Origin of the sequence: Nonomuraea sp. NPDC049709, assembly GCF_040674815.1 — a bacterium.
In the GTDB taxonomy this organism is placed as follows: domain Bacteria; phylum Actinomycetota; class Actinomycetes; order Streptosporangiales; family Streptosporangiaceae; genus Nonomuraea.
In genome coordinates, this window is sequence record NZ_JBFANM010000060.1 from 1 (window position 1) to 56788 (window position 56788).

General features: G+C 73.3%; 50 protein-coding genes and 2 riboswitches (1 of these 52 cut by a window edge). Of the genes, 21 read left to right on the plus strand and 29 right to left on the minus strand.

Going from position 1 to position 56788, the window contains the following annotated elements; translation table 11 throughout:
- On the plus strand, positions 1–441 hold a 441-nt coding region (locus AB0J69_RS43440; protein ID WP_364130629.1), incomplete at its 5' end, for a precorrin-6A/cobalt-precorrin-6A reductase.
- Here AB0J69_RS43440 and AB0J69_RS43445 read toward each other — a convergent pair.
- The 3 genes from AB0J69_RS43445 to cobG are packed head-to-tail and all read right to left on the minus strand — an operon-like array spanning position 432 to position 3912.
- Positions 432–1910, minus strand: a complete 1479-nt coding sequence (locus tag AB0J69_RS43445) for a precorrin-2 C(20)-methyltransferase (RefSeq protein WP_364130632.1) — start codon at positions 1908–1910, stop codon at positions 432–434. The genes AB0J69_RS43440 and AB0J69_RS43445 overlap by 10 nt on opposite strands.
- Positions 1911–1915: 5 nt before the next feature.
- Positions 1916–2536, minus strand: coding sequence for a precorrin-8X methylmutase (locus AB0J69_RS43450; protein ID WP_364130635.1), 621 nt, complete (start codon positions 2534–2536; stop codon positions 1916–1918).
- On the minus strand, positions 2533–3912 hold the full coding sequence (gene cobG, locus AB0J69_RS43455; RefSeq protein WP_364130638.1) for a precorrin-3B synthase: 1380 nt from the start codon (positions 3910–3912) through the stop codon (positions 2533–2535). The genes AB0J69_RS43450 and cobG overlap by 4 nt, the downstream gene beginning before the upstream one ends.
- A 2-nt stretch (positions 3913–3914) precedes the next feature.
- A riboswitch (cobalamin riboswitch) is annotated at positions 3915–4040 on the plus strand.
- Positions 4041–4093: 53 nt separating this feature from the next.
- Here cobG and cobN point away from each other — a divergent pair.
- Positions 4094–7774, plus strand: a complete 3681-nt coding sequence (cobN, locus tag AB0J69_RS43460) for a cobaltochelatase subunit CobN (RefSeq protein WP_364130641.1) — start codon at positions 4094–4096, stop codon at positions 7772–7774.
- Here the strand turns inward: cobN and AB0J69_RS43465 are convergent.
- The 6 genes from AB0J69_RS43465 to AB0J69_RS43490 are packed head-to-tail and all read right to left on the minus strand — an operon-like array spanning position 7729 to position 13558.
- A complete protein-coding gene (locus tag AB0J69_RS43465) occupies positions 7729–9042 on the minus strand; it encodes a cobyrinate a,c-diamide synthase (protein WP_364130828.1) in 1314 nt (437 codons plus the stop codon). The two genes, cobN and AB0J69_RS43465, sit on opposite strands and share 46 nt — an antisense overlap.
- An 8-nt stretch (positions 9043–9050) precedes the next feature.
- Entirely contained in the window at positions 9051–9653 is a 603-nt protein-coding gene (gene cobO, locus AB0J69_RS43470) for a cob(I)yrinic acid a,c-diamide adenosyltransferase (RefSeq protein ID WP_364130644.1), read from the minus strand.
- A 3-nt stretch (positions 9654–9656) separates the two neighbouring features.
- Positions 9657–11840 (minus strand): VWA domain-containing protein, encoded by a 2184-nt coding sequence (locus tag AB0J69_RS43475; RefSeq protein WP_364130647.1) that lies wholly within the window; start codon positions 11838–11840, stop codon positions 9657–9659.
- On the minus strand, positions 11792–12517 hold the full coding sequence (locus tag AB0J69_RS43480) for a histidine phosphatase family protein (protein WP_364130650.1): 726 nt from the start codon (positions 12515–12517) through the stop codon (positions 11792–11794). Before AB0J69_RS43480 ends, AB0J69_RS43475 begins: the two co-directional genes overlap by 49 nt.
- A gap of 39 nt (positions 12518–12556) precedes the next feature.
- Positions 12557–13345, minus strand: a complete 789-nt coding sequence (locus AB0J69_RS43485) for a CbtA family protein (protein ID WP_364130653.1) — start codon at positions 13343–13345, stop codon at positions 12557–12559.
- 21 nt (positions 13346–13366) lie between these two features.
- Complete coding sequence (locus tag AB0J69_RS43490; protein WP_364130656.1) at positions 13367–13558, minus strand: CbtB-domain containing protein; 192 nt, start codon at positions 13556–13558, stop codon at positions 13367–13369.
- 34 nt (positions 13559–13592) lie between these two features.
- Positions 13593–13722, minus strand: a riboswitch (cobalamin riboswitch).
- A gap of 243 nt (positions 13723–13965) precedes the next feature.
- Here AB0J69_RS43490 and AB0J69_RS43495 point away from each other — a divergent pair.
- Entirely contained in the window at positions 13966–14262 is a 297-nt protein-coding gene (locus AB0J69_RS43495) for an STAS domain-containing protein (RefSeq protein WP_364130659.1), read from the plus strand.
- Between the two features lie 18 nt (positions 14263–14280).
- Here AB0J69_RS43495 and AB0J69_RS43500 read toward each other — a convergent pair whose 3' ends face one another.
- Complete coding sequence (locus tag AB0J69_RS43500; protein WP_364130662.1) at positions 14281–14595, minus strand: hypothetical protein; 315 nt, start codon at positions 14593–14595, stop codon at positions 14281–14283.
- A gap of 250 nt (positions 14596–14845) precedes the next feature.
- On the opposite strand from AB0J69_RS43500, the gene AB0J69_RS43505 reads away from it, so the two are divergent.
- Positions 14846–15016, plus strand: a complete 171-nt coding sequence (locus tag AB0J69_RS43505; protein WP_364130665.1) for a hypothetical protein — start codon at positions 14846–14848, stop codon at positions 15014–15016.
- A 171-nt stretch (positions 15017–15187) separates the two neighbouring features.
- Here AB0J69_RS43505 and AB0J69_RS43510 read toward each other — a convergent pair whose 3' ends face one another.
- The gene (locus tag AB0J69_RS43510; protein WP_364130668.1) at positions 15188–15679 is read right to left on the minus strand and encodes a nitroreductase/quinone reductase family protein; all 492 of its coding nucleotides are present in this window, start codon (positions 15677–15679) and stop codon (positions 15188–15190) included.
- Positions 15680–15774: 95 nt separating this feature from the next.
- On the opposite strand from AB0J69_RS43510, the gene AB0J69_RS43515 reads away from it, so the two are divergent.
- Positions 15775–16431 carry a TetR family transcriptional regulator gene (locus AB0J69_RS43515; RefSeq protein ID WP_364130671.1) on the plus strand — a complete coding sequence of 219 codons (657 nt, stop codon included), beginning with the start codon at positions 15775–15777 and terminating at the stop codon, positions 16429–16431.
- Here the strand turns inward: AB0J69_RS43515 and AB0J69_RS43520 are convergent.
- Entirely contained in the window at positions 16371–16874 is a 504-nt protein-coding gene (locus AB0J69_RS43520) for a DUF6463 family protein (RefSeq protein WP_364130675.1), read from the minus strand. The genes AB0J69_RS43515 and AB0J69_RS43520 overlap by 61 nt on opposite strands.
- Positions 16875–16969: 95 nt before the next feature.
- On the opposite strand from AB0J69_RS43520, the gene AB0J69_RS43525 reads away from it, so the two are divergent.
- Entirely contained in the window at positions 16970–17524 is a 555-nt protein-coding gene (locus AB0J69_RS43525) for a TetR family transcriptional regulator (RefSeq protein ID WP_364130678.1), read from the plus strand.
- A 51-nt stretch (positions 17525–17575) separates the two neighbouring features.
- On the opposite strand, the gene AB0J69_RS43530 is transcribed toward AB0J69_RS43525, so the two are convergent.
- Positions 17576–17929: a hypothetical protein gene (locus AB0J69_RS43530; RefSeq protein WP_364130680.1), complete on the minus strand. Its 354-nt coding sequence runs from the start codon at positions 17927–17929 to the stop codon at positions 17576–17578.
- Between the two features lie 119 nt (positions 17930–18048).
- Positions 18049–18945 carry an RNA polymerase sigma factor SigJ gene (sigJ, locus tag AB0J69_RS43535; RefSeq protein ID WP_364130683.1) on the minus strand — a complete coding sequence of 299 codons (897 nt, stop codon included), beginning with the start codon at positions 18943–18945 and terminating at the stop codon, positions 18049–18051.
- 149 nt (positions 18946–19094) lie between these two features.
- Between sigJ and AB0J69_RS43540 the strand changes: the two genes are divergently transcribed.
- A complete protein-coding gene (locus tag AB0J69_RS43540) occupies positions 19095–19601 on the plus strand; it encodes a carboxymuconolactone decarboxylase family protein (RefSeq protein WP_364130686.1) in 507 nt (168 codons plus the stop codon).
- Between the two features lie 25 nt (positions 19602–19626).
- Here the strand turns inward: AB0J69_RS43540 and AB0J69_RS43545 are convergent, their stop codons facing one another.
- Together AB0J69_RS43545 and AB0J69_RS43550 are read right to left on the minus strand one after the other, a co-directional pair.
- A complete protein-coding gene (locus AB0J69_RS43545) occupies positions 19627–20031 on the minus strand; it encodes a cupin (protein ID WP_364130689.1) in 405 nt (134 codons plus the stop codon).
- 12 nt (positions 20032–20043) lie between these two features.
- On the minus strand, positions 20044–20940 hold the full coding sequence (locus AB0J69_RS43550; protein WP_364130692.1) for an alpha/beta hydrolase: 897 nt from the start codon (positions 20938–20940) through the stop codon (positions 20044–20046).
- 116 nt (positions 20941–21056) lie between these two features.
- Between AB0J69_RS43550 and AB0J69_RS43555 the strand changes: the two genes are divergently transcribed.
- Complete coding sequence (locus AB0J69_RS43555) at positions 21057–22091, plus strand: helix-turn-helix domain-containing protein (RefSeq protein WP_364130695.1); 1035 nt, start codon at positions 21057–21059, stop codon at positions 22089–22091.
- Between the two features lie 9 nt (positions 22092–22100).
- Here AB0J69_RS43555 and AB0J69_RS43560 read toward each other — a convergent pair whose 3' ends face one another.
- Complete coding sequence (locus AB0J69_RS43560; RefSeq protein ID WP_364130698.1) at positions 22101–22559, minus strand: hypothetical protein; 459 nt, start codon at positions 22557–22559, stop codon at positions 22101–22103.
- 228 nt (positions 22560–22787) lie between these two features.
- On the opposite strand from AB0J69_RS43560, the gene AB0J69_RS43565 reads away from it, so the two are divergent.
- Together AB0J69_RS43565 and AB0J69_RS43570 are read left to right on the plus strand one after the other, a co-directional pair.
- Positions 22788–23870, plus strand: coding sequence for a Gfo/Idh/MocA family oxidoreductase (locus AB0J69_RS43565; protein ID WP_364130701.1), 1083 nt, complete (start codon positions 22788–22790; stop codon positions 23868–23870).
- A gap of 79 nt (positions 23871–23949) precedes the next feature.
- Positions 23950–24729, plus strand: a complete 780-nt coding sequence (locus tag AB0J69_RS43570; protein ID WP_364130704.1) for a neutral zinc metallopeptidase — start codon at positions 23950–23952, stop codon at positions 24727–24729.
- A gap of 16 nt (positions 24730–24745) precedes the next feature.
- Here AB0J69_RS43570 and AB0J69_RS43575 read toward each other — a convergent pair whose 3' ends face one another.
- On the minus strand, positions 24746–25729 hold the full coding sequence (locus tag AB0J69_RS43575) for a BtrH N-terminal domain-containing protein (protein WP_364130706.1): 984 nt from the start codon (positions 25727–25729) through the stop codon (positions 24746–24748).
- A gap of 109 nt (positions 25730–25838) precedes the next feature.
- On the opposite strand from AB0J69_RS43575, the gene AB0J69_RS43580 reads away from it, so the two are divergent.
- The 4 genes from AB0J69_RS43580 to AB0J69_RS43595 all read left to right on the plus strand — a co-directional run bounded on the left by AB0J69_RS43580 (position 25839) and on the right by AB0J69_RS43595 (position 28137).
- Entirely contained in the window at positions 25839–26387 is a 549-nt protein-coding gene (locus tag AB0J69_RS43580) for a TetR/AcrR family transcriptional regulator (protein ID WP_364130709.1), read from the plus strand.
- Positions 26371–26802, plus strand: coding sequence for a DUF5360 family protein (locus tag AB0J69_RS43585; protein WP_364130712.1), 432 nt, complete (start codon positions 26371–26373; stop codon positions 26800–26802). The genes AB0J69_RS43580 and AB0J69_RS43585 overlap by 17 nt, the downstream gene beginning before the upstream one ends.
- Positions 26799–27530, plus strand: a complete 732-nt coding sequence (locus tag AB0J69_RS43590; RefSeq protein ID WP_364130715.1) for a LuxR C-terminal-related transcriptional regulator — start codon at positions 26799–26801, stop codon at positions 27528–27530. Before AB0J69_RS43585 ends, AB0J69_RS43590 begins: the two co-directional genes overlap by 4 nt.
- A 70-nt stretch (positions 27531–27600) precedes the next feature.
- Complete coding sequence (locus tag AB0J69_RS43595) at positions 27601–28137, plus strand: hypothetical protein (protein WP_364130718.1); 537 nt, start codon at positions 27601–27603, stop codon at positions 28135–28137.
- Here AB0J69_RS43595 and AB0J69_RS43600 read toward each other — a convergent pair.
- Positions 28134–28829, minus strand: coding sequence for a phosphonatase-like hydrolase (locus tag AB0J69_RS43600; protein ID WP_364130721.1), 696 nt, complete (start codon positions 28827–28829; stop codon positions 28134–28136). The genes AB0J69_RS43595 and AB0J69_RS43600 overlap by 4 nt on opposite strands.
- A complete protein-coding gene (locus AB0J69_RS43605) occupies positions 28826–29593 on the minus strand; it encodes a GntR family transcriptional regulator (protein ID WP_364130724.1) in 768 nt (255 codons plus the stop codon). The genes AB0J69_RS43600 and AB0J69_RS43605 overlap by 4 nt, the downstream gene beginning before the upstream one ends.
- Positions 29594–29749: 156 nt before the next feature.
- Between AB0J69_RS43605 and AB0J69_RS43610 the strand changes: the two genes are divergently transcribed.
- Positions 29750–30883: a TIGR03364 family FAD-dependent oxidoreductase gene (locus tag AB0J69_RS43610; protein ID WP_364130727.1), complete on the plus strand. Its 1134-nt coding sequence runs from the start codon at positions 29750–29752 to the stop codon at positions 30881–30883.
- A 44-nt stretch (positions 30884–30927) separates the two neighbouring features.
- Here the strand turns inward: AB0J69_RS43610 and AB0J69_RS43615 are convergent, their stop codons facing one another.
- The gene (locus tag AB0J69_RS43615; protein WP_364130730.1) at positions 30928–31227 is read right to left on the minus strand and encodes a hypothetical protein; all 300 of its coding nucleotides are present in this window, start codon (positions 31225–31227) and stop codon (positions 30928–30930) included.
- Between the two features lie 37 nt (positions 31228–31264).
- Positions 31265–32935 (minus strand): sodium:solute symporter family protein, encoded by a 1671-nt coding sequence (locus AB0J69_RS43620; RefSeq protein WP_364130732.1) that lies wholly within the window; start codon positions 32933–32935, stop codon positions 31265–31267.
- Positions 32936–33208: 273 nt separating this feature from the next.
- Between AB0J69_RS43620 and AB0J69_RS43625 the strand changes: the two genes are divergently transcribed.
- From AB0J69_RS43625 to AB0J69_RS43640, 4 genes are all read left to right on the plus strand, one after another.
- Positions 33209–35899 carry an AAA family ATPase gene (locus AB0J69_RS43625; protein WP_364130735.1) on the plus strand — a complete coding sequence of 897 codons (2691 nt, stop codon included), beginning with the start codon at positions 33209–33211 and terminating at the stop codon, positions 35897–35899.
- 390 nt (positions 35900–36289) lie between these two features.
- Positions 36290–39073: an AAA family ATPase gene (locus tag AB0J69_RS43630; protein ID WP_364130738.1), complete on the plus strand. Its 2784-nt coding sequence runs from the start codon at positions 36290–36292 to the stop codon at positions 39071–39073.
- The gene (locus tag AB0J69_RS43635) at positions 39070–39336 is read left to right on the plus strand and encodes a helix-turn-helix transcriptional regulator (protein WP_364130741.1); all 267 of its coding nucleotides are present in this window, start codon (positions 39070–39072) and stop codon (positions 39334–39336) included. The genes AB0J69_RS43630 and AB0J69_RS43635 overlap by 4 nt, the downstream gene beginning before the upstream one ends.
- Before the next feature lie 105 nt (positions 39337–39441).
- Entirely contained in the window at positions 39442–40395 is a 954-nt protein-coding gene (locus AB0J69_RS43640; RefSeq protein WP_364130744.1) for a GDSL-type esterase/lipase family protein, read from the plus strand.
- Between the two features lie 122 nt (positions 40396–40517).
- Here the strand turns inward: AB0J69_RS43640 and AB0J69_RS43645 are convergent, their stop codons facing one another.
- Together AB0J69_RS43645 and AB0J69_RS43650 are read right to left on the minus strand one after the other, a co-directional pair.
- The gene (locus tag AB0J69_RS43645; RefSeq protein WP_364130747.1) at positions 40518–41516 is read right to left on the minus strand and encodes an SDR family NAD(P)-dependent oxidoreductase; all 999 of its coding nucleotides are present in this window, start codon (positions 41514–41516) and stop codon (positions 40518–40520) included.
- Between the two features lie 251 nt (positions 41517–41767).
- A complete protein-coding gene (locus AB0J69_RS43650) occupies positions 41768–42751 on the minus strand; it encodes a helix-turn-helix domain-containing protein (RefSeq protein ID WP_364130750.1) in 984 nt (327 codons plus the stop codon).
- 291 nt (positions 42752–43042) lie between these two features.
- On the opposite strand from AB0J69_RS43650, the gene AB0J69_RS43655 reads away from it, so the two are divergent.
- Positions 43043–46747 carry a hypothetical protein gene (locus tag AB0J69_RS43655; protein ID WP_364130753.1) on the plus strand — a complete coding sequence of 1235 codons (3705 nt, stop codon included), beginning with the start codon at positions 43043–43045 and terminating at the stop codon, positions 46745–46747.
- 90 nt (positions 46748–46837) lie between these two features.
- On the opposite strand, the gene AB0J69_RS43660 is transcribed toward AB0J69_RS43655, so the two are convergent.
- The 5 genes from AB0J69_RS43660 to AB0J69_RS43680 all read right to left on the minus strand — a co-directional run bounded on the left by AB0J69_RS43660 (position 46838) and on the right by AB0J69_RS43680 (position 56036).
- On the minus strand, positions 46838–50191 hold the full coding sequence (locus tag AB0J69_RS43660) for a glycoside hydrolase N-terminal domain-containing protein (RefSeq protein ID WP_364130756.1): 3354 nt from the start codon (positions 50189–50191) through the stop codon (positions 46838–46840).
- Positions 50192–50393: 202 nt separating this feature from the next.
- Positions 50394–52958: a family 78 glycoside hydrolase catalytic domain gene (locus AB0J69_RS43665; RefSeq protein ID WP_364130759.1), complete on the minus strand. Its 2565-nt coding sequence runs from the start codon at positions 52956–52958 to the stop codon at positions 50394–50396.
- An 8-nt stretch (positions 52959–52966) separates the two neighbouring features.
- Positions 52967–53794, minus strand: a complete 828-nt coding sequence (locus AB0J69_RS43670) for a carbohydrate ABC transporter permease (RefSeq protein WP_364130762.1) — start codon at positions 53792–53794, stop codon at positions 52967–52969.
- Positions 53791–54726 (minus strand): sugar ABC transporter permease, encoded by a 936-nt coding sequence (locus AB0J69_RS43675; protein WP_364130765.1) that lies wholly within the window; start codon positions 54724–54726, stop codon positions 53791–53793. Before AB0J69_RS43675 ends, AB0J69_RS43670 begins: the two co-directional genes overlap by 4 nt.
- Positions 54723–56036, minus strand: coding sequence for an extracellular solute-binding protein (locus tag AB0J69_RS43680; RefSeq protein WP_364130768.1), 1314 nt, complete (start codon positions 56034–56036; stop codon positions 54723–54725). Before AB0J69_RS43680 ends, AB0J69_RS43675 begins: the two co-directional genes overlap by 4 nt.
- A gap of 231 nt (positions 56037–56267) precedes the next feature.
- Here AB0J69_RS43680 and AB0J69_RS43685 point away from each other — a divergent pair, with 231 nt between their 5' ends.
- A protein-coding gene (locus tag AB0J69_RS43685) for a LacI family DNA-binding transcriptional regulator (protein ID WP_364130771.1) crosses the window boundary here: on the plus strand, positions 56268–56788 show its 5' portion. The gene runs 520 nt beyond the window's last position; the window shows 521 of its 1041 coding nt (coding positions 1–521); the start codon lies at positions 56268–56270; its stop codon lies beyond the right edge, outside the window.

Genomic DNA, 56788 nt, shown 5'->3' on the forward strand with positions numbered 1-56788 from the left:
CGCACCGGCTCCCTGCAGGCTGCCGCCGCGCTGCTGGCCGGCGGCCGGTGGCGGGCGGAGCGCGCGGGCCCGCCGGACGCCCCGGGCGGGTGCCGGGTGTTCCTCACGACCGGGCGCCGGAGCCTGCCGCTGTTCACCGGGGTGCCCGGCGTGTGGCTGCTGGCCAGGTCGGTGGACCCGCCGGAGCCGCCCGTGCCGCCGAACGTGCACGTCCTGCTCGACCGCGGCCCCTACACCGTCGACGGCGAGCTGGCCCTCATCCGGGAGCACCGCCTGGACGTGCTGGTCACCAAGGACAGCGGCGGCCCGATGACCACGGCCAAGCTCGTCGCGGCCCGTGAGGCCGGGCTGCCGGTGATCATGGTGGACCGGCCGCCGCTGCCCGCCGGCGCCCGGCTGGCGGACACGGTGGCGGCGGCGGTGTCCTGGGCTCAGGGATAGCGGCGGGGCGTGTAGACGGCGCCGCTGCCGGTGACGCGGGTCGTGGAGGAGCCGACGATCAGCAGGCAGCGCATGTCGACCGCGGCCGGGTCCAGGTCGCCGAGTGTGGTGACGGTGACGCTCTCCTGCGGGCCGCCGACGTCGCGTCCGATCACCACGGGGGTGTCCGGGACGCGGTGTTCGAGCAGCAGGTCACGGGCGGCGGCGACCTGCCACGTACGGCTGCGCGAAGCCGGGTTGTAGATCGCCAGCACCAGGTCGGCCCGGGCGGCGGCGGCCAGCCGTCCGGCCACCACCTCCCACGGCTTGAGCAGGTCGGACAGCGACAGCACGCAGTAGTCGTGGCCGAGCGGCGCGCCCACCCTGCTCGCCACCGCCTGGGCGGCCGTCAGCCCTGGCACGACCCGGACCGGCACCTCGGGGAAACCGCCGGCCGCCTCCAGCACGGCGCTGGCCATGGCGAACACGCCCGGGTCGCCCGACGACACGACCGCCACGCGGGCGCCGTCGCGGGCCAGCTCCAGGGCATGCCGGGCGCGCTCGGCCTCGACCCGGTTGTCGGTGCGGTGCCGGCGCTGGCGCGGGTTCGGCGGCACGCGGTCCACGTACGGGCCGTAGCCGACGATGTCCGTGGCCGCCGCCAGCGCCTCCTGAGCCTCCGGCGTGAGCCACGGCCGCCCCGCCGGGCCCAGGCCGACCACGGCCACCTCGCCCCGCCCCGCTGCCACCGGCGGCTCGGGGACGAAGGTCCGCTCGGCCGGGCTGGCGAGCAGGGCCAGCGAGAAGTACGGGACCCCGTCGGGGTCGACGTCCTTGAGCGGCGCCACCCGCTCGGCGCCCATCGTGGCGCGCTCCACGTACCAGGCGTCGTCGAGCCGGCCGGCCTCGGCCAGCGCGTCGCGGACCTTCTCGAACGTCCGGCCCAGCTTGAGCACGGCGGCGGAGTCGGTGCCGCGCAGCCGCTCGGCCAGCACACCGGCGGGCAGCGTGCCGGGCAGCACGGTGAGCACCTCGTCCCGCTCCACCAGCGGCCGCCCGAGCAAGGCGGACGCGGCGCTTACCGAGGTGACGCCGGGCACCACCTCGGTCGGGTAACGGTGGGCGAGCCGCTTGTGCATGTGCATGTAGGAGCCGTAGAACAGCGGATCCCCCTCGGCCAGCACGACCACCGTCCGGCCCGCGTCCAGGTGGGCGGCCAGCCGCTCGGCGCAGTCGGCGTAGAAGTCGTCGAGCGCGCCCTGGTAGCCGCCCGGGTGGTCGGTGGTCTCCGTGGTCAGCGGGTACAGCAGGAGCTCCTCGACCTGTCCCTCCCGCATGTACGGCAGCGCGATCGAGCGGGCGATGCTGCGGCCGTGCCGGGCGGCGTGGTACGCGATCACGTCGGCCTCGCCGATGAGCCGGGCCGTCTTGACCGTGACCAGCTCGGGGTCACCGGGTCCGAGGCCGACTCCGTACAGGCGTCCCGTCATCACATTCACTCCGTCTCACTGGCGATGGCGTTGACCGCCGCCGCAGTCATCGCACTGCCGCCGCGACGGCCGTGCACCACCAGGTACTCCAGGTCGCTGTCCGCCAGCGCGCGCTTGGACTCGGCCGCGCCGATGAAGCCGACGGGGATGCCGAGCACCGCCGCCGGTCGGCCCGCGCCCTCGGCGACCAGCTCCAGCAGCCGGAACAGGGCGGTCGGCGCGTTGCCGATCGCCACCACCGCGCCGTCCAGCCGGTCACGCCACAACTCCAGGGCGGCGGCGCTGCGGGTGGTGCCCAGCCTTCCGGCCAGCTCCGGGACGCGGGGGTCGCCCAGCGTGCACACCACCTCGTTGGCGGCGGGCAGCCTGCTCACGGTCACCCCGGAGGCCACCATCCGCGCGTCGCACAACACCGGCGCGCCCCCGCGCAGGGCCCTCCGCGCCCGCGTCACCACCTCGCTCGACCAGTCCAGATCCGCCACCAGGTCGGTCATGCCGCAGGCGTGGATCATCCGCACCGCCACCTGCGCCACCTCGGGCGGCAGGCCGGTGAGATCGGTCTCGGCGCGGATGGTCGCGAACGAGCGCCGGTAGATCTCGGCGCCGTCGCGGATGTAGTCGGTCACTGGCGGTGTTCCTCGTATCCGTCGGTGGTGGCGATCAGCTGGACGACCCGGCCGCGCGGCAGGCCGCAGCGCCGCTCGCATCCGGACCAGTGCACGGGTGTCTCGGGCGCCTCGTCCAGGCCGGCCACCCAGCGACGCGCGTCGGCCTGGACGTCCGCCCGGGACTTCGCGCAGCCGGGGTGGCCGGTGCAGGCGGTGACGCCCGCCCAGGGGGAGCGGGGGTCGGTGACGAGGCCGGCGGTGTCGAGCGCGCTCGTGATGCGGTCGGCCTCGGCGGGGGAGAGGTCCAGCAGCACGGCGGTCCGCCAGGGGGTCAGGCGTATGACGCCGCCGCTGTCGGCCAGCGCCCGCGCCTGCCCGGGCGACAACCGGCCCAGCGGTACGACCGCCTCGACCGCCACCCGCCCGTCCCGCTGCACCACCCGCCCAGCCCGCGCCCTGCCCAGCCCGTCCCGATCCCCGCCCGCGCCGCCGCTTGCGCTTGCTGGTGCCGCGTCGATGGCGGCCGGGTGGATGGCGGTCGCGTCGCCTGTCGCGGGGCCGGTCAAGCGGGCGGTGATCCGGGCGGTGATCCGGGCGGGGCCGTCCGGGAGCTCGTGGAGGCGCCACGCACCGGCGCCGTCCGCGCGTGACCGCTCGTCGAGGAACGCCTCGGCGGCGGCGATCATCAGCGGGACAGCGGAGTCCGGGCCGTCGGTCAGCCCGGTGTCCGAGCCCGCCAGCAGCAGCCGCCCGTTCCGAGGGGCCATCGGTGGTGGCTCATCCCGAGGGGCAGCCGGCGCCCGTGGCCCCGTGCCGGGACTCGCCGCGCCTTCGCCGGGGGCGGGTGCGAAGGTGACGTCCGCGCCGAGACCGGTCACGTCGCCCGTGCCGTCGTCCAGGGCGAACAGGAAGCGCCCGGGCAGTTCCGCCAGGCGCGGGTGCGCGCACAGGGCCTCGTCCAGTGCCCGTACCAGCGGCTGCGTGTCCAGGCGGCCCCCGGGGCCCCGCCCGCCGAGCGGGGAGGCGACGATGTTGCGGACCCGCTCGTGGGCCGGGGACGGCAGCAGGCCCGCCGCCGCGATCCGGGAGGCGAAGGCGGTGGGCGAGCGCAGGCCGCGGACCTGCACGTTCGCTCTCGACGTCAGCTCGATCACGCCCGAGCCGAGGTCCGCCGCGCAGGACGCCAGCTCGCGCAGCTGCGCGGGCGACACCGCGCCGCCGGGGAGGCGGACGCGGGCCAGCGGGCCGTCGGCGGCCTCGTGCACCTGTAGCGCTCCCGGACAGGCGTCAGGGCGGACACGTCCGGAAAAGTCGGCTATGGACACGATCAGGATGGTAACGCCACTTATGGGGCGGGTCGGTTCTGCCGTAGGCTCCTGCGTAGGCGATGGCATGGGAGGAAGCCGGTGCGAAACCGGCGCGGTCCCGCCACTGTGACCGGGGAGCGAACCCCACCGCAGGCCACTGCCCGGCGACGGGTGGGAAGGCCGGGGTGAGCGCTGATCCGGGAGCCAGGAGACTCCAGCCGTCGCGACACCCGCTACCGGGGCGAGGACCCCGAGGGAGGATCGTGCCGTGCCCGGCGACCGCCGTACCGTCCTGCTGCTCTCCACCTCCGACACCGACCTGCTGAGCGCCCGGGCCAGCGGAGCGGCCTACCGGCCCGGCAATCCCGCCCGCCTGACGGCCGACGACCTGCCCGCCCTGCTGGAGGGCGCCGACCTGGTCGTGGTACGCCTGCTCGGTGGGCGCCGCGCCTGGGCGGAGGGTCTCGACGCGCTGCTGGCCGGGCCGCGCCCGGTGGTGGTGCTCGGCGGGGAGCAGGCACCGGACGCCGAGCTGATGGAGCTGTCCGCCGAATACGGTGGGGTCAGCGGCGGGGTCTGCGCCGAGGCGCACGCCTACCTGGCGCACGGCGGGCCGGCCAACCTGGCGGAGCTGCACAAGTTCCTGTCCGACACCGTCCTGCTGACCGGCCACGGCTTCGCCCCGCCCGCGCCCGCCCCCGCCTGGGGCCGGCTGGAGCGCGCCGCGCGCCGCCAGGACGGGCCCGTGATCGGCGTGCTCTACTACCGGGCGCACCACATGGCGGGCAACACGGCGTTCGTCGAGACGTTGTGCCGGGCCGTCGAGGACGCGGGTGGGCAGGCGCTGCCCGTCTACTGCTCGTCGCTGCGTACGGCCGAGCCCGAGCTGCTCGACACCCTGCGCGCGGCCGACGCGCTGGTGGTGACGGTGCTGGCGGCGGGCGGCTCGCGACCGGCGACCGCGAGCGCGGGCGGTGACGACGAGGCGTGGGACGTCGGCGCGCTGGCGGCCCTGGACGTGCCGATCCTGCAGGGCCTCTGCCTGACCACCTCGCGGCAGGCATGGGAGGAGAACGATGACGGGCTCTCGCCGCTGGACGCGGCCTCGCAGGTGGCGATCCCGGAGTTCGACGGGCGGATCATCACGGTGCCGTTCTCGTTCAAGGAGATCGACGAGGACGGGCTGACCGTCTACGTGGCCGACCCCGAGCGGGCCGCCCGGGTGGCGGGCATCGCCGTACGGCACGGGCTGCTGCGGCACACGCCCCCCGACCGGCGCCGGCTGGTGGTGATGTTGTCGGCGTACCCGACCAAGCACTCCCGCGTCGGCAACGCCGTCGGGCTGGACACGCCCGCCAGCACCGTCCGGTTGCTGGCCCGGCTCGCCGAGGCCGGCTACGACCTGGGCGACGGCTTCCCCGGCGTGGCCGAGCAGGACGGCGACGCGCTCATCCACGCCCTGATCGCCGCCGGGGGACAGGACCAGGACTGGCTGACCGAGGAGCACCTGGCCGGCAACCCGGTACGCATCTCCGCCGCCTCCTACGAGCGCTGGTACCGCACGCTCCCCGCCGACCTGCGCGCCGGGATCGAGCGGCACTGGGGCCCGCCGCCGGGGGAGCTGTTCGTGCACGAGGGCGACAGCGGGACCGACATCGTCCTGGCCGCGCTGCGGGCCGGGAACCTGGTGGTCATGGTGCAGCCGCCGCGCGGCTTCGGCGAGAACCCGATCGCCATCTACCACGACCCCGACCTGCCGCCCAGCCACCACTACCTGGCCGCGTACCGGTGGTTGTCGGACGAGTTCGGCGCGCACGCGATGGTGCACGTCGGCAAGCACGGCAACCTGGAATGGCTGCCCGGCAAGTCGGCCGGCATGTCCGCCGCGTGCGGCACCGACGCGGCCATCGGCGACCTGCCGCTGATCTACCCCTTCCTCGTCAACGACCCGGGGGAGGGGACGCAGGCCAAGCGGCGCGCGCACGCCGTGCTGGTGGACCACCTGGTGCCGCCGATGGCCCGCGCCGAGACCTACGGCGACATCGCCCGGCTGGAGCAGCTCCTCGACGAGCACGCCACGATCGCCGCCATGGACCCGGCCAAACTGCCCGCGATCAGGGCGCAGATCTGGACGCTGATCCAGGCCGCCCGGCTCGACCACGATCTGGGGCTGGCGGACCGGCCGCACGACAGCGAGTTCGACGACTTCATCCTGCACGTGGACGGCTGGCTGTGCGAGGTGAAGGACGCGCAGATCCGCGACGGCCTGCACGTGCTCGGCCAGGCGCCGGAGGGGCAGGTGCGGGTGGACCTGGTGCTGGCGATGTTGCGGGCCCGGCAGATGTGGTCCGGCCGGGAGACGCTGCCGGGCCTGCGCGAGGCGCTTGGCCTGGCCGAGGACGGCACGGCAGGGCTGGGAGCCGTGGACCGGGCGGAGGCCACGGCCCGCGCCCTGGTGGAGGGAATGGAGCGGCGCGGCTGGGCACCGGACGCGGCCGAAGAGGTCGCCCGCGCCGTCATCCCGGCCGACGAGGCCGCCCGGGGACTCCTCGTGGCCGATGAGGTCGCTGACGACCCTCTTCCGGCCGACGAGGAACGGGTCGAGCTGGTCGCGCGCGTGCTGGCCTTCGCCGCCACCGAGATGGTGCCGCGCCTGGCCCGCACCACCGACGAGCTGGACCACGTCCTGCACGCCCTCGACGGCGGCTACGTCCCGGCCGGGCCGAGCGGCTCGCCCCTGCGCGGCCTGGTGAACGTGCTGCCGACCGGCCGCAACTTCTACTCGGTCGATCCGCGGGCGGTGCCCAGCCGGCTGGCCTGGGAGACCGGCCAGGCGATGGCCGACTCGCTGCTGGAGCGCTACCGGACCGACACCGGCGAGTGGCCGGGCTCGGTGGGGCTGTCCGTCTGGGGCACCAGCGCCATGCGTACGGCGGGCGACGACGTGGCCGAGGTGCTGGCCCTGCTCGGCATCCGCCCCGAGTGGGACGAGGCGTCGCGCCGGGTCACCGGCCTGGAGCCGATCCCCCTCGCCGAGCTCGGCCGGCCCCGGATCGACGTGACGGTACGCATCAGCGGCTTCTTCCGCGACGCCTTCCCCCACGTGGTGAGCATGCTCGACGACGCCGTACGGCTGGCCGCGGGCCTGGACGAGCCGGACGAGGACAACTACGTGCGTGCCCACGTCACCCGGACCGGCGGCGACGAGCGCCGGGCGACGATGCGGATCTTCGGCTCGGCCCCCGGCGCGTACGGTGCCGGGCTGCTGCCGCTCATCGACAGCCGCAACTGGCGCGACGACGCCGACCTGGCCGAAGTGTACGCGGTGTGGGGCGGCTTCGCCTACGGCCGCGACCTCGACGGCGTCGCCGCCCGCCCGCAGATGGAGGACGCCTACCGCCGGATCGCCGTGGCCGCCAAGAACGTCGACACCCGCGAGCACGACATCGCCGACTCCGACGACTACTTCCAGTACCACGGCGGCATGGTCGCCACCGTCCGCGCGCTCACGGGAAAGGCGCCGGCCGCGTACGTGGGCGACAGCACCCGCCCCGACGCCGTACGCACCCGCACGCTCTCGGAGGAGACCTCCCGGATCTTCCGCGCCAGGGTCGTCAACCCGCGCTGGCTGGCCGCCATGCGCAGGCACGGCTACAAGGGCGCGTTCGAGCTGGCCGCGACCGTCGACTACCTGTTCGGCTACGACGCCACCACCGGCGTGATGGCGGACTGGATGTACGACAGGCTCACCGAGGCGTACGTGCTCGACCCCGAGAACCAGGAGTTCATGGCCCGCTCGAACCCGTGGGCGCTGCACGGCATCGCCGAACGCCTCCTCGAGGCCGCCGAGCGCGGCATGTGGCAGCACCCGGACCCGGAGATCCTGCGCGGCCTGCAGGAGGTCTATCTCAAGACCGAAGGCGACCTGGAGGACGACACCAGCCGCTGAGCCAGGCCGGGCGTCCCGGCCCAGTGCAGGTGCAGGTAGGACGCGGTCACGCGGGCATCGCCGTACCCGTCGGCGCCGCCGTCCCAGCGGAACAGCGGCTCGCCCGCGTACTCGACGGCGGTGCGGTGGAACTCGTGTCCCCGCAGGCGCTCGCCCGCCCTCGTGAGCGGCGAGCGCCTCAGCGCGACGGCGTCCCGGTAGCCGAGCGTCAGCCTGGACGTCATCCGCGCCCGCCCGGGAACCCGTCCGCACATGCGCTGCCCGTCCAGCTCGTCGCACAGGTACAGCAGCCCCGCGCACTCGGCGGCGATGGGGCCGGGGAAGGCCGCCACCTGCTCGCGAAGGGGGGTGTTGGCGGCCAGTTCGGCGGCGTACACCTCGGGGAACCCGCCGCCGATCACGAGCGCGGCGGCGCCGTCCGGCAGCCTCTCGTCACGCAACGGGTCGAACACCGCCACCTCCGCTCCGGCGGCCCGCAGCAGCTCGACGTGCTCGGCGTACCCGAACGTGAACGCCGCCCCGCCCGCCACCGCCACCACCGGCCGCTCGCGGACGGCCGCGTACGGAGGCGTCCACGGGGCCGCGTCCAGCGGGGGAGCGGACCTAGCCAGCCGCAACAGCGCGTCGAGATCGCACGACCGGGCCACCAGCGCCGCCAGTCGCTCCACCGAGACCACCGCCTCGCTCACCCGCTCGGACGCCGGGACGAGCCCCAGATGCCGCGACGGCGTCGCCACGCCGTCGTCGCGCCGGATCGCCCCCAGCACCGGCACGCCCGCCGCCTCCAGCGCGGCCCGGCACAGCTCCTCGTGCCGGTCCGACCCCACCCGGTTGAGCACCACCCCGCCCACCCGCACCCGGGGGTCGAACGTGGCGAACCCGTGCACCACGGCCGCCACCGACCTGCTCTGCCGCGCCGCGTCCACGACCAGCACCACGGGCGCCGCCAGGAGCCGCGCGACGTGCGCGGTCGAGGCGAAGTCCGTGGCCCCCCTGCCGTCGAACAGGCCCATCACGCCCTCGACCACCGCCACGTCGCACCCCGCCGCGCCGTGCCGGAACAGCGAGCCCACCCGCTCCTCACCGACCAGCCACGGATCGAGGTTCCGTCCCGGACGGCCGGTGGCCAGCGCGTGGTATCCGGGATCGATGTAGTCGGGCCCCACCTTGTGCGGCGAGACCTTCAGCCCCCGCCCCCGCAGCGCCGCCATCAGGCCCGTGGCCACCGTCGTCTTCCCGCTCCCCGACGACGGCGCCGCGATCACCAGTCGCGGAACTACCACTCGATACCCTTCTGTCCCTTCTGCCCGGCGTCCATGGGATGGCGTACCTTGCCCATCTCTGTCACCAGGTCGGCCACCTCGATCAGCCGCTCGGGCGCGTCCCTGCCGGTGATCACCACGTGCTGGTTGCCCGGCCGCCCGGTGAGCGCCGCCAGCACGTCGTCAAGCTCCAGCCAGCCCCACTTCAGCGGGTACGTGAACTCGTCCAGCACGTAGAACCGGTACGTCTGGGCCGCCAGGTCGCGCTTGATCTGCTCCCAGCCCTCCCGGGCGTCGGCCGCGTGGTCCTCCTCGGTGCCGGGCCGCTGGATCCACGACCAGCCCTCGCCCATCTTGTGCCAGGTCACCGTGCCGCCCTCGCCCGTGTCGCCGAGCACCTTGAGCGCCCGCTCCTCGCCGATGCGCCACTTGGCCGACTTCACGAACTGGAACACCCCGACGGGCCACCCCTGGTTCCAGGCCCGCAACGCCATCCCGAAGGCGGCCGTCGACTTGCCCTTGCCCGGGCCGGTGTGGACGATCAGCAGCGGCCTGGTACGGCGTTGCCGGGTGGTGAGGCCGTCATCCGGCACGACGGCCGGCTTTCCCTGCGGCATGACTCAGACCACCTTCCGGTAACCACGATCGCCCCTATGGTCAGCTGCCGCCTGCCGGTGATCGCGGACGACCGACCCGAGATCGGCGAGGTCATCGAGCGGAACGAGCCGGGCCCGCAGCCGGGACGCCAGCCGCCCCGCCAGGCCGAGCCGTACCGGCCCGCTCTCGCAGTCGACGACCACCGACGCCGTGCCCGCCAGCAGCCCGGCCGCCCGGTCAACGTCCCCGCCCGCCGTGACGCGCCCATCGGTCACCACCACCAGCAGCGGCCGCCTGGCCGGATCCCGCAGCCGCTCCACCCGCAGCACCTCCGCCGCCCGCACCAGCCCGGCCGCCAGCGGAGTACGCCCGCCGGTGGGCAGCGAACGCAACCGCGCCGCACCCGCCTCCACCGACGACGTGGGCGGCAGCGCCACCTCGGCACCCGCGCCCCGGAACGTCACCAGCCCCACCTTGTCGCGCCGCTGGTAGGCGTCGAGCAGCAGGCTGAGCACGGCCGTCTTGACCACCGCCATCCGCCTGCGCGCCGCCATCGAGCCGCTCGCGTCCACCACGAACAGCACGAGGTTGCCCTCCCTGCCCTCACGCACCACCTCACGCAGGTCGTCCCCGCGCAGCACCAGCCCCGGCCCGCCGCGCCCGCGTTCCCTCTGGTGCGGGGCGGCCGCCAGCAGCGTCGCCGTCACGTGCAGGTCGCGCACCGGCCCGGAGGGGCGGCGCGACCCGGTGGCCCGGCCGTGCGGGGTCCGCGAGCGCGACCGCCGCCCGGACGCCCCCTCCCCGAGCCCCGGCACCTCCAGCAACGGCACCCGGTACGGCGCCGTCACCCCGTCCACCCGCCCCTCTCGCCCGGAGTGTCCTGCCCCCGCATCGCCGCCGGTCGCCTCCGATCCCGGCTCACGCGGCACGACCTCACCGCCGTCCTCGCGCCCGGCCACCCGGTCGGCGCCCCCACCGTCCTGGCCCGCACCCGGAGAGCCGTCGTCACCACCCGCAGCCGCCCCCTCGCCAGAAGGACCACCGTCCGCACCGCCACGACCGTCCGTCCGGCCACGATCGTCGGCCCCGCCACGATCATCCGGGCCACCACGGCCGTCCGGGCCGTCCGGGCCGTCCGGTCCACCACGGCCGTCCGGGCCGTCCGGACCGTCGCTCCCGTCCGGATCGTCATCCTCTGAGGTTCGCTCCAGCAGCTCATCGAGCAGTGCCTCATCCAGCCCCGGCGCGTCGAACGGGTCCCGCCTCCTCCGGTGCGGCAACGACAGCCGGGCCGCCGCGCGTACGTCCGCGACGCTCACCACCGCCCGCCCCTGCCAGGCCGCATGGGCGATCGCCGCGCTCGCCGTGACCAGGTCGGCTCGCAGACCATCCACCTCGAAGGCCGCGCAAACCGTGGCGATCTGCCGCAGCCGCGCGTCGGGCAGCCGTACGCCCGCCACCCGCTCCCGGGCCGTGGCGATCCGCCCCGCCAGCTCCGACTCCTCCCGCGCCCACCGGGCCGCGAACGCCGCCGGGTCCGCGTCGAAGGCCAGCCGCCTCCGCACCACCTCGGCCCGCTCCCCGGGATCGCGCGACGCCCTGACCTCGACCGTCAACCCGAACCTGTCGAGCAGCTGCGGCCGCAGCTCGCCCTCCTCCGGGTTCATGGTGCCGACCAGCAGGAACCGGGCGGCGTGCCGGACGGACACGGACTCGCGCTCGACGTAACAGGTCCCGAGGGCGGCCGCGTCGAGCAGCAGGTCCACGAGGTGGTCGTGCAGCAGGTTCACCTCGTCGACGTACAGGACCCCGCGGTGCGCGGCGGCCAGCAGGCCCGGCTCGAACGCCTTCACGCCCTCCGTCAGCGCCCGCTCCACGTCGAGCGATCCCGCCAGGCGGTCCTCGGACGCTCCGACAGGCAACTCCACCAGAGCGGCCGGACGGCTCACGCCCTCGACGCCGCTCTCATGCGGGCCGTCCGGGCACCCGGGGTCGGGCGCCGCCGGGTCGCAGGCGAAGCGGCAACCGGCCACCACGTCCACGGCGGGCAGCTGGGCTGCGAGCGCGCGTACGATCGTGGACTTCGCAGTGCCCTTCTCACCGCGTACGAGCACGCCGCCCACCCGGGGGGAGACCGCGTTGAGCACCAGCGCCAGCTTCAGGTCATCGAGCCCGACGACCGCGCTGAACGGGTAGGTGTTGACCAAGACAGAACCTTCCGGTTGACATGAGCGACCCGCCAGCCGGTTCGCGTGACGGTCAGCTCGGTGAAGGACAGCGGCGCGATGTCGAAACGGGCGGCGCTGGGCGGATCCAGCCCCAGCGCATGCCCGAGCGCTGCCCGGATCACACCGACATCACAGATGACGACCACCTCAGAGGGCACGGCGCCGGCGACCATCCCGGGTTGCGCCCGGCCGGTGACCGCCTCGGGGCGGGTGGGACTCTCGCGTACCGCTTCCAGCCAGTCCCCGACCCGTTCTGCGAGCGCGGCCAGGCTCTCGCCGCCGTGCGGGGCCGCGTGCGGATCCGCCAGCCATCCGGCCAGCGCCTCCGGCTCCTCCCGCGCGACCTGTTCATACGTCAGCCCGCCCCACCGGCCGCAGTCGGCTTCCCTGAGGGCCGGAGCCTCGCGCGCCTCCAGCCCCATCGCGGCGGCGGTCTGCCACGCGGCCCGCACGGGTGAGACCCAGACAGTCGCGCCCGGCCTATCGCCCGCGCCGGCCGGGCCCGGCATGCCGCCCTGCGCGGTCCAGCCCGCCCTGCCTGCCAAGGAGGCGGCCCTGGCGAGGCCGGCCGGGTCGGCGTTCGTGTGGTCGGCGTTCGTGTGGTCGGTGTTCGTGTGGTCGGTGTCCGTGTGGTCGGGGAAGCGGGCAGCCCGCATCCCCGGCGTCGTCGCGTGCCGGACGAACAACAACCGGGCTCAGCCCGGCTCGACGGCGGCACCGGCGGCGCCGCCGGTACGAGCCGTACCGGCCGTACGAGCCGGGTCGGCCTGTACCGGCCGGGCCGCTCTGTCGCTCACCCACCCGAACAGCACGCCGAACGCCGCCCAGAAGACGAGCTGCGTGCCGAGCGAGGCGAGCCGGAACTCCCACAGCAGCGTGGCCGGGAAGCCGGCGGGCACCTCGTTCACCGGCGGCAGCAGCACCCACGCCGCCACCACCGGAACCAGGAAGGAGCCCATCGCCGAGACCCACCGGACCCACGGATCCGCGGAGCTCGCCCGGCGGGCCGTGGCCACGGCGATCGCCACCGCGGCCAGTCCGACGAGGACCATCACCACGTACAGCAGAGTGCGGTTGCCGATCGTCGCCGGGTCACCGACAGCGGGCGGGTTGGCTGGATATTTCACGAACGGGACGAGGATGACGGCGACGAACGCCGTACCGGCGGAGGCCAGGGCCAGCCGCCCGTCCGAGCGCGGCCCGACCCGGCCCCGCAGGCCCGCGAACACGAGGGCGAACACGCCGCCCACGGCCAGCCCGTAGAGCCCGGTGGCCAGGAAGAGCCCCGCCTTCTGCACGGGCCTGCTGACCTCGGCCCCTTCACCGTGATCGTGGCCCTCGTGGGCCTCGGCCGGAGCGGCCCGGGCCGCGGCCGCCTCCTCCAGGGCGATCGCGCTGTCCACGCGCGGTTCCCCGAAGACGAAGGCGAAGCCGCCCGCGACCAATCCGGCCAGCAGGCCCACGAGCAGACCTCTGACCAGCAAGTTTCGTACCATGCCGGGGCCTCAGTGGCACGGCACGCCGAGCAGGTGCCGCCCGTCGTGCATCAGCTCGTGCAGGAAAGCGCCCGTCTGGGACACGGCGCCGTTGTCCATCAGTACCAGGTACGCGACGAGCAGCAGCAGTGCCACGGCCGGCAGCCAGGCGCGCAGGCGTGGAAAGGGGATGGTGGTGGTGGGAGTGGTCAGATCACTCATGCAAAAGCCTCCTCAGGGATGACGCGTCCCGCCTTCGAGGTCACGGCTGCCAAGCGACCTGGCTCCCGGGATCTACGTCCCGGATACAGTGGCGCGTCCGCACCGGCATCTCACCGGATTTCCCTTGGACAACCGTGAAATCTACCGGAACGTATCTGTTCCTCCTGTTCGCGTCAATACGTCCCGGCGGATGGGCTGGTGGGTGAGGGGCCTGAGCGCCGGGTCCCCGGAGTGAGTCCGGGGAGTTCAGGCGGGCGGGCCTTCCTTGACGAGACGCCGGGAGTGGGAGAGTTCGATTCGGGACCTTTGGCCCTGGCGCGGCGTGATGGGCCGGTCATAGGTTCCACCCCATGTCGTCCCCGATGGACCCTCACCTGCCGGGAGGGGAGGCTGGTCTGGTCCTTCAGGTGACCAGGACGGACGACCAGGTGGTGATCAGGGCGTCCGGAGAGCTCGACCTGGCCTCGGAGCCGGTCTTCCGCGCGTGCGTGGCCCGCGTGCTCGCCCAGCGGGGCACCCATCTCGTGCTCGACCTGGGCCAGGTGGGTTTCATCGACGCCCGCGGCCTGGCCGTGCTGGTCGCCGCGCGTAACCAGGCGGTGGCGGGGCGGGGGAGCCTGCGGGTGACGAGGAGCTCGCGGAGTGTCGTACGGCTGCTGGAGATCACCGGTCTCGACCGCGTGTTCCCGCCGCCGAGCGGCTGACCCGCAGGCCTGCGGCGGTCAGTGGGGCGGGCGCTGGGCGTGGCCGTGCGCGGCCTCGGCGGCGCTGCAGCTGCTCTCCCCGGGCATCGCCTGGACGCGGGAGGGCCACCAGACCTGTACGTCCCCCGGCCGGACGCGGGCGAACAGGCACACCCCCGGCCGCTCCCGCAACGCGATGCCGATCACCCCGTCGACCTCGGCCACGTCCTTGCCGATGCGGTCGTCCAGGTCCAGCCGGTCGACGACCTCGCGGGCGGCCGCCAGATCGGGGGTTGCGGGCAGGCGCGTCTTCAGCCACTCGTACGCGGTGCGGGGGGATCTCCGCCGGGGCACGGAAGGAGCGCGGCTCGCCCGCCGGGCAGTCGACCTCGGCCACGCCGGCGTCGGAGTAGGAGACCGAGATCTCGAAGCACACGACGGCCACCGCGGCGGGACCCGGGGAACTCGTCCTGCCGAGCGGCTCACCGTCCCGATCCACCGGGCTCGTGGCGCGGATCCGCAGCAGGACGCGTCCCTGGTCGCTGACGCTGTACCTGGTGCCGGTCACGGAGTACACGTCGACGTCCGCGTCGCGGGAGAGCACGTGGCCGATGTCCTCCGAGTTCCACGACAGGCCGCGGCCGAGCCGCTCGGCGATCTGTTCGGCGCGGGTACGGGCGGCGCGGGCCGCGGGATCCTCGCTGCAGGCGGTGAGGGCGAGCAGCGCGGCGATGCACAAGGCGCTGGACAACCGGAGGAGGAGCATGACCTCTGACTACCTCACCACTCCGGCCGGGGCCGCCTGCCGTGTTCGGAAGGTGACATTCGCCGGCTGATCAGGGCGGGGAAGCGCGGTCTCGGGAGGAGAACGTGATGATCCCGGCATCGGCCCGCGCCGGGTTCGTGACCCCGGCGGCTCACGGGGACGACCGGCCAGGGGACGCGGTCACCGTGTCTCGACCGGGGTGATGCGGAAGACCGGATACCGCGCGGCGATCCGCTCGAACTCCGCCAGCGGCGCCCGCCGGTCCACCGGGATGTGGGTGCGGCCGCCCGGCGAGACGGCCAGGTAGCGGCGGAGGACGGGCGCACGGTCCCAGGCGTCGACCTCGTCCAGGCGTACGGCCTCCTGCCGGCCGTGCCGCAGCACCGCCAGCCCGCCGGCCGCGCGGACATTGCGCACCCAGTTGGTGTCCTGGCCGAGCATCGCCACCAGGTAGCGCTCGCCCTCGTGGTCCGCGACGACCAGCGGGAAGGAGATGACCCGCCCGGTACGCCGGCCCGGCACCCGCAGGGTCACCATCCGCTCCGGTTGCAGCACCCCGGTCGCGAAGACGGTGGCCCAGGCGCGGTTGATCGCCCGGGCCAGCCGGTTGGGCCGGCCGCCGCGGTACAGCCAGCGGTCGAAGCGGTGCGTACGTGTCGATTCGGTACTCATGCCTGGCGTCTCCCTGTCCTGTACAGCGTTTATGAACACTGTACAGGAAAGCCGTACATGAACATTGCACAGGAGACATTGCGTACAGTTGTCAGGTGGCTTCGGAGAAACTGACCCGCCAGGCCGTCGTCGATCGGGCGATGAAGATCGCCGACACCGACGGGCTCCAGGCGGTCACCATTCGCCGGCTCGCCGCCGAGCTCGGCGTCGCGCCCACGGCGCTGTACTGGCACGTCAAGAACAAGGACGAGTTGCTGTCCGCGCTCGCCGACCGCCTGCTCGCGCCGCTCGTCGCCGACCTGGCGCCGGACCGGCCCTGGGCCGAGCGCCTCCGCGCGGTCGTCACCGCCCTGGTGGAACAGACGCGCGCGCACCCCTACCTGTCCGCCCTCCTTCCGGTGATCGACAAGAGCGCGGCCGACGGATACCTCCGGGCCACCGACACCGTGATCGGGCTGCTCGCGGAGGCCGGGTTCGCGCCGCGGCAGGCCGACCAGGTGGCCTCCTATCTGCTCCTGGGCGCGACGGCGACGGTGTCCTGTCAGCCCGGTGGCGTGGACGGCGACGAGGAGGCGAGCGCGGAGCTCAGGCGGCAGCAGCGCCTCGACCTGGAACGCCTGCCTCCCGGCCGCTACCCCCACCTGGCCGCCTTCGCCGCCACCCTGTCCGACCCGCCCGACCTCGACGCCTACTACTCCTTCGGCATCGATCTCCTGCTGTCCGCGGTGGCGGCCATGGCGCCGAAGGCCTGACCCGGCCGCGCCGCCAGGATGACGAGCCCGCCGGCGACGACCCCGGCGACGTACGGGGAGGGCATGAGAAGCACGCCGCCCAGCACGCACCACGCCGCGAGTGCCCACCCGATCCCGGCGGGCACGGGGACCCCGCGCCCGGCGAGGTGCCAGGTCAGGCAGCCCAGGAGGATCAGGGGCACGGAGAAGCTGCCCGGCCCGGCCCAGAAGGCGACCTTGTTCTGCAGGGACGCCACCGTCTGAACGGCACCCCCGTCCAGGAGCGGGACGGCCGCCCACAGCCCCCTGTCCACCCATCCTGAGACGTTTTCCCAGGTGAGGAGGGCCAGTAAGGACAGGTGCCCCGCTCCGAGCACGAGCATGATCCCGCTTGCCCAGCGGAGCATCCGCTTGCCCGAGTTCATGGCGACGTCCCTGGTGTGCGCGCTCTTCGGCAGCCTCATGAGAGCTCCTTCTCGGCGTATTTCTATGTTGGCCAACACAGGCTATACCGGTCAGCATTTGATCTGTCGTCGGGCATACCTGTTAGATGGGCCGCATGGCCACGCGACGTGACGAGAGGACTCAGGAGAGCCGCCGGCTGCTGGTGTCGGCTGCCGCCGAGCTCTTCGCCGAGAAGGGATACCGGCAGACGAGCTTCGTCGACATCGCCGACAAGGCCGGCATCAGCCGCGGCTCCATCCCATGGCATTTCGGAAACAAGCTCGGCCTGCTGGAGGCGGTGATCGACGACCAGCTGCAGGCGGTGTTGACCCGGTTCGGCGCGCCCGCCGATGATCCGCTCGGGCAGGTCGTCGACTTCATCCAGGTGCCGGCCACCCGCCTGTTCATCACGCTGCTCGCCGAGGCCGTCGAGGTGGGCTCGCCGATCCGCGAGCACTACGCGCGCCTCCACGCGGCGCTTCGCCAGGGGGTACGCGCCCGGATCCCGGCCGAGGCGCTGCCCCGGGGCGTCACCCCGGAGGCGTTCACGGTCGCGCTGGTGGGGACGGTCATCGGCGTACACGCCCAGTGGCGGATCGCTCCCGAGGCGGTCGACCTCGAAGCCGTCCACACCGCGATCCGCGCCCTGCTGCCCGCGGGCCTCGCATAGCGGCAGGCTTCGCAAAGACCCGCGGGCCTCGGACAGACCCGCGGGCTCGGTTCAGGACGGCTGCCGGCGGACGGCCGGGAGCCGGCTGAGCTGAAGGACGCTCACGCCGAACAGCAGCACCCCCAAGGGGACGTGCAGGGTCGTCGCGGCTGCGATGCCGAGCGCTATCTGCGCGAGCGTGAGCCCGAAGAACCCGGCCGCGTACAGGGCGGTCCTGGGGGAGCCACCGCCCGGCCGCCACAGCAGGATCGCGACGATCAGGTGCAGCAGCGCCGCGGTGAACACCCCGTACGCCGAGATGCTGTGCAGCACCCGTCCGCTGGGCGAGGTCAGCAGCAGCCCGGCGGTGATCGGCGCGGCGAAGAGGGCCAGGGACTGCAGGATGATCGCGACACGCAGGAACACGGCTGACTCCTTGACGACGGTGGGGCAGGGGCGGACGACGGCCGGGACGCGGGAAGCGTCCTGGCCGGTGTCGCAGGAGTCCGACGACACAACCGCCGGGAATGTGAGGTGAGGCCGATCTACTGCTGCGGTCCCGCCGCCCAGGGCCGGAGCTTCTCGGGGTTGCGTACGGCCCAGATGCGCATGATCCGGTCGTCCGCGACGTCGAACGCCATCACCGCCACGGTCACGCCGTCCACCTCACCCACCAGACCGGGCTGGCCGTTGACGGTCTGCTCCTGGATGGTCATCGCGGGCGCCAGGCCGGCGAGGGTCAGGGCGTAGCGCACGATCTGCTCCGCGCCCTCCACCGGGCGGATCACGGTGTTGGCCAGGCCGCCGCCGTCGGCGATCACCTTGGCGTCGGGGTCGAGGAGGCCGAGGAGGGCGTCGATGTCCTTGGCCTCCCAGGCCAGCTTGAAGTCCCTGACGATGCCGGCGCGCCGGGCCGTGGGGGTCGGGGGCGCCTGGGACTCACGGATGCGGCGCCGGGCCGAGGTGGCCAGCTGGCGGCAGGCCGCCGACGTGCGGCCGACGATCTCGGCCACCTCGGGGAAGGAGTAGCGGAAGACGTCGTGCAGGATGAACGCGACCCGCTCGGCCGGGGTCATCGATTCCAGCACGACGAGGAAGGCCATGTTGAGCGACTCGTCGAGGGTGACGCGGTCGGCCGGGTCCGCGCCGGGCCGCGCGCTGACCCAGTCCGTACGGCCGGGCACCGGCTCCGGGATCCACTCGCCCACATAGCTCTCCCGCCGGGCCCGGGCCGAGCCGAGCAGGTCGAGGCAGATGCGGCTGGCGACCGTCGTCAGCCAGGCAGGGGGGTTCTCGATGGCCTCCTGCTGCTCCTCGGACATGGCGTACCAGCGGGCGTACGTCTCCTGCACGACGTCCTCGGCATCGGCCAGCGAACCGAGCAGGCGGTAGGCGAGATTGATCAGGTGACGCCGCTCGCTCATGATCGCGTGGGTGGTCATGGTGTCCTCGGTTCCCTCGGTGCGATTCCCTCACCGGATCGACGAGACACCGGGCCGGACTGTGAGGCGGGCACGCCACCTCACAGTTTCGGCGGCCGGGTCGTCGTACTTGCTGAACATCATCCAGCACGCAAGAAGGAAGTTCTCCGATGTCCACACCCACGACGGCCGAGCAGGACAACCTCCAGTCGCGTCTGCCCGACCCGGCCGAGTTCTTCCCCGAGGTAGGGATGATCGCCGGAGCCATGACCAAGGCCACCATGAACGGTGCGATCCCGCGCACCACCGTCGGCCTGGTGCAGCTCCGCGCCGGGCAGATCGCCGGCAGCACGTACCACACCGTCCGGCAGAGCGACATCCTCCGCAAGTCGGGTGAGACGGAGGAGCGCATCACCGCCGTGGCCTCCTGGCGGGACGCCCCCTACTTCACCGGCGCCGAACGGATCGCGCTGGAGCTCGTGGAGGCCGTTCTCACTCCGAACCCGTCCGGGGAACGCGTCCCCGACGAGCTGTACGACAGGGCCTGCGCCCACTACGACGACAAGGCGCTCTGGACGCTCACCATGGCGATCGGCCAGATCTGCTTCTTCATCCCCGTCGCCCTCATCGCCAAGCCGATCCCCGGCAGGCCCATCGGGAAGAACTACCGCAAGTGACACCCGGCGCAGCCGCCGGTTCGTCCTACGGGCGGGCCGGCGGCTGCGCCGCGCGCTTCTCCAGGCGGCTGCCACGCGGCAGCGTGACGGCCATGATGTTGCTGGGGATGTCCAGCTCGATGCGGTGCCAGCGCCCGCGCGGCACGATGACCGCGGTCCCGGCCGCCAGCCTGATCTCCTCCTCCTGTTGCCCCGGCAGCTCCGGACGGAGGAAGAGCCGGATCTTCCCGACGAGGCACGACACGATCTCCTCGGCCTCGGGATGGACCTCCCGGTGGTCGGCGTGGACGTCGGCGCCGGTCTTCGCGTGGAAGGCCGTCAGCCGCCAGCCGTCCTGGTCGGGGTCCGTCGTCCGTCTCCCGGCGCGGATCTCGCCGCCCTGGTGAAGGTGGATGGAGGCCGCCAGGAGATCGATCGGGGTGACGGTCATGCCGCGCCGACCTCAGCCGGCCATGGCCCGGCGCAACGCGGCGCCGAGTTCGGCGACCTGCCGCTGCGACACCTCGGCGGTCGGGATGGCCTGCGAGCCGTGGAAGGTGCCGGGCCACTGGTGCAGCTCGACCGGCACGCCCGCCTGCAGCAGGCGCAGCGCGTAGCCGATGCCCTCGTCGCGGAGCGGGTCGAACTCGGCGGTGGCGATGTGGGCGGGCGGCAGGCCGGACAGGTCGTCGGCGCGGGCCGGGGCGGCGTACGGCGTGGCCGGCGCGGAGCCCAGGTAGTGCCGCCATATCGCGGCCAGCTTGTCGCGGTACAGCCAGGGTGTGTCGGTGAAGTTCCGCGCCGACCAGGTCTCCAGCCGGTCGTCGAGCCCGGGCTGGTTGAGCAGCTGGAAGCGGATCGCCGGCCCCTGCTCCTCACGCGCCCGCAGCGCCACCGCGGCCGCGAGCCCCCCGCCGGCGCTGTGCCCGCCGACCGCGATCCGCTCCGGATCGACGCCGAGCTCGGTCGCGTGCTCGGCCGTCCACCGCAGTACGGCGTAGGCGTCGTCGAGGGCGGCCGGGAACCGGTGCTCGGGGGCCAGCCGGAAGTCCACGGAGATCACCACCACGCCGGAGTCGTCCGCGAGCCGGGCGGCCCACGGGTGGTCGGTGTCCAGACTGCCCATGACCAGGCCGCCGCCGTGCAGCCAGACGATGGCCCCCTGGGCAAGGTGCGGACGATAGATCCGTACCGGCACGTCCGGGTCGGCGGGCACCGTACGGTCCTCGACCTTCATGCCCGAGATATCCGGTGCCGGCCGCATGGCGGCCCGCTCGGCGAAGACCTTGCGCGAGGCGATCGGGTCGGCCAGATCGTCCTTGGGAAACATCGGGAGGAAAGGCTCCAGTTCGGGATCCATGCCGGCCATCCTGCCGGTCGCCACCCCGGAGTCCATCCGCCATCTGTCGGGCATTTCGCCCAGATCGCGCGTAGATCGGCGCAATCTTCTGGACAGGGAGGACCTATCCTCCTGGCATGGAGGCACTCGCCCAACGGCTGTCGCAACTGGACTCGCACGTCGAAGGCGCGATCCGCGTCGTCGCGTTCTACGACACGCTGATGCGCCGGCGGGTGGACCTCCCGGCGCTCGCGCGGGCCTCGGCCGGCCTGGCCGAGTGCGTGGCCGGGGTCCGGCTGCACGGCACGGGGCGGGTGATCCGCATGGCGCCCGACGGCAAGGAGGCGACCACCCCGCCGTCGCCCCCGTCCAGCACGGCGCCGATCACCCTCGACGACGAGGAGATCGGCACGGTGTGGCTGGAGCGCCCCGGCCGGCCCAGCCCCCTCGACGAGGTGCTGCTGGACCGGCTCGCCATCGCCGCCGCGGGGGTCGTCGAGAGGTACGGTCCCGCCCGCACCACCATGGCCGACCCCGCCCTCGTCGAGCTGGCGATCAGCGCCAACATCGACGAGGCGGCCAGGGCCCGGGCGCTCCGGCTCCTGGGTTTCGCCGCCGACCTGCCGATCCGCGTCGTCGCCGTGCACTCGCGGCTCCCGCTCGACCAGGTCGGCGCCCTGGTCTGCCCGGCCCGCCCGGTCAAGGCGGCCCCGCTCGCCGACGCGGGCGTCATCCTGGCCACCACCCTGGATCCGGCCGGGATCCCGGCGGGCGTCCGCGCGGGCGTCGGCGGCGCCGAGAGCCCCGACCGGTCCTGGCAGCAGGCCCGCACCGCCCTCCGCTTCACCACCGCCCGCCGGCCGATCGTCCACCACGGCGATCTGGGCGCCCTGGCGCTGCTGGCCGAGATCCCCGCGGACGCCGCCCGCGGCAACGCCGACGTGATCGCGATCGCCCGGCTGGCCGGCACCCCCGAAGACCTGGAGACCCTGGACGCCTACTGCGCCACCGGCTCCCTGCGGCAGGCCGCCGACCTCCTCCACCTGCACCACAGCAGCATCGCCCGCCGCCTCGAACAGATCGGCAGGAGCCTGGGCATCGACCTCACCGAGCCCACCGGCCTGACCCGGGCCAGGATCGCCCTCACCGCGTGGCGGCTGCTCGACGACTGACGAGACCCTCTAGGGGATCTTGTACTCCTGCGCGGCACCGCAGTAGCTGATCCCGATCGGCGAGTTGCTGAACCGGCACACCTGCACGACCACCCGGTCGATGCTCCGCACCCCCGTCGGGTCGGACAGCCCGAAGGAGAGCTTGACCTGCTCGTTGTCGGCCTTGTACGTCTCGGAGTCCACGAGCTCGGTGCCGCGGTAACCGCGGAAGGTGGCCGTGGAGTGCATGTTGTCGGGGAAGCAGACGGTCGGGCGGGCCTCGTCGTACAGCGAGCCTTCGACGTTGACGAGCGGCCGGACGACCGGTCCGTCGTACCGTTCGATCGTGCCCTCCGTGACCCCGCGGCGGCACGAGTCGCCCGAGTCCGCGGCGAAGCTCACCGCCGTCTGGGCGGCCATGGCGGGTGGGGCGGCCAGGAGTCCGGCGGCGAGGACAGCACTCATCGTCAACCCGGTGAGCAGACGCACGACATCACCTTTCGTTGTGTGAGAAGATCCGGCACCCATCGTGGTGAGCGTCCGTCCGCCTGCCAGTGCCCGCGGTTACAACCCGGCGATCGGGAAGCCGCGAGATCCTCTTCGCCGACGCCGACGCCGACGCCGACGCCGACGCCGACGCCGACGCCGACGGCGGGGCTTTTCGGCAGGCCGTATACGCTGTTGCGAGATCGCTCCGGCCCCCGAGGAGGTCCCTTCATGACCACGACGTTCGGCGCGATCGGCAGCGGGCGGCGGACCCGGTTCTTCCTCCGGCTGGCCGCGGCGATGCCGGACCGGCTACGGGTCAGCGGCGTCGTGACGCGCAGCGCGGAGCGGGCCGGCGAGGTGACCGCCGAGTGGGGCGTACCGGCCTTCCCCTCGATCGACGACCTGCTCCGGCACGAGCGGCCCGACTACCTCGCCGCGGCGGTGCCGTGGGCCGCGATGCCGGACGCGATCCGCGCGGCGGTCGGGCATCGGATGCCGGTCCTCGCCGAGACGCCGCCCGCGCCCGACCTGGACGGGCTGCGGTCACTGTGGCGGGACGTGGGCGGCAGCGGCCTGGTCCAGGTGGCCGAGCAGTATCTGCTGATGCCCGGACACGCGGCCCGGCTGGCGCTCGTCCGGCAGGGCGTGATCGGCGAACCGACCTCGGTCCAGGTCTCCTCGACCCACCTGTACCACGCGGTGTCGATGATCCGCGGCCTGCTGGGCATCGGGTTCGACGCCGCCGAGGTGCGCGCCTCGGCGTTCGAGGCGCCGCTCGCCGACCCGCTGGGATTCGGCGGGTGGACGGGTGACGACACGCCGCGACGCCTGACCACGACCATCGCCACTCTCGACTTCGGCGGCCGGATGGGCCTGTACGACTTCACCGACAACCAGTGGTGGAACCCCCTGCGCATGCGCCGCATCGTGGTGCGCGGCTCGATCGGCGAGCTGGTCGACGACCGGGTGGTGCGGCTGGTCGACCCCTCGACGCCGGTGGAGTCGCGGCTGATCCGGCGCGACACCGGCATCGACCTCAACCTGGAACTGCGCGACCTCAAGCACATCAGCTTCGACGGGCGCGTGGTCTACCGCAACCCGTTCGAGGGAGCGGCCCGGTCCGACGACGACATCGCGGTCGCGGACATCCTCGACCGCACGGGTGCCTGGGCCCGCCAGGAGGGCCCGCCTCCCTACCCGCTCGCCGAGGCGTGCCAGGACCACCTGATCAGCCTCGCCATCGGGGAGTCGGCGAGGACCGGCGCCCCGGTCACCACCGGCAAGGAGGCCTGGGCGGGATCGAGCATCTAGACTCCGGCTGGTGGGAAGTTGGCCGCCGCGGCCGGGCTCGCGACCGGTTCGCTCAGGCTTAGGGGCGTTCGCCGCCGGCGTGATCGGGTTCATCGCCCTGGCCGCGACGCTGGGACTGGTCCTGGGCCAGCTGGCCGCGGGGCGACCGCCCGCCCCGGCCCTCAGCTCGACCCCGCTGCCGGGCGCCGACGCCGTCACCGGGAGCCTGGAGCGGAACCCGATCTACACGGCGTCCCCGCTGACGGGCGAATGCCGCGCCCCGGACGCGGCCCGGCCGGCCTTCCTGCACGCCATGGCCGACTGCATGGACCGGTCATGGCGGGCCCTCCAGGCGACCAGCGGGCTTTCCTCCGGGCTGCCCACCCGGGTCTTCTGGTCCGAACCCGGCCGGGGCGCCTGCGGCGACTACCCGGAGCCGGACGCCGCCGCCTTCTACTGCCCCGTCAACAACGGCATCTACCTCGGGGTGGACGAGGAGGAGAACGCGATGGTCCTGACCGCGATCCTCGCCCATGAGTACGGGCACCACGTACAGCACAACGCGGGCATCGGCGACGCCGCCGCGGAGCGGGAGGTCTCCACCCCCGACGAGGGCACGACGCTCGCCATCAGCCGCCGCTACGAGCTCCAGGCCGACTGCTTCGCGGGCGTCTGGTTCGCCGCCGTCCGTGACTCGCTCCCGGTGTCCGCCGAGGACTGGCAGGAGGTGCTGGCGGATTTCGCCCGGAGAGGCGACACGGGCGACGAGCGAACCCACGGGACGGGTCAGCACGGCGCCGCCTGGCTGAACGGCGGGTTCCGGGGCGGCAGGCCGGGCCACTGCAACACGTGGACCGCCCCGGCGGCCGACGTGGACTGATCGGCTGCCGCGCGGGTTACAGCCGGCGGAGCACGTGCATGGCCTCGCTCTCGATGCGCGCGAGGTCGTGGAGGACGGCGCCGGCCTCGTCGAGGTGCGCGGCGTCGCCGGTCTCCCCGGCCTTCGCGATCAGGGCGGCCACGTCCGTCCACATGACGGCGGCCTCCCCGTACAGCCGGTGGCCGGTACGGAGACCGTCGTCGTCGATCAGCCCGGCGCACTCGCCGAGAAAGTCGCGATAGAGGGCCCGGAACAGAGCACCCCCGGTGCCCGCCTGCTCCATGAGCAGGGCGGCCTGCGGCAGGTCCCGCTGCGGCTGCTCCGCGCGGGCCAGCCAGCCGGGCACCTGGCGGGCGGCCTTGTCGATGCCGCGATGGCCCAGGTTGGCGATGGGGGCGGCGAGGAAGGCCGCGGCGCACGCCGTGATCGCGGGGACGAGCTGCTCCTGCCAGGGGACGGGGTGTGCCGGCAGCTCGATGGTGAAGGAGCGGCTCCTGGCGGTCATCGGGCCGCGCTCCGCCCGTGCCTCGGCCAGGCTGGTCCGGCTGGTGCGCACCGCCCCGCCCTGCGGCCCGGTGTCCACCAGGTAGGCATCGTGCTCGTCGTAGCCGTACATCGCGACGACGTGCCCGCCGAAGTGCACCTTCGACCGGAAGTAGTCGAGGTGGTAGCTGTCGAGCTGGAGCCCGACGGGCCGGCCGGCGTCGATCTGGGCGGCCACGTTCGCCCACGCCTTGCGCGGTGAGGTGGTCTCCTCGGTCCGCAGGGTCAGCCCCAGCCTGGCGGCCAGGTTCCCGGTGAGCTCGAACGGCCTGACCCGCCCGCCGAGGAAGGGGACCGCCATGGCCTTGCTGTCCCAGTAGATGAAGGACAGGCCCGAGCCGAGCCCGAACAGCATGGGTTCGGACAGATCGAGCCCTTCGTGCCGCAGCAGCACCCCGAGCGCCGTCGTCTCGCAGTGTTGCGTGTCGCGGGCCTCGACGTCCTTCACGATCGTCATGCGGTTGCTCTCCTCCAGGTGCGCGCCGTGGGACGAGCATGGAGTCTGCCATGGGGGGAGAGTCCAGTCATGTGCTGAAACTATACCGGTTGGCCGGTATAGTTTCAGGGTGCCCAGAACCAGTTCCAAGGAACGCCTGCTCGACGCCGCCGCCGAGGTGCTCCTGACCGAGGGGGCCGATTCGCTCACCCTCGAAGCCGTCGCCAGGCGGGCCGGGGTCTCCAAGGGCGGCCTGTTCTATCACTTCCCGACCAAGCAGGCGCTGGTCGCCGCCATGGTCGAGCGCCTCACCACCGCCTTCGACGCGGCCCTCGCACAGGCCGGCCACCGCCCGGGCGACTACCTGCGGGCCTACATCGAGGCCACGATCCCCGAACGGCACGTCGCGCGGGCCCCGGCCGACACGGTCACCGTGGCGCTGCTGGCCGGAGTGCTGATCGACCCGGCCGGGCTGCGGCCCCTGCGGGAGCGATATTCCGCCTGGCAGGCCAGGCTGGCCGACGACGGCATCGACCCCGCCGCCGCCACCGCCGTACGGCTGGCCGTGGACGGCTGGTGGGCCGCCCGGCTGCTCGGCCTGGGCGAGCCCGAGCCCGAGCTGCACGAGCGCACCCGCCGCTACCTCCTGGAGCTGATCGACCGTGCTGCGCACCACTAAAGCCCTGATGCTCGTCACCGATCTGGGCTTCCTCGTCTACTTCGGCGTCACGGGCCTGGGGCTGATCCCGCCGGAGTGGGCGTTCGCCGACTACGCCGACCCGATCATGGCCGACTGGAACTGGTCCTTCCTCTGGATCGACCTGCCGGCCGGCGTCACCGGCCTGACGAGCCTGTGGCTGGGGCGCCGGCGGCGAGGCGACGGCCTGCCCCTCATGCTGATCTCCCTGGTGCTGACCATGGCCTCGGGACTCATGGCGATCGCCTTCTGGACCCTGCGCGGCGACTTCTCCCTGGCCTGGTGGATCCCGAACCTCTACCTCGTGCTCTTCCCGATCCCGGCCGTCGCCTGCCTGGCCACGAGCCGGTTCTTGCCGCGGACGTCCGGCGGAGCCGGGGAGGTGGCCGGTCAGTGAGCGTGGACGACGGCGTGACGCTGGCCCGGCTCGTCCATCGCCTGGAGGAGGTGGTCGGCGAACTGCGGGGGATCCCCGTCGACGTCGAGCGGGTGGACGACGACGCGCTCGTACGGCAGCAGATCGCGCAGGTCGTGCCCGCGGCCGGCGAGCTGCGCGCCATGCAGCCGCTGAGCTCGATGGAGAAGGGCTCCCAGGAGCGGCGGAGCAGGCGCAGGGTGCTCGACGCCCTGGAGCGTGGCATGACCATGCGGACGGTCATCCATGCGAGCGTGCTGGACGACCCCGGCAAGGTGGCCCGGATCAGGCAGCTGCACGCCTCCGGCGACCGGCACCGGGTCGTCGAGGAGCCGATCCAGCAGGTGCTCATCTTCGATCGCGCCGTGGCGTTCCTCCGGATGACCCCCTTCGCGTACGCGCCGGGCACCCTGGTGATCAGGCAGCAGAGCCTTCTCACCGCCCTCATCGACCTGTTCGAGCGGACCTGGGACAGGGCCAGGGAGATCGACGAGCCGACGCACCGGCTGAGCGCGCGCGAGCGCGAGGTGCTCGCCCTGATCGCGGAGGGGCGCTCCAACAGCGCCGTCGCGCGGGCCCTGTCGATCACCGAGGCGGCCGTCGGCAAGCACGTGGCCAGCGTGTTCGCCAAGCTGGAGCTGCGCGAGACCCCTGATGACAACCGGCGGGTGCTGGCGGTGCTCGCCTACCTGCGGGGCACGGCGAGGTAGTGCCAGACCGACCGCCTACTCGCCCCAGCCCCCATGCGGCCGGTATCCGGCACGGAGTTCAATGAACGCCATGCAACGAATGACTGGGTTACTGGTGGGCGCGATCTTCGGCGCGGTCTTCGTCGTCGTCAACGCGCAGAGCCCGCTGAACGCCGTGACCGCGAACGTCCTGCGGGCGGCCGCCTGCCTGGCGGCCATCGCCGTCGCCGGCATGTGGATCGCCACCGCCCGGCGGGAGCGGCCCGGGGCCGGGGAGCGGCGGAGCATGTACGGCCGCGGCTACCTGGTCGTCGTCGCCGCCGAGGCGATCCTGCTCTTCGGCGGCCTCCGGGTGCTGGCCGCCTGGGGCAGCCCCGAGCAGGCCAACGTGGCATGGGTGGCGCTGGTGGTGGGCGTGCACTTCATCGCGCTGGCGCCGGTCTGGAAGGACTGGGGCATCGCCGTGCCCGGCGTGGTCCTCACCCTGCTGGGCGCCGGCGGCCTGGTGCTCGCGTCGACGGCCGCCGTCGCCTGGGTGCCGCTGGTCAGCGGCGTGCTGTCCGGGGTGGCGCTGCTGGCCGGCGCCGTCACCTTCGGCTGGCGTGCCGTGACGGCCCGTACGGCCTAGGCCTCGGCCCGCGTGGCCGGCGGAAGGGAGAGCAGCGCGGGGATGGCGGCCACGCCGGGCAGCAGGTGGGTGTGCCGGACGGCGCCAAGCGCGGCCGCGTCCTGGCTCCCGGTGAGCACGCCCGCCACGATCGCCGCGCCCGCGTTGGTGCCGGCACGCAGGTCGCGGACGGTGTCGCCGGCCGTGAGGACCCGGCCGACGTCGTGCACGCCGGTCGCCTCCATCGCACGGAAGATCATGTACGGGGCCGGCCGGCCCACGGGGACGTCGTCCACGCACACCACCGCGTCGAGGAAACCGTCGTCCCAGCCGATCGAGCCCAGCAGCGCGTCGGTCACCTCGCGGTCGAACCCGGTGGTGAGCGCCACCTTGACGCCCGCGGCGCGCAGCGTGGCGATCGCCTCCGGCACCCCGGGCAGCGGGGCCGGCGGCGTCTCGGCGTAGGCGGCGCGCAGGCGCTCGCGGAAGTCGGCGAAGGCGCTCTCCACGGTCTCGGGGGCGGGAGCCCGGCTCGTCCCGCCGGTGAGCAGCGCGGTGATGGCCGCCCGCTTGTCGGCGCCCATCCAGTCGTGGATGTCGGCGGCGCCCGGCGTGCCGCCCGCCGCGCGGACGGCCTGTTCAAGGGCGACATAGACGGCGCCGTGCTCTTCGACGGTGGTGCCGGCGATGTCGAGAACCGCCAGTTCGATCATGGTTGGGCTCCTTGGAGGAGGTCGTCGGGGCTGCCGCGCAGCAGGGCCGGGTGGGCCTGCTGGGAGTTGTCGATCGTGAAGGAGACGAGGTCGGGGCGGTAGCGGTCGTCGGAGTACTCGACCGGGACGCCGTCGGCGGAGGAGGTGCGGCGGCGTTCGCGCAGCAGGGCCGAGCCGGGGGAGACGGCCAGGAGCGCGGCGTCGGTCTCGCCGGCGACGATCGCGTCGATCACGTGGCGGGCCCTGCTCAGGTCGACGCCGCGACCGCTCAGGTACGCGAAGACCGACCCCTGGTCGCAGTCGAAGTCGAAGAGCAACCGGCCCACGGACCAGACGAACGTGGTGCGTTCCACCATCGCGGGCACGCCGTCCAGCAGCCGCAGGCGCAGCAGCTGGACGACCGGGGCGCCTTCGTCCACGCTCAGCGCGTCGGCCGCCTCGGCGGTGGCCGGGCGCCGCGCGATCTCCACCGTGCGCTGGCCCGGCGTGTGGCCCGTCCGCTCGGCCCACCGCGAGAACGACAGGAACGTCTCGAACGGCTGCGGCATCGTGTGGCTGCGCACCACCGGCGGTTTGCCGCGCCCGCCGCCGATCAGCCCCTCGGCGCGGAGCGTGGCCAGCGCCTGGCGGATCGGCCCGCGCGAGGCTCCCCACTGCTCGCACAACTGCGACTCGGAGGGGACGGCGGCGCCCACCGGCAGGTCGCCGGAGCTGATGCGACGACGCAGATCCGCTGCGACCCGTTCGTGGAGATGCCCGTCCATGCGACTTGACCATACAGGACGTCGAGCACGTCGCGGCAGCGGACCCGACCGCAGAACAGCTAGTCCACCTGCGAGGATTGCGGCCCGGCAAACGAGAGGTGACAGGTCTCCGGCGCCTGTTGACATCTCGGTGCCGGACCGGACACCTTACCTGTCATGACAAGTCATCAGCCGTCGGACGGATCCCTCGACTCGGCCGATCTCGTCGTCGTCGGGGCCGGCATCGTCGGGCTCGCCCACGCGGTCGACGCGGTGCGCCGCGGGCTGTCCGTCGCCGTCGTCGAGCGTGACGAGCGGGCCGTCGGGGCCTCGGTCCGCAACTTCGGGCACGGTTGCTTCACCGCCCAGGACGGCGACGCCCTGCGCTACGCGACGGCCGCCAGGACCGCCTGGCTGAGCCTGGCGCGGGAGGCGGGGCTCTGGCTCAACGAGGGCGGCACCGTGGTCGTGGCCAGGGCCGACGACGAGTACGCGGTGCTGGCGGAGTTCAGCGCCGCCCGCGACGGCCAGGCCGTCCTGCTCGACGCCCGCGCGGTGGCCGAGCGGGTGCCGGTGGGCCCCGGCGTGGTCGGCGGCGCCTGGCTGCCCATGGACGTACGCGTCGACCCGCGCCAGGCCGTTCACGCCATCGCCGGCTGGCTGGCCCGCCGGGGGGTGCGCTTCCACTGGGCCACCTCCGCCCACGCCGTGGAGCCGGACGCGGTGGTCACCAGCCGCGGCCGGGTCGAGGCCGGCCGGGTGGTCGTGGCCGTCGGCCACCACGTGCACCGGCACTTCCCCGACCTGGCCGAACGGTCCGGCCTGCGCGGCTGCGCCCTGCACATGCTGCGGGTGGCCGACCCGCACGGCCGGCGCGTCGATCCCGCCGTGCTGTCCGGCTTCTCGCTCCTGCGCTACGACGGCTTCACGGCCTGCCCCACCGGGCCCGCCCTGCGCGCGCGGATGGAGTCCGCGCACCCGGGGCTGGTCGGCATCGGGCTGAACCTCATGTTCACCCAGCGCCCGGACGGCGACCTGATCATCGGCGACACCCACGCCTACGCGGGCACGTTCGACCCGTTCCAGGCCGAGGAGCTCGACCGCCAGGTCCTGGAGCAGACCGCTCGCCTGCTGGGCGCCGGCCCGCTGACGGTACGCGAGCGCTGGCGCGGCGTGTACGCCTCCGCCCCGGCCCCCTTCCTGGTCGCCACCCCCATGCCCGGCGTACGGGTGGTGTCGGTGACCTCCGGCATCGGCATGACCACCGCCCTGGGCCTGGCCCCCGAGGTCCTCGACGACCTCCTCGCCTGACCACGCCCCGGCACCGGGAAGAACACCCCACCCGCGCACGACGCCTAGGGATCCGTCGGTTCCGGAGGCGGGTCGATGACCACGGGACGCAGGCGGGCCCACACCAGGAAGGCGATCGCCACCACGGCCATGGCGATGCCGGCCCACAGGTTGGCGTTCACGTCGCCGGTCTTGGCCCGGTCCTCTGCCGTGTCCACGACGAGACCCAGGACGATCAGGACGATGCCATAGAAACCGATCAGCCAGGCGATGACGACGCGAACGTCGAAGGCGCCGGCCTTGCGCGGCCCGGAGCTGTCCGGCGCCCCGCCGTCGCGGCCCGTAACGGGCTCCACCTTGCTCATGTCCGACTCCTCAGCAGGTCGTGGATCAGCGGGACGATCATCGGAAGATCACATTGAGCACGGTGACGAGCACCAGGGAGATGCCCGCCAGCTTCGTCGGCGCGCGGTACCAGGGCAGCCGGCTCGCAGCCGGGTCGGTGCGCAGCGCCTTGGGCGTCTCCGACAGGACGAGCCCGCTGAGCTCGCTGGCCGGCTTCGGGGAGGTCACCAGGGTGACCAGGACGCTGACCGTGATGTCCACGACGAACGCCACGCCCGCGGAGAGGAACGCCGCCCCCTGCCCGGGCAGGTCGATGGCGCCGAACTCGTTGGCCAGCCAGACGGCGATCGCGCCCAGCGTCCCGGACACCAGCCCCACCCACCCCGCGGTCGCGGTCATCCGCTTCCAGAGGATGCCGAGGATGAAGGTGGCGAACAGCGGGGCGTTGAAGAAGCCGAACAGGGTCTGCAGGTAGTTCATCAGGTTGCCGTAGCCGGCCGCGATGAACGCGGTGCCGATGGCCAGGACCGTCGCGCCGACCGTGGCCCACCTGCCGACCTTCACGTAGTAGTCGTCGGGCCGGTCCTTGCGCACGTACTGCTGCCACAGGTCGTAGCTGAAGACGGTGTTGAAGGCGGAGATGTTGGCCGCCATGCCGGCCATGAACGCGGCGAGCAGCCCCGCCAGGGCGACGCCGAGCAGCCCGTTGGGCAGCACGTCGCGGATGAGCAGCAGGATCGAGTCGTTGTAGGTGACCCCGGCGGCCTGGTCGCCGGCCTTGAGCCGCATCACCTCGGGCACCAGCACCCCCGCGATCATCCCGGGGATCACCACGATGAACGGGATGAACATCTTCGGGAACGACGCGACGATCGGCGTGCTGCGCGCCGCGGACATCGAGCTGGTCGCCAGCGCCCGCTGGACCTCGACGAAGTTCGTCGTCCAGTAGCCGAAGGAGAGCACGAAGCCCAGGCCGAAGACGATGCCGATGACGGACAGGACCGGGTTGGCGAACCCGGACAGCTCGTTGCCCGGCCACGACCGCAGCTGCTCGGCACCGCCGACCGAGGCGGTCACCCTGTCGATCAGACCGCCGACCCCGCCGACGCGGTGCAGCCCGATGAGGGTGAGCGGCAGCAGCGCGGCGAGGATGACGAAGAACTGCAGGACCTCGTTGTAGATGGCCGCCGACAGTCCGCCGAGGGTGATGTAGCTGAGCACGATCGCGGCGGCGAGAATCAGGGCGACCCACAGCGGCCAGCCCAGGAGGCTGTTGACCACGGTGGCCAGCAGGAACAGGTTGATCCCCGCGATGAGGATCTGGGCGAGGGCGAAGCTGATCGCGTTCACCAGGTGCGCGCCGGTGCCGAAGCGGCGGCGCATGAACTCCGGGACGCTGCGCACCTTCGACCCGTAGTAGAAGGGCATCATCACCACGCCGAGGAAGAGCATGGCCGGGATGGCGCCGATCCAGTAGTAGTGCACGGTCGGCATGCCGTACTCGGCGCCGTTGGCCGACATCCCGATGATCTCGACGGCGCCGAGGTTGGCCGAGATGAAGGCAAGCCCGGTGATCCAGGCGGGCAGCGACCGCCCCGACAGGAAGAAGTCAAGGCTGCCGGAAACTCTTCGCCGCGCGGCCAGCCCGACCAGCAGCACCACTGTGAAATAGGCCAGGACCAGGACATAGTCGACAACGTTGGCGCCGATCCTCAGCGGATCGTCCATGGGAATCCCCTTTCCCCCGGGGCGGGGCAAGTGCGTGCGGGCATGCCTGACAGCGTCTTGCGGTCCGCGGGCACTCGCATCCGTAGGTCCCGGGGGGACAGACCCCTGGCCTGAGAACCCCGGGCGGACCGGGGATGCGGCGTGACCTGCTCGTGTTGCGCCGGTCCTTGCATCTGATGAATGATTCTCGCGTCAGACGGAAGGGGTGGGCGTGGCCAGAGGGGCGGAGCGGCCGCGAAGACCTGCCCGGCGCGCGTCGGGCGGGAGCCTCAGGTGATCGTCGGGCGGGAGGCCCAGATCCAGGCGCTCGGCGTCCTGCTGAGTGAGGCCACGCGGGGCCGTGGCGGCGCCCTCGTCGTACGGGGAGAGGCCGGGATCGGCAAGTCGGCGCTGTGGGGCGAAGCCTGCGCGGCGGCCCAGGCGCTCGGGATGCGGGTGCTGACCACCGCGGGCGTGCAGGCCGAGGTGCAGCTGCCGTACGCCGGGGTCCGGCATCTGTTCCGCCGGCTGGGCCCGGAGCTGGGTGAGGAGCTGGGCCCGGAGCTGGGCGGGGCCGCGGACGAGTCGCCGTTCCGGGTCGGCGTCGAGGTGCTCGATCTGCTCGGCCGGCTCGACCAGCCGGTCCTGCTGGCCGTGGAGGACGGCCACTGGCTCGACCGGGTGAGCTGGGAGGTGCTGGCCTTCGTGGCCCGGCGGCTGGAGTCCGACCCGGCCGCGCTCGTGGTGACGGCGCGCGACGGCGAGGACGTCGACCGGCTCCTCGCCGCCGCCGCGCTGCCGGAGCTGCGGCTCGAACCGCTGGAGCCGGACCAGGCCGGGAGCCTGCTCGACCAGGTCGCGCCCGGGCTCACGCCCGCCCTGCGCGAGCGCGTGCTCGCCGTGTCGTCGGGCAACCCGCTCGGGCTGATCGAGCTCGGCGGGCTGGCCGCCCGTTCCGGCGGCGCCGCGCTGCTCCCGTCGCGGCTCCCGCTGAGCGCCCGGGTGGAGCGGACGTTCGCCGGGCTGGTCGGCGAGCTGCCCGCGGCGACGCGCGCGCTGCTGCTCGTGGCGGCGCTGGACGACGGCGACGACCTCGACGAGGTGCTCGCGGCGGCGTCCCGGTTCGAGGACCGGCCGGTCACGGCCGACGACATGGAGCCGGCCGTGGTCAGCCGGCTGGTCGGCGTGGACGATCAGTACCGGGTGCGCTTCCGGCACCCGCTGCTGCGCTCGGCCCTGCGGCAGTCGGCGAGTGCCGCCCAGCGGCGGCGGGCGCACGCCTGCCTCGCGGCGGTCGTGGCCACCGAGAATCGGCAGGTGTGGCACCGCGCCGCCGCCGCGGCCGGCCCCGACGAGGCCCTCGCCGCGGATCTGGCGGCCGTGGCGACCCGGGCCCGCTACGCGCAGGCCGCCTCGATCGCGCTGACCGCGATGGAGCGGGCGGCGCAGCTCAGCGAGGACCCGTACGAGCGCGGCAGCCGGCTGTTGTGGGCGGCGACGACGGCGGACGAGCAGGGCGACGCCGCGACGGTACGCCGCCTGCTGGGGCTGGTGGACGAGGCCCAGCTGCGCCCGGGGGACCTGGCGCGGCTGTCCTGGTACCGCGAGGCGTATCTCGGCACCGGCTGGACCGGCAGCGCGCGGCTGGGCGTCTATGTCGAGCTCATCGACACCATCCGGAGCGCCGGCGAGGTCGAGCTCAGCCTTGAGGCGCTGAGCAGCATCTGCCTGCGGTTCTACTGGTCCAATCCCGACGACCGCACCAGGCTCAGGTTTGTGGAGGTCGCGGAGCTGATCGAGGCCCCGGCGGGCGACATCCGGGTGCTCTGCGCGCTGGCCCAGGTCGCCCCCGTCGAGCGGGGCGCGTCCTGCCTCGACGGGTTGACGGCGTTGCAGTACCGGCTGGACCTGACCCCTCGGGAGCGCTACGACCTCGGGTTCGCGGCGTCGGCGCTGGGCGCGTACCCGCTGTCGAACACGTTCCTGGCGGCGAGCGCGGAATCGCTGCGGACGCAGGGCCGGATCGGCATGCTGACGCAGGCCCTGACGAGCCTGGCCTACAACGCGGCCGCCGCCGGCGACGCGCGGGCCGCCGTGTCCGCCGCGACGGAGTGCGCGGCGCTGGCCACCGAGACCCGGGCGTCGGTCTGGGAGCTGCAGGCCCGCCTGCAGCTGGGCATGGCCGAGGCGCTGCGCGGCAACGACGAGGTCGCCGCCGAGATCGCGGATGCCGCGGAGAAGACGATGTTCTCGGCCGGCATGCACGCGATGCTGTCGCTGACGCAACGCATCCGCGGCATCAACGCGCTCGCCACCGGGCGGTTCGAGGAGGCGTACGGGCAGCTGCGCCGGGTGTTCGACCCGGGCGACGTCGCCTACCACCCCTACCTGCGCTTCACCCTCGTCGGGCACCTGACCGAGGCGGCGGCGCACTGCGGCGCGCTCGACGAGATCCGCGACGTGGTGACCGAGCTGACCCCGATCGCCGAGCGGAGCCGCTCGCCCGTCCTCGTCACGGGGCTCCGTTACGCCGGGGCGGTGCTGGCCGACGACGCCGCGGCGTACGAGGCCGCGCTCGCCGCGGGGGACCTGCGTGACTGGCCGTTCGAGCGGGCCCGCCTGCAGCTCACGTACGGTGGTTGGCTGCGCCGGCAGCGCCAGGCGGCGGAGTCGCGGCCGCTGCTGCGCGCCGCGGCCGCCACGTTCGACGCGCTCGGGGCGGCGCCGTGGGCGGAGCGGGCACGGGCCGAGCTGCGGGCCACGGGCGAGTCCCGGCGCAAGCCGATCGACGCCATCGACGCGCTGACGCCGCAGGAGCAGCAGATCGCGCGGCTCGCGGCCGACGGGCTGAGCAACCGGGAGATCGCCGAGCGGCTGTTCCTGTCGCCGCGCACGGTCACCACCCACCTGTATCGGATCTACCCGAAGGTCGGCGTCAAGTCGCGCAGCGAGCTCGCCGCCATGATGGCCGACCGGCCGCTCTGACGACACCGGCCGGCGGGCCCCGGCCACGCGGCTCCCTCGCCCGCGCGGCCGGGCCGGTCCCGGCACCCCATCCGCGCGGCCCCTCGCCCCGCGCGGATGGGCATCGCGACGGCTCGTGGATGCGGGGATTTTGAGTTCCATCGCCGTCAGCGTCGGCCCGCCCGGGTGCCGTTCGCATCCGTAGGGCCCCCAGGGGGAACCGCGACCAGGCTCCGGGGTCTGGCGCGGGCATTACGTAGTCCTACGTACGCAGTCCCCCACCGGCCACTCGTACGGTTTTGAATCAAGAGGCGGATGAGTGACGTGGCGGGAGGTGGATCCGGGGTGCTCGGTAAATCAAGCCTTGACGTTCTGGAAGGCGTGCTCGGACGCGGTGGGGGAGTCGCGGTCGTGGGCGGCGGTTGGTCGCCCGCCGGCTTTCACCGCCCCGGTGTGAAGGCCGGGCTGCTGGGCCGGCAGGCCGAGTGCGAGGCGCTCGACGGGCTGCTCACCGCGGTGCGGGCCGGTGAGAGCCGGGCGCTGGTCGTGCGCGGCGAGGCCGGGGTGGGCAAGTCGGCGCTGCTGGAGCACCTGACCGAGCGGGCCGCCGGTTGCCGGGTGGTGAGCGCCGCGGGGGTGCAGTCGGAGATGGAGCTCGCGTTCGCGGCGCTGCACTCGCTCTGCGTGCCGATGCTGGGCCATCTGGACGGCCTGCCTGGACCGCAGCGCGACGCGCTCGGCACGGCGTTCGGGCTGCGCGCCGGGCCGGCGCCGGACCGGTTGCTCCTCGGACTGGCCGTGCTCAGCCTGCTCGCGGCGGCGGCCGAGGAACGTCCGCTGGTGTGCGTGATCGACGATGCCCAGTGGCTGGACCAGGCCTCGGCGCAGGTGCTCGCCTTCGTCGCCCGCCGGTTGTTCGCGGAGTCGGTGGCCTGCGTGTTCGCGGTGCGCGACACCGAAGAGGCGGACGAGCTGTCCGGCCTGCCGACGCTGGACGTCGCGGGCCTGTCCGCCGGCGACGCCCGGGCGCTGCTGCGCTCGGTGGTCCCCGGCCCGCTGGACGCGCAGGTACGCGACCGGCTCGTCGCCGAGGCCCGGGGCAACCCGCTGGCGCTGCTGCAGCTGCTGCGTGAATACACCCGCCCGGAGCTGGCGGGCGGGTTCGGCCCGCCGGCCACCCGGTCGCTCTCCGGCCGCATCGAGGACAGCTTCCGGCGGCAGCTGGAACGCATGCCCGCGCGCACCCGGCAACTGCTGCTGCTGGCGGCCGCCGACCCGCTCGGCGACGCGGCGCTGCTGTGGCGGGCGGCCGCGCGGCTCGGCCTCGGCATGGCGCTGGTCGGCGCCGCGAACGACATGATCGTCCTTGGCGTCCGGGTACGTTTCCGGCACCCGCTGGCGCGCTCGGCGGTGTACCGGACGGCCCTGCCGGAGGAACGCCGGAAGGCGCACCTGGCGCTGGCGGAGGCGACCGATGTCGAAGCCGATCCGGACCGGCGCGCCTGGCACCGCGCGCACGCCACCGCGCAGCCGGACGAGGAGGTCGCCGCGGAGCTCGAACGCTCGGCCGGCCGCGCGCAGGCACGCGGTGGCCTGGCGGCCGTCGGCGCCTTCCTGGAGCGGGCGGCCGCCCTCACGCCCGACCCCCGGCGCCGGGCGGAGCGCGCGCTGGCCGCCGCCCGCGCCAAGCACCTGGCCGGCGCGCCCGAGCCCGCCCTGGCGCTGCTGGCCTCGGCCCAGGCCGGTCCGCTGGACGAGCTGCGACTCGCCCACGCGGAGCTGCTGCGCGCCGAGATCGCCAGCACCTCGAACCACGGCAGCTCCGCCGCCCCGATGCTGATCAGCGCCGCCAGGCGATTCGAGCCCCTGGACACCGCGCTGGCCCGGGACACGTATCTGCAGGCGCTGTCCGCGGCGATCGGCATCCTCCCGGACGAGGGCCGCAGCCTCGGAGAGGTCGCGGCGGCCGCCCGTACGGCACCGCCCGCCATCGGCCCGCCCCGGGTCGCCGACCTCCTCCTCGACGCCCTGGCCAGGCACTTCACGGAGGATCCGGAGGTCGCGGCCCCGGCCATGCGGCGGGCCCTGGCCGCGTTCCTGAGCGAGGAGACCTCCGCCACGGAGGACTTCCGCCGGCTGTGGGCCGCCCACACCCTCGCCATGGCCCTGTGGGACGACAGGTCGGGCCGCGAGCTGGCGGATCGCTACGTCGCCCTCCTCCGCGACACCGGCGCCCTCGCCCTGCTGCCCCTGGCGTTGAGCACGCGGCTCATGCTGCTCAACTTCGCCGGCGAACTGGACGAGGCGGAGTCGGTGAACGAGGAGATCCAGACCCTCGTCGCCGCGACCGGGGTCCGGATCGGCTTCGGGTTCCAGGCGCCGGCGGGCGGCGCCCTCGCCCTGGCGGCGTGGCGGGGACGGCAGGCCGAGGCCGAGCAGCTGGCCGACGCCCTGACGAACGAGGCGACGGCCCGCGGCGAGGGATCCACGGCGTCGGTCGCCCATTGGCTGACGGCCGTGCTGCACAACGGCCTGGGCCAGTACGAGCAGGCCCGGGCGGCCGCGGAGCGCGCCACCGCGTACCAGCCCTCCCCGGGCGCCGCGGCACATTGGGCGCCGGCCGAGCTGGTCGAGGCGGCGGTCTACAGCGGCGACCGCGAGCTCGCCTTCCGGGCGCTCGACCAGCTGGTCGCGACCACCCAGGCGAGCGGGACCGACTGGGCGCTCGGGGTACAGGCCCGGTCGCGCGCGCTGCTCGGCCAGGGTGAGGAGGCCGACACCCGCTACCGCGAGGCGATCGACCGGCTGCGGCGGACCCGCATGCGCGTCGACCTCGCCCGCGCCCACCTGCTCTACGGCGAGTGGCTGCGGCGCGAGCGGCGCCGGCTCGACGCGCGCGAGCAGTTGCGCACGGCGAGCGAGCTGTTCGTGGCCATGGGCATGGAAGGGTTCGCCGACCGGGCGGAGCGCGAGCTGCTGGCGACCGGCGAGACCGCCCGCAAGCGTACGGTCGAGACCTCCGGGCAGCTCACGCCGCAGGAGACGCGGATCGCGAGGCTGGCCCAGCAGGGCCTGACGAACAAGGAGATCGCCGGCCGCCTGTACGTCAGCCCCCGCACCGTCGAATACCACCTCCGAAAGGTCTTCGCCAAGATGGGCATCACCTCGCGCAGCCAGCTGGAGCGCATCCCGTGACCGGCCACCACGGGCACAGGACGGCCTGCAGGCTCGACTACCGGTGGCGGCTGCGGGAGGTCATGGCCGCCCGGGGCATGTTCTCCACCACCGACCTGCGTCCGCTGCTGGCCGAGCGCGGCATCGACCTGTCGCTGAGCCAGGTCTACCGGCTGGTGGCGGAGAAGCCGGAGCGGCTCAGCCTCCGCACGCTGATGGCGCTGCTGGACATCCTGGACTGCACGATGGAGGACCTGATCGAACCGCTGCCGGCCGGGAACTGACCGGAGCTCACGCGCAGGTCGCTACGGTCCCGCGGCGGGTCCGGCGGATAAGGTGATCACATCCGTCCCAGGAGATCCGGGGAGACCCGCGGAGAAAGGACCGAGGTGAGCCAGCCGCGCCCGCACACCCTGTTCTCCTTCGGCACGTTGCTGGACGAGCGGGTGCAGACCACCCTCTTCGGTCAGGCCGTTCCCGTGTCCCCGGCGTCGCTGACCGGCCACACGACCAGGCCGCTGCCGATCACCGACCCGTCCGTGATCGCCACCAGCGGCATCGACGTGCACCTGACCCTGGCCCGGGAACGGGATGCCGCGGTCGAGGGCGCCGTCCTGCACCTCACCGACCATGAGCTCGCCGCGGCCGACGCGTACGAGGTCGACGACTACGCCCGCCGGCGGGTGCTCCTGGCCTCCGGGGAGGCCGCGTGGGCGTACCTGGACGCGAGACCGCTGCGCCCGGCCGCGCGCATCGTGATCGCGGGCGACGGCATCGCCTACGGCCGCTGTGACCCGGAGGGCGGGTGGGCGGCCCGCCTGGCGGCCGCGCACATCGCCGCCGACGAGGCCGGGCACCGCGTCTTCAACGTGGCCGTCCCCGGCAGCACCCTGATCGACGTCAGCGAGCAGACGCCCGCGCTCCTGGCCGCCCGCCGTCCCGACACCCTGCTCGTCGCCGCCGGGATCGGCGACTCGGCCTGCCGGCTGGCCGCCGGCCCGCTCGCCGCCGAACCGGCGCACGCCGGCTGGCTGGAGCGCCTCGGCGACGGTCTCGCCGCGCTGGCCGCAACCGCCCTGAGCCACAGCGCGCGGCTCGTCGTCCTGGGCCCGACGTGGGTCGACGAGTCCAGGACCCGCGACCTCGGCTGCCTGCGCTTCACGCACACCGGGGCACTGGCCCTGCGCGAGAGCCTGCGGACCTGGTGCGTCGCGAACCACGTCGACTTCCTCGACATGTGGGCGCCGCTGCACGACAGGCCCGACCTGCTCGCCGACGGCCTGCACCCCACCCCCGACGGGCACCGGGCCCTCTACGACCACCTCGCCGCCCTCGCCCGCTGACCTTCGACGACCTGCCCCTGGTGAGCCTGATCTCCTTCGCCGCCGTACACCCCGAGCCGGACGCGCTGCGGCGCGACCTGGGCCCCACCTCCTCGGAGCCGCAGGCCGGCGTGCCGGGCGGGTCAGGCGGTGGCCGTGCCGGACGGGGCCGCCTGGTCCAGCAGGGCGTCGATCATCTCCTGGAGCCGGTCGCGTCCGACGGTGCCGAGGGCGCCGGTCAGGGCCTGGGCGAGCTTGTCGTACGGGTCGTCCACCGGCAGTTCCGGCACCCGCTCGGCCAGCTCCTCGACACTCCACAGCCCGTCCTGGTGGATGTGCCCGCCGAGGGACCAGCCGTGGTTGACCGCGACCGTCCCGCCCCGTACCGACAGCACCTGGCCGGTGAGCGGGCAGGCCGGGCCGGCCAGGTAGGCGGCGACGGGCGCGCAGGCGGCCGGGTCCAGCGGGTCGAACCGGCCCGCCGGCGGCTCCTGGCCCATGCCGGGGACGGTGAGGGTGAGGCGGGTGCGGGCCATCGAAGGCGAGATGCAGTTGACCCGTACGCCGTAGCGGCCGAGCTCGAGGGCGGCCACGGTGGTGAGCGCCGCCACCCCGGCGTTGCCCGCCGCGTAGGAGACCTGCGTGGGCAGCGGGTTGAGCAGCCCGGAGCCGGAGGAGGTGTTGATCACGGCCCGGTCGATGCGGATCCCGGCCCGGTGCCGCTCGCGCCAGTGGCGGGCCGCCCAGCGCGTGACAGCGAACGTGCCCTTCAGCTTGACGGCCAGGACGGCGTCGAAGTCCTCCTCCGGCAGGTCGGCCAGGCCCCGGTTACGTTCGATGGTGGCGTTGTTGACCACCGCGTGCAGGTCGCCGAAGGACTCCAGGGCCTTCGCCACCATGCGGCGGGCCCCGTCCCAGTCGGCGACGCTGTCGGTGCTGGCGACCGCCTGCCCGCCGCGGGCGATGATCTCCTCGACGACCTCCGCGGCCACGCCGGCGTCACCGCCCGTGCCGTCGATGGCGACGCCGGGGTCGTTGACGACGACCTTGGCGCCCTCGGCGGCGAAGAGCAGGGCCTCCTCCCGCCCGATGCCGCGCCCCGCTCCGGTGATGAGGACGACGCGCCCGTCCAGACTCCCCATGACAGCCCCTTCCCAAGTCGATGCAGTCGATGTAGTAATTCATTGTATGTAGCGACCTGGGGGCAGCGCGAGGGGCCCCGGCGTGCCGCTGGGGATCTCGCGAGCCGCGGGTGTCGGAATTCCGTTTACTCGTAAGGGGACCGGCTTGCTCCGGACGCCGCCGGCGACGAGACGAGACGGATTGCCCGAGGGCTCCTGTTCATTGCCCGGAAAGCCCGTCCGGCCCTTTCCGCCGGGCCGCGGATGGGCCGTTATGACGGTCGCAATGCGCGGGTGCGATAGGCGGTGGGATTCACCTTGTACATCGACCTGAACAACTGGCTGAAGTGCGCGGGATTGTCCAGGCCCCAGCGGGCCGCGATGGCGTGCACCGGGTGCCCGGCCAGCAGCGGGTCGCCCAGGTCCCGGCGGCATCGCTCCAGCCGCTGATCGCGGATCCAGTCGCAGACGCTGTGCCCGTGGCCGCTGAAGAGCCGGTGCAGGGAACGGATGGAGATGTGGTTGGCCGCGGCGATGCTCCGCGGTGACAGCGTGGGGTCGCCGAGATGCCGGAGGATGAAGGACTGGATCTGCAGCAGCAGGGTCTCCTTCGACCTCGCCGGCGGCCGCGCCTCCAGCTCGTCCGCCACCAGCTCGTCCGCCAGCAGCGTCGCCAGCAGGTCCACGACCAGCCCCGACAGCCGGTGCGCGGTCCCCGGCCGGTAGTGGTCGAGGTCGTCCCCGATCCGCCCGACCCCGCCTGCCACCAGCGCCCCGACCCCCGCCGCCGTGCCGAACGGGACTCCCAGCACCGGCCGCACCACATGGGCCGGGACGGGCAGCAGCCCGCGGGAGAAGGTCATCATCACGCAGTCGGCGGGCCCGCCGCCCGGCTCCCGCCGGAACGGCTGCGACGTGTCGTACAGCGCCAGGTGCGAGGGGCCGAGCACCGTGGACGTGCCCGCCCGCGGCCGCCCGTTCCTGTGCAGGATCAGCTGGTACGCCCCCGGATCGCCGCTGCGGATGTGGGCCCGCGTGCGCTCGATCCGGTACGGCGTGCCGGTCCGCGTCGCCAGCGACGTCACGGTCACCGCTCCGAAGTCGCCCACCCGGACGCGCGCCCAGAAGTCGGTCCGCGGCTCACCGGAGACGCCCACCGGCACCGGCAGCTTCGCCATCGCGTCCTGGAAGCGGGAGAAGCGCTCGCCCTCGTCCGGGTGCTCGTCCGCGTCGAACACCACCCGGATCGCCGTCATCCGTCGCCCCCGCGCGGATCCGGCGCGGCGATCCGGCGAATCCGTCCAGGGCACAATTGCCGCGTGCCGTGGTGACGGTGCCGGCCCGTTCGCCGCGAGCGATGATCAGGGACATGCGACGTCATGTTTTCTCCGGTGATCGAGTCGAGGGTCGTGCCACGCGAAAGGGCCCGGAGCTCGCCCCATCGGTTTTAGCACCGCACCCGGTTGTTCAGCGGCGCCGGATTTCCTGAACAAACAACTTCGCGGGCGCAGAACCCCCGGCCGCGACCCGGGGATAGGGTGTCGCGCATGGGGCGGCCTGAGCGCGACCTGAACCCGGAGAAGGACCCGCTGCACCGATTCGCCACAGAGCTCAGGAAGTTGCGGATCGAGGCGGGAAAACCCAGTTATCGCGAGCTCGCGAAGCGCGCGCATTTCTCTGTCACGGCCCTCGCCGAGGCGGCGGGCGGTGCCGTTCTGCCCAGCCTCGCGGTCACGCTGGCCTATGTGGAGGCCTGCGGAGGTGACCGCGCGGAATGGGAGGAGCGCTGGCGGGCGCTGGACGAGCAGCTCAAGGAGCCGGTCGAGCAGGACGGGCCGGAGGGGGCGCCGTACCTGGGGCTGCGGACGTACGAGGCGGACGACGCGAAGCTGTTCGTCGGGCGCGAGAGCACGGTGCGGGAGTTGTGCGACACGTTGCGCCGCACGTCGTTCCTGGCGGTGTTCGGGCCCTCGGGCGTCGGGAAGTCGTCGTTGCTCCGCGCCGGCCTGCTGCCGACGCTGCGGGCCGAGCACGGGCCGGACGGCAGGGCCTGGCCGGTGGCGTTCCTGACGCCGGGGGAGCTGCCGCTGCGGGAGCTGGCCGTTCACCTGGCCAACGCCGCGAACGTGGCCGCCACGTCCGTCTACGACGCGCTGCGCGCCGACCCGTCGTCCGTGCGCACCGCGATCGCCCAGGTGCTCGCCGGGGGTGGCGGGGGCGGTCGCATGCTGGTGGTCGTCGACCAGTTCGAGGAGGTCTTCACCCTGTGCGAGGACGAGGACGAGCGGGCCCCGTTCGTCGCCGCCCTCCTCGCCGCCGCCACCGAGCCCGCCGCCCGCGTCGTCATCGCCATGCGCGCCGACTTCTACGGCCACTGCGCCGCCTACGCCGATCTGGTGGCCGCGCTGCGGGACGCCCAGGTGCTCATCGGCCCGATGGACGAGGACGGGATGCGCCAGGTCGTCAGGGTCCCGGCCGAGCGCGCGGGGCTGAAGGTGGAACGCGAGCTGGTGGAGCTCGTCGTGGACGAGTCGCGGGGGCAGCCGGGGGCGCTGTCGCTGATCTCGCACGCGCTGCTGGAGACCTGGCGGCGGCGGCGCGGCGGCACGCTGACGGTCGCGGCGTACCGGGCGACCGGCGGGGTGCACGGCGCTGTCGCCCAGACCGCGGAGCGGGTGTACACCTCTCTCCCGCCGGGCGAGCGCGAGCTCGTACGGCACCTGCTGTCGCGCCTGATCGTGCCCGGCCAGGGGACCGAGGACACCCGCCGCCGCGCCGCGCGTACCGAGCTGGCGGAGGGCGAGAGCACGGCGCGCATCCTGGCCGAGCTGGTCGCGGCCCGCCTGGTCACGGTCGACGAGGACACCGTGACGATCGCCCACGAGGCGCTGATCCGCGGCTGGCCGCGGCTGCGCGGCTGGCTGGAGGAGGACCGCGGGCTGCTCCTGGCGCACCGTCGCCTGACCGAGGCCGCCGCCGAGTGGGACCAGCACGGCCGCGACGACGCGTTCCTCTACCGCGGGTCGCGCCTGAGCGCCTGGGACGGCCGCTCGGCTGATCGGTTCAACGCCCTCGAACGTGCCTTCCTCGACGCCTCCCACCGCGGCGAATCGGCCGCCCGCGGAAGGCGCCGCAGGCGGGCGCGGCTGCTGACGAGCGGGTTGCTCGTCGTGGTGCTCGTGGTCAGCGCCCTGGCCGCCGTCGCCATGACGCAGGCCAGGCAGGCCGCCGACCATCGGGACGTCGCCGTGTCCCGCCAGCTCGCCGCCGAGGCCCAGGCCGAGCTGGCGCTCAACCCCGAGCGCGGGTTACGCCTGGCCAGGCAGGCCCACTCGGTGTGGCCCACGGTGGAGGCGGAGACGGCGCTGCGGCAGGCGCTGATCGACGACCGGCTGATCGTCACCCGGCCGGGCTTCGGGCGTACCCTCGGCGTGGCCTTCTCACCCGGTGGCGACCGCCTCGCCGTCACGACCGCCGACGGCCTCGTCCGCGTGTGGGACTGGGTGCCCGGCGGCCTGTCCGAGCGGCCGCCGGCCGTGCTGCGCGGGCACGAGGGGGAGGCGTGGAGCCCCGCGTTCAGCCCCGACGGCCGTCGCCTGGCGACCACCGGCCTCGACGGCACCGTACGGGTGTGGGACCTGGCGGGCCGCGCGGCCCCGCTCGTGCTGCGCGGGCACAAGGGCCCCGTGTGGGGCGCCGCCTTCGGCCCCGACGGCCGGCGCCTGGCCTCCATCGGCGACGACAGCACCCTGCGGTTATGGGACCTGACGGGCCGCGCCGACCCCGTGGTCGTCAAGGCCCACCGGGGCGTGGCCGGCGGCGTGGCCTTCGACCCCGACGGGCGGCACGTGGCCACCGGCGGCGCGGACCAGCTGATCCGCGTCTGGGACCTGGATGACCGCGCCCACCCGGTCGTGCTGAAGGGGCACACGTCCATGATCAAACGCATGGCCTTCACCCCCGACGGGACCAGGCTGGCCAGCGCCGGTATCGACGGCACCGCCCGTATCTGGGCGATGGACGACCGCGACGCCGAGCCCGTCGTGCTCCGGGGCCACGAGGGCAGCGTCGAGGGAGTGGCGGTCAGCCGCGACGGGCACCGCCTGGCCGCCGCCGGTGACGACGGCTCGATCCGCGTCTTCGGCACGGCCGGCGGCGGCGACCCGCTGGTGCTGCGCGGCCACGACCGGGTCGTCTGGAACGCCGAGTTCAGCGCGGACGGGCGCCACCTGGTCAGCGTCGGCGACGACGGCACCGTCCGCGTCTGGGACGCCGCCGGCATGGGCGAGCCCGCCATCCTGCGCGGCCACCGCGGTGAGGTGTGGAACCTGGCCCTGTCGCCCGACGGGACGAAGCTGGCAAGCGGCGGCGCCGACCACGCCGTCCGTCTCTGGGACGTCTCGGGCAAGGACCGCCCGACCGTGCTGCGCGGCCACACCGGCCAGGTGTACGGCCTGGCCTTCGGCCCGGGCGGGCGGCTGCTGGCCAGCGGGAGCGGCGACACCACCGTACGGATCTGGGACACCACCGGCGCGGCCCGGCCCCGCGTGCTGCGCGGGCACGACCAGCCGGTCGGCGCCGTGGCGTTCGCCCCCGACGGGCGGCACGTGGCCAGCATCAGCAACGACGGAACCCTGCGCATCTGGCCCGTCGACGGCACGGGCCCGCCGCGCGTGATCAAGGTCAGCTCCGAGATGCTCCGCTACGTCGCCTGGAGCCCCGACGGCCGGTACGTGGCCACCTCCGGCCTCGACGGCCTGGTCCGCCTGTACGCCACCGCCACCTACGGCGCCCCGGCGGAGCTGCGCGGGCACGAGGGCATGGTGTGGGCGGTGGCCTTCAGCGCGGACAGCCGCCGCCTGGCCAGCGTGGGCAGCGACGCCACCGTCCGCGTCTGGGACGTCGCCGCCCGCGGTGCCCCGCTCGAACTGCGCGGGCACCAGGGCGCGGTCTGGCAGGCGGCCTTCGCCCCGGACGGCCGCTGGGTGGCCACGAGCGGACACGACGACACCCTGCGCCTCTGGCACGACGGCCGGCCCGGTACGCCCCTGACCGTCACCGGGTTCGCCGCCACCGTCGAAGCCGTCGCCTTCCGCCCGCCCGCCGCCCACGGGGACGGCGCCGTACGGCTGGCCACCGCCCACGGGGACGGCACCGTACGCCTGTGGACCTGCGACGCCTGCGCCCCGATCGAACGCATCCTCACCGAGTCCGACACCCGCCTGGCCGCCCCGACCGCCCCCGCCGGCTGACCCTCCCGCCACCGTCGAGCGACTGCCTGCGGCGCCTGCCCAGCGCCTGACGGGCGGGACCGCGGGTCCCCGCCCGACCTCGGGCATGGGTCAGAAGGACAGCTCGCGCCAGTTCTTCACCTCCTCGGCGGTGAGGGCGCGGGCGAGGATGGCGGCGCGGTCCACGGCGCCGGTCAGGCGCTGGCCGCCGCCCTGGTCGGCGCCGAAGCGCAGCGGGCGGGAGGTGCAGCCGGTGATGCCGTCGGAGGTGGCCTGGCCGGTCGCCTTGCGTTCGCCGTCCACGTAGACGGTGATGGCGCCGGTGCGGTCGAGGGTGACGACCAGGTCGATCCAGCGGCCGGTGGGCAGGGTGGTGTTGACGGTCACGTTCGCGCCGGCGCCGATGAGGCGCAGCGTGTTGCCGGGGCTGAGGTCGATGAGGACGCCGTCGGTGCCGGGGTCGCCGGACGGCTGGGAGTCGAACAGCCGGCGGTAGCCGCTACCGCCGATCTTGACCTCGGCGGCGAAGGTGGCCTCCTGGACGAACCCGAGCGTGGTGGGGGCGGTGTCGAGGTAGGTGTTGCCGTCCAGGACGAGGCCGCTGCCGGTCGGAGCGGTGGTGTCGTAGGCGGGGGCGCCGCCGGTGACGGTGGCGTCGCGTCCGTTGCCGGAGGTGTCGGTGACCGTGCCGCCCTCCTTCGGGTCCCAGGCGACCAGGACCGAGCCCGGGGTGGCCGGGGCGCACGGGTCCAGGGTGAGCACGGCGCCGGCCGCGCCCTTCCAGGAGTCGCCGGTCACCGCCGCGGCGAGCGCTGCCCGGCGGGTGCCGTCGGACGGTCCCGGGGTGACGGTGAAGGAGGCGGTGCGGGTCAGGCCGGGCGCCACGGCCGCGAGGTGGCGGGTGGCCGGCTCGACGGTCCAGCCCCGGGGCACGGTGAGCGTCACGTCGGAGGCGGGCACCGAGCGGCGCCGGGTGGCGGTGACCGCGACCTCTGCCTGGAACGGCGTGCCCGGCACGGCCCCGGCGGGCACGTTCAGGGCGACGGCGGCCTCGTTCTGGATGGTGTACGTCTTGCCGGCCCGGGCGTTCCAGGTCAGCGTGTCGCCGTCGCGGTGCGGCCCGACCTCGTGTCCCTGCTCGTCGTGGACCCGGTAGCGGCCGGCGAGGAACGACGACCTGACCTTGATCGGGCCGGTCCTGCCGGGGCGCACGGTGACGGTGTCGGGGGCGCCGTTCTTCCAGGTGGCGTCCACGGTGACGTCGCCGCGGGCGCGCAGCCCGGTCACCGATCCGTCGCGCCACGCGGACGGCAGGGCGGGCAGCACGTGCACCACGTCGTGCCGGCTCTGCACGAGCATCTCGGCGATGCCGGAGGTGGCGCCGAAGTTGCCGTCGATCTGGAACGGCGGGTGGGTGTCCCACAGGTTGTCCAGGGTGGAGGACTTGAGCTGTTCGGCGAGCATCTTGTGGGCGTGGTCGCCGTCCAGCAGCCGCGCCCAGAAGTTGATCTTCCAGGCCTTGGACCAGCCGGTGCCGCCGTCGCCGCGCGCGGTGAGCGAGACCTTCGCCGCCTCCGCCTCCGGGCTGCCGGGGGCGATCTGGTTGCCGGGGTGCAGGGCGTACAGGTGGGAGACGTGCCGGTGGGTGTCGGTCGGGGAGTCCCAGTCGCCCTTCCACTCCTGGAGCTGGCCCCAGGAGCCGATCCGCAGGCCGGGGTCGAGCCTGGCCAGGGCGGCGCGCACCTCGGCCTGGAAGCCGGCGTCCACGTTCAGCTTCCCGGCCGCGGCCAGGGCGTTGCCGAACACCTCGCGGACGATCTGCTGGGACATCGACGCGCCGGCGGAGAAGTCGCCGTGCTCGGGGGAGTAGCTGGGGGAGACGACGAGCCTGCCGTCGCGGGGATCGGTGTGCAGGAAGTCCAGCCAGAACTCGGCCGAGCCCTTGATCACCGGGTACGCGGTGTCGCGCAGGTAGGCGGTGTCGCCGGTGAAAAGGTAGGTGTCGTACAGGTGCTGGGTGGTCCAGGCGGCGGCCTCGGGGAACCAGAAGGAGGTGGCCCAGTCGTGCACGCCGGTGAAGCCGAACGGGTTGGTCTCGTTGTTGACCACCCAGCCGCGGGCGCCGTACATGTCCTGGGCGGTCTTGCGGCCGGGCGCCACCAGCGCCGAGATGTAGCGGTCGTACGGGGTGGTCGTCTCGTGCAGGTTGGTCTGCTCGGCGAGCCAGTAGTTCATCTGCAGGTTGATGTTGACGTGGTAGTCGGCCGACCAGGGCGGGCTGGTGGAGTGGTTCCACACGCCCTGCAGGTTGGCCGGGAGCACGTCGTTCTCGCGGGAGGAGGAGATGAGCAGGTAGCGGCCGTAGGCGAAGAACAGGGCCTCCAGCGCCCGGTCGCCGGCCGCGGCGCCGCCGGCGTAGTTCCTGCGCAGCTGGTCGGTGGGGACCTGCGGCGCCTGCTGACCGAGGTCCAGCTTCACCCGGTCGAACAGCTCGCGGTAGTCGGCGACGTGCGCCCGCCGCAGCTCGTCGTAGCCCTTCGCGGCGGCCGCGTCGACGGCGGCGGTGACCTTGGCGTGCGGGTCCTCGCCCCGGTAGGCGGGGTAGGTGCCGGCGTAGTCGGTGCCGGCCGACAGCACGAGCACGGCGCTGTCGGCGCCGGTGACGGTGATCTTGTCGCCGTCGTCGGTCCTGGTGCCGCCCTGGGCGATCACCTGCACCTGCGCCTCGAAGCGCATCTTGTTGTCGCCGAGCTGCCCGCGGATGGTGAGCCGCCCGCCGGAGGCGGTGACCGTCTTGTCGTTGCGCGGCGAGGTGTGCCGCAGCGTGAACGACACCTTCCCGCCCTGGTCGGCGGAGAGCCGGCCGACGATCACGTTGCCGGGGTTGCTCGCGAAGAACTCGCGCGTGTGGCGGACGCCGCCGGCGGTGTAGCCGACCCGGGCGACGGCCTCGCGCAGGCTCAGCTCGCGCCGGTAGCCGGTGGGGCTCTGGGGCGCGTCCGGGAAGTCCAGGAAGTCCGGGAAGTCCAGGAACAGGTCGCCGAACGTCTGGTACGCGCCGAAACCGGTCTTGGGCTGCCCCAGCTTGGCCGCCACCGCCTCCGGCGTCATCCTGCCGTCGCGGTCGATCTGCTGCCGCACCTCCTCGATGGCCCCCGGGCGCGGCGTCCTCCAGTTGCCGAAGTCGTAGCCCGGCGACCCCGGTCCACCGGTCCACAAGGTCTTCTCGTTGAACTGGAGCCGCTCCGACGCCACGCCACCGAACACCATCGCGCCCAGGGGGCCGTTGCCGATGGGCAGCGCCTGCGTCTCCCAGTCGGTGGCGGGCTTGTCGTACCAGAGCGTCAAGTCATCGGGTGTCTCCGCGGCGACGGGAGCCGCGGACGCGGGGGCGGACAGCCCGGTGGCGAGCATGAGCGCGGCGACTAGGCCGGGGCCGAATCGCCGCCGTGGGGGGTGGGGCACGATTTCTCCGATCACAGGAGTGTTGATCCAAGGAGATAGCACCGAAACCCGGACGTAACAAGAGGGGCATCCGAGGTCTTCGGAGACCTGGATGCCCGTCGTAATCCCTTTCACGAGGACGTCAGAACGGGGAATTGATCGGATGTCCTTGTCCGCGAGATCCCCGTCCGGCCCGGGGGCGGCCGGACGGGATCGCTTCTTCTTACAGGCGGGTGGTGAACTCGTGGGTTCCCGCGCCCACCTCCTGCGGCTCGGCTTGCGGCAGGTCCACCAGCGCCGAGGTGCCCGGCGGCACGGTGGCGGTGACGGTGAGTGTCGTGCCGTCCGTGTTCCAGGAGACCGCCGCCGGTCCGTAGGGGGTGTCGAGGCGGGCCGAGGCATGGGTGAGGCCGCCGCCGGGGCGGGGGGCGATGCGCAGGCGGCGGTAGCCGGGCTCGTCCGGGGCGAGGCCGGCGACGGTGCGGTGCAGGAAGTCGGCTACGGCGCCGAGGGCGTAGTGGTTGAAGGAGGTCATCTCGCCGGGGTTGACCGAGCCGTCGGGGAGCATGCTGTCCCAGCGTTCCCAGATGGTGGTGGCGCCCATGGTCACCGGGTACAGCCAGGAGGGGCAGTTGCGTTGGGTCAGGAGCTGGTAGGCGGTGTCGTAGGCGCCGACGGAGCAGAGGGCGTCGCAGATGAGCGGGGTGCCGACGAAGCCGGTGCCGATGCGGTGGTCGTCGGCGGCGACCAGTTCGACCAGGCGGCGTCCGGCTCGTTCCCGCTGGCCGGGGCCGTCGAGCAGGTCCAGGCAGAGGGCGAGGGCGTAGGCGGTCTGGGTGTCGCAGGCCAGCCGGCCGGACGGGGTGACGAACTCGCGGCGGAAGGCCGCCCGCACCTCGGAGGCCAGTTCGGCGTAGCGGGTGGCGTCGCCGGAGCGGCCGAGCAGCGCCGCCGTGTCGGCCACGACGCGGGCGGTCCAGGCGTGGTAGGCGGTGGCGACGAGGGCGTGGTCGGTACGCGCCTTGCCGGGGTTGTCCGGGGGCGCGGCGGGGTCGAGCCAGTCGCCGAACTGGAAGCCCTCGTCCCACAGGTGGTCGTCGCCGGTGAGGGAGGTGACCTGGTCCACCCAGGCGGTCATGCTGGCGTACTGGGTGCGGAGCAGGCCGAGGTCGCCGGTGCGCTGGTAGAGCACCCAGGGGACGAGTACGGCGGCGTCGCCCCAGGCGGCGGTGGGCGAGACGTCGAAGGCCAGCGGCACCCACGGCACGTAGTGCGGCACGGTGCCCACCTCGGCCTGTTCGGCGGCCAGGTCGGCGAGCCAGGAGGTCAGCGGTCCCGCGCAGTCGTAGAGGAAGGCGGCGGCCGGGGCGAAGACCTGGATGTCGCCGGTCCAGCCGAGGCGTTCGTCGCGCTGGGGGCAGTCGGTGGGCAGGTCGACGTAGTTGCCGCGCATGCTCCAGCGGACGTTGTCGTGCAGCCGGTTGAGCAGCGGGTCGGAGCACTCGAAGTCGCCGATGGGCCGCATGTCGGTGTGGCAGACCACGGCCACGACGTCGGAGGCCGGGTCCAGCTCGCCGGGCCAGTCGTCGATCTGGGCGTAGCGGAAGCCGTGGGTGGTGAAGCGCGGCTCGAAGGTCTCGTGCTCTGCGTCGCCGCGCAGGGTGTACGTGTCGAGCGCGGCCGCCTGACGCAGGGGCCGGACGGCGAGCGCGCCGTTCTCCAGGACCTCGGCGTGCCGCAGCGTGATGGTGTGCCCGGCGGGGCCCTGGACGCGGATGCGCAGGCGGCCGGCGATGTTCTGGCCGAAGTCGAGGATCGTCTCCCCGTCCGGGCCGGTCAGGACCTCGACCGGGCTCAGCGTCCCGGTGCGGCGCACCGGCGGGCCGGTGGGCGCGACGAGCCGGGCGGCGTCGTGGGGGAGCGCGTCGGCGGGCAGCCAGGAGGAGTCGTCGAAGCCGGGCTCGGACCAGCCGGACGGAAGCAGGCGGGCGTCGTGCTTCTCGCCGTCGTACAGGCTGGTGGCGGTGACCGGGCCGGACGCGCAGCGCCACCCGTCGCCGTCGGTGGTCACGACGTCGGTGCCGCCGTCGGCGTAGGTGATCTCCAGCTGGGCGATGAGCGCGGTGCGGTCGCCGTAGAGGTCGGTCTTGCCGCCGAGGAAGCCGATGCGGCCGCGGTACCAGCCGTCGGCCAGGGTGGCGCCGAGGGTGTTGCCGCCCTCGCGCAGCAACTCGGTGACGTCGTGGGTGCGGTAGCGCAGGCGGTGGGCGTAGCTGCTCCAGCCGGGGGCGAGCACGTCGTCGCCGACCACCCGGCCGTTGAGCTCGATCTCGTACAGCCCGTGCGCGGTGACGTACAGGCGGGCCCGTTCGACGGCGGCGCGGGCGCTGAAGTCGCGGCGCAGCAGCAACGCCGGGCCGTCGGGCACGCCGAGCAGCTCCAGCGGCGGCGCGGTGGCGGCCGCCTGCCAGTCGGCCGGGTCCAGCAGGCCGGCCTCCACGTAGGACCAGGGGCTCCAGTCGCTGACCGAGCCGTCGGCGCCGTGCACGCGCACCCGCGCGCCGCGCCGCTCGCGCGACCCGAGCGGCGCGCCCGGCCAGGGCACGAGCACCGACTCCGCCGAGTCGACGCGGCCGGTGGTGGTGCCGTCGCCGAGCTCGATCTCGTACGCCTGCTGCCGCCAGCCGGGGGTGTCGGCGGTGACGGTCCAGGACAGGCGGGGTGCGGGTTCGCCGATGCCGAGGGGCTCGCGATGGTGTTCGAAGGTGGGCGTGCTGACGTTAAGCAAGGCGCTCCTTAGCCCTTGATGGCGCCGGCGGTCATCCCGGCGACGATCTTGCGGTTGAAGAAGATGAACAGCACCAGGGGCGGGATCGTGATCAGGACGATGTCCATGAACAGCAGGTTCCACTGGGTGTTGTACTGGCTCTGGAAGTTGTAGAGGGTGACCTGCACGGTGGCGTTCTCGTCGCCGGGCAGCAGGTAGAGCGGGTTGACGAAGTCGTTGAAGATCTGCACCGAGCTGGTGAGGATGACCGTGATGGTCACCGGCCGCAGCAGCGGGAAGATCACCCGGAAGAACAGCCGCAGCCCGCCGCAGCCGTCGATCTGGGCGGCCTCGTCCAATTCGCGGGGGATGGCGGCGATGAACGCCCGGAACAGCAACATCGCGAACGACAGGTTGAAGGCCACCTCGGCCAGGATCAGCCCCGGCAGCGTCTTGAACAGCCCGAGCGCCTGCAGCAGCCAGATGGTCGGCACCACCGCGGGCGGGATGATCAGCCCGGACAGCACCAGGAAGTCGGCCAGCTTGGCGACCTTGCCGGGACGGCGCTGCAGCACGAACGCGGCCATGGCGGCGAAGACGACGATCAGCGCCACGGAGGCGACGGTGATGATGGTGCTGTTGACGTACGCGCGCAGCAGCACGTAGTCGCGGGCCTCGATCACGGCCAGGAAGTTCTCGACGATCGGCCAGTTCGTGGGCCAGGCGAAGTCGAGGTCGGTGGCCTGGGTCTGGTCCTTGACGGCGGTCAGCAGCATGAGCGCGAACGGGACCAGGAAGATCACGGTGGCCAGGACCAGGGCGACCGCTTCCGCGCTGAGCCTGCGGAGTGCTCTCATGCGGTGACCTGCCTCCTGCCGAGGAAGTAGTTGAGCGGCACGGCGATGGCCGTGACGATGAGGAACAGCAGCACGTTCCCGGCGGTGGACAGGCCGAAGAAGCCGGCCTGGTACTGCTTGTAGATGATCGAGGCGATGGTGTCGCTGGTGAAGCCCGGTCCGCCGCGGGTCATCGTCCAGATGAGGTCGAACGAGCGCAGCCCGCCGATGAAGGACAGGATGATCACCGAGTACGTGGCCGGCCACGACAGCGGCAGCGTCACGTGCCGGAAGCGGTGCCAGGCGCTGCCCCCGTCCACGGCGACGGCCTGGTAGTACTCCGACGGGATCGACATGATGCCGGCGATGTAGATGACGGTGGCCAGGCCCACGCCCTTCCACACGTCCACCAGCGCCACCGACAGCAGCGCGGTCGTAGCGTCGCCCAGCCAGTCGCGCCCGTCGATGCCGACCAGCCCGAGGGCCTGGTTGACCAGGCCGGTGTCCGGCTTGAGCAGCATGCTGAAGGTGATGCCGACCGCGACCGTGGAGACCAGCACCGGGAAGAACACCACCGAGCGCAGGAAACCGCGCAGCCGCAGCCGGGAGGTGAGCAGCACGCCGAACAGCAGCCCCAGCACGACCTTCAGGCCGCTGGTGACGACCGCGTAGACGAGCGTGTTGACGAAGCCGATGCGCAGGTTCTGCTCGGCCAGGAAGTCGCGGAAGTTGTCCAGGCCGACGAACTCGCTGTCGAACAACGTCCAGCGGGTGAGCGCGAAGTAGAAGGCCATGGCCGTCGGCACCAGGAAGATGACCAGGTAGACGACGGCGGCCGGCAGGTACAGCCAGTAGGGGTAGGCCGCGTTGCGCCGGCGGCGGGAGGCGCGGGCGTGACCCGGCGCGGCAGCCGGGCCGGGCCCCGTGCGGGGCCCGGTGTCCTGCTTCGTCACCACCCTGCGAGCCCCAGCTGCTTGGCCTGCTTCTCCACGTCCTTGTCGTACTGGGCGGCCCCCTCGGCGGGCGGCGTCAGCCCCGAGCCGACGGCGACGGTGATCTGCTCAAGGGACGGGCCCTTGACCGGGGAGACGAACTCCAGCGCGGGGGCGGTGGTGCCGCTGTCGACGTAGGCCTGCAGGTCCTTGGCGGCCTGGATGGCGTCCTCGGGCAGCTTGGCCCCCTGGATCCGGTACGGCCCCGTCGGCGGCACGACCTTGTTGACCGCCTCGGCCGAGGCGGGCGAGGCGACGAAGGCGAGGAACTTCTTGGCCGCCTCCAGGTTCTGGGTGGTCTTGGCGATGTAGATGCCCGGCGGCTCCCAGACCGTGGCGCCGTTCTTGGCCGCGTCGGTGCCCGGGATGCCGAAGAAGCCAACGTCGGTGGCCGCCTGCGGCAGCGTGGCGATCACCGGCGGCAGCGCGGAGCTGAGCATCGCGTAGTGCGCGCCCTTGCCCTCGGCCAGCATCTTGACGCCCTGGTCATTGGTGGCCGAGCCGAAGCCCTCGTTGAGGTAGCCCTTGGCGTGCACCTCGGCCAGGTGGTCGAACCCGGCCTTCGCCGCGGGCGTGGACGCGAACTTGACCTTGTTGGCCGTGTAGTCCTGCGCGAAGCTCGGCACCGCCGCCTGGACGTTGTAGTAGTCGCCCAGCACGAACAGCTGCGAGGTCCAGGTGTCCTTGAACGTCGTGATCACGGGAGTGATCCCGGCCGCCTTGATCTTGTCGTTGTTGGCCATGAACTCGGCCCAGGTCTTCGGCACCTCCAGCTTGAGCTGCTCGTAGATCTTGCGGTTGTAGAGGATGCCGCCGCCGGTCAGGGTGCCCGCCGGGACGCCGTACACCTTGCCGTCCTGGCTCACCACCGGCAGGAAGTCCTTCTGCACGTTGGCCAGCACCGGGTCGCCGGTCAGGTCGACCATGGTCTGCGCCGGGTTGAGCGCCTGGAGCAGCGAGCCGGAGTTGTACCAGAACACATCCGACATGTCGCCCGTCGAGAGCCGGGTCTTGACGATGTTGTCGCCCTCGCTGCCTCCCGGCCGGGTCTCGGTCTCGATTTTGATCTTGGGATTGGCCTGCATGAAGGCGTCCGCGAGCGCTTTGGCCGTGCCGGTCGTCCCGGGGCTGTTGTCGACGAGGAACTTCAGGGTGGCCGAGCCGTCGGCGGCGGGCTCCGAGCCGGCGCCAGAGTCCGAGCCGCACGAGGTCAGGGCCGCCATCGCGAGAACGGCCAGGGCCGCTCCGGTCATGCGGTGCGAGGTCTTCACAACGCCCCTCCGGGTTCGTTGAAACGTTTTAAGCGTCCCCCGATGCGAGTTAACGTAGGCGTTACACGGCAGAGCGTCAAGAGGACGATTGGGGAACGGTCCCCAATCGTGATTCCCGTCAGGAGGGTCATCTGGACAAGGATGCAGGTTCTGCTGGGTAACGTTACCCATCGCGTACGATGCGGCGGGGCTCGTACAATCGGGCGGCGTCGAGTCCAGGAAAGGCGGCACATGGTCACACGAGACCGGCAGCGCAGAGTGACGATCACCGATGTGGCCCAGCACGCCCAGGTCTCCACCACCGCGGTGTCGAAGGTGCTGCGCAACGCCTACGGCGTCAGCGAGGCGATGCGGGCCAAGGTGCAGGCCGCCATCGACGAGCTCGGCTACCGCCCGCACAACGCGGCCCGGGCCATGCGCGGGCGCACCTTCACCATCGGTGTGCTGCTGCCGCACATCCGCAACCCGTTCTTCGCCGACATCCTCGACGGCCTGACCGAGGAGATCTCGGCGAGCGGCTACCAGGCGATCATGGTCCAGAGCGGCGGCCGCGACCCCGCGGCGGAGCGCCGCGCGAGCGACGCCCTGGTGGACCGGCAGGTGGACGGCGTCCTCTGGGTCGCCCCCGCCTGCCCCAAGGCGCAGCTGGAGAAGATGGCCACCGACACCCCCACCGTGGTGCTCGGCCGCCACGACCGCTCGGCGCTGTACGACTGCGTGCTCGACGACGACGAGGTCGGAGCCGAGCTGGT

What these genes read in the sequence shown, in the direction of transcription:
- AB0J69_RS43445 (WP_364130632.1), bottom strand. Translation starts at nt 1,910, where the DNA reads ATGACGGGACGCCTGTACGGAGTCGGCCTCGGACCCGGTGACCCCGAG.
- cobG (WP_364130638.1), bottom strand. Translation starts at nt 3,912, where the DNA reads ATGCCATCGCCTACGCAGGAGCCTACGGCAGAACCGACCCGCCCCATA.
- cobO (WP_364130644.1), bottom strand. Translation starts at nt 9,653, where the DNA reads ATGCCGCAGGGAAAGCCGGCCGTCGTGCCGGATGACGGCCTCACCACC.
- AB0J69_RS43480 (WP_364130650.1), bottom strand. Translation starts at nt 12,517, where the DNA reads ATGCGGGCTGCCCGCTTCCCCGACCACACGGACACCGACCACACGAAC.
- AB0J69_RS43490 (WP_364130656.1), bottom strand. Translation starts at nt 13,558, where the DNA reads ATGAGTGATCTGACCACTCCCACCACCACCATCCCCTTTCCACGCCTG.
- AB0J69_RS43510 (WP_364130668.1), bottom strand. Translation starts at nt 15,679, where the DNA reads ATGAGTACCGAATCGACACGTACGCACCGCTTCGACCGCTGGCTGTAC.
- AB0J69_RS43520 (WP_364130675.1), bottom strand. Translation starts at nt 16,874, where the DNA reads ATGAGGCTGCCGAAGAGCGCGCACACCAGGGACGTCGCCATGAACTCG.
- AB0J69_RS43525 (WP_364130678.1), top strand. Translation starts at nt 16,970, where the DNA reads ATGGCCACGCGACGTGACGAGAGGACTCAGGAGAGCCGCCGGCTGCTG.
- sigJ (WP_364130683.1), bottom strand. Translation starts at nt 18,945, where the DNA reads ATGACCACCCACGCGATCATGAGCGAGCGGCGTCACCTGATCAATCTC.
- AB0J69_RS43540 (WP_364130686.1), top strand. Translation starts at nt 19,095, where the DNA reads ATGTCCACACCCACGACGGCCGAGCAGGACAACCTCCAGTCGCGTCTG.
- AB0J69_RS43545 (WP_364130689.1), bottom strand. Translation starts at nt 20,031, where the DNA reads ATGACCGTCACCCCGATCGATCTCCTGGCGGCCTCCATCCACCTTCAC.
- AB0J69_RS43550 (WP_364130692.1), bottom strand. Translation starts at nt 20,940, where the DNA reads ATGGATCCCGAACTGGAGCCTTTCCTCCCGATGTTTCCCAAGGACGAT.
- AB0J69_RS43555 (WP_364130695.1), top strand. Translation starts at nt 21,057, where the DNA reads ATGGAGGCACTCGCCCAACGGCTGTCGCAACTGGACTCGCACGTCGAA.
- AB0J69_RS43565 (WP_364130701.1), top strand. Translation starts at nt 22,788, where the DNA reads ATGACCACGACGTTCGGCGCGATCGGCAGCGGGCGGCGGACCCGGTTC.
- AB0J69_RS43575 (WP_364130706.1), bottom strand. Translation starts at nt 25,729, where the DNA reads ATGACGATCGTGAAGGACGTCGAGGCCCGCGACACGCAACACTGCGAG.
- AB0J69_RS43595 (WP_364130718.1), top strand. Translation starts at nt 27,601, where the DNA reads ATGCAACGAATGACTGGGTTACTGGTGGGCGCGATCTTCGGCGCGGTC.
- AB0J69_RS43600 (WP_364130721.1), bottom strand. Translation starts at nt 28,829, where the DNA reads ATGATCGAACTGGCGGTTCTCGACATCGCCGGCACCACCGTCGAAGAG.
- AB0J69_RS43605 (WP_364130724.1), bottom strand. Translation starts at nt 29,593, where the DNA reads ATGGACGGGCATCTCCACGAACGGGTCGCAGCGGATCTGCGTCGTCGC.
- AB0J69_RS43610 (WP_364130727.1), top strand. Translation starts at nt 29,750, where the DNA reads ATGACAAGTCATCAGCCGTCGGACGGATCCCTCGACTCGGCCGATCTC.
- AB0J69_RS43615 (WP_364130730.1), bottom strand. Translation starts at nt 31,227, where the DNA reads ATGAGCAAGGTGGAGCCCGTTACGGGCCGCGACGGCGGGGCGCCGGAC.
- AB0J69_RS43620 (WP_364130732.1), bottom strand. Translation starts at nt 32,935, where the DNA reads ATGGACGATCCGCTGAGGATCGGCGCCAACGTTGTCGACTATGTCCTG.
- AB0J69_RS43645 (WP_364130747.1), bottom strand. Translation starts at nt 41,516, where the DNA reads ATGGGGAGTCTGGACGGGCGCGTCGTCCTCATCACCGGAGCGGGGCGC.
- AB0J69_RS43650 (WP_364130750.1), bottom strand. Translation starts at nt 42,751, where the DNA reads ATGACGGCGATCCGGGTGGTGTTCGACGCGGACGAGCACCCGGACGAG.
- AB0J69_RS43655 (WP_364130753.1), top strand. Translation starts at nt 43,043, where the DNA reads ATGGGGCGGCCTGAGCGCGACCTGAACCCGGAGAAGGACCCGCTGCAC.
- AB0J69_RS43670 (WP_364130762.1), bottom strand. Translation starts at nt 53,794, where the DNA reads ATGAGAGCACTCCGCAGGCTCAGCGCGGAAGCGGTCGCCCTGGTCCTG.